General features: G+C 38.1%; 49 protein-coding genes and 1 pseudogene (1 of these 50 running past the window's edge). 26 read left to right on the top strand and 24 right to left on the bottom strand.

The genetic code is table 11. From position 1 onward, the window contains the following. Window positions 1-141 precede the first annotated feature (141 nt). The 5 genes from yoaA to rnd are packed head-to-tail and all read left to right on the top strand — an operon-like array spanning window position 142 to window position 6,292. A complete protein-coding gene (yoaA, locus tag A8M50_RS08320; RefSeq protein WP_005645916.1) occupies window positions 142-2,064 on the top strand; it encodes a DNA repair helicase YoaA in 1,923 nt (640 codons plus the stop codon). Window positions 2,065-2,076: 12 nt separating this feature from the next. Then, window positions 2,077-2,787 (top strand): tRNA (adenosine(37)-N6)-threonylcarbamoyltransferase complex dimerization subunit type 1 TsaB, encoded by a 711-nt coding sequence (gene tsaB / locus A8M50_RS08315; protein ID WP_005645884.1) that lies wholly within the window; start codon window positions 2,077-2,079, stop codon window positions 2,785-2,787. A gap of 24 nt (window positions 2,788-2,811) precedes the next feature. Continuing rightward, window positions 2,812-3,363 (top strand): Slp family lipoprotein, encoded by a 552-nt coding sequence (locus A8M50_RS08310; protein WP_005645900.1) that lies wholly within the window; start codon window positions 2,812-2,814, stop codon window positions 3,361-3,363. A gap of 42 nt (window positions 3,364-3,405) precedes the next feature. Beyond that, a complete protein-coding gene (fadD, locus tag A8M50_RS08305; RefSeq protein ID WP_005645934.1) occupies window positions 3,406-5,094 on the top strand; it encodes a long-chain-fatty-acid--CoA ligase FadD in 1,689 nt (562 codons plus the stop codon). 55 nt (window positions 5,095-5,149) lie between these two features. Continuing rightward, entirely contained in the window at window positions 5,150-6,292 is a 1,143-nt protein-coding gene (gene rnd / locus A8M50_RS08300; RefSeq protein WP_005646007.1) for a ribonuclease D, read from the top strand. Window positions 6,293-6,334: 42 nt separating this feature from the next. Here the strand turns inward: rnd and A8M50_RS08295 are convergent, their stop codons facing one another. The 3 genes and pseudogenes from A8M50_RS08295 to pth form a co-directional block, all read right to left on the bottom strand. After that, window positions 6,335-8,218, bottom strand: coding sequence for an acyltransferase family protein (locus A8M50_RS08295; RefSeq protein WP_005645870.1), 1,884 nt, complete (start codon window positions 8,216-8,218; stop codon window positions 6,335-6,337). 74 nt (window positions 8,219-8,292) lie between these two features. Beyond that, window positions 8,293-9,384 (bottom strand): annotated as a pseudogene (ychF, locus tag A8M50_RS08290) (redox-regulated ATPase YchF). A gap of 47 nt (window positions 9,385-9,431) precedes the next feature. Further along, window positions 9,432-10,016, bottom strand: a complete 585-nt coding sequence (gene pth / locus A8M50_RS08285; RefSeq protein ID WP_005646001.1) for an aminoacyl-tRNA hydrolase — start codon at window positions 10,014-10,016, stop codon at window positions 9,432-9,434. A gap of 169 nt (window positions 10,017-10,185) precedes the next feature. Between pth and A8M50_RS09085 the strand changes: the two genes are divergently transcribed. Then, entirely contained in the window at window positions 10,186-10,452 is a 267-nt protein-coding gene (locus A8M50_RS09085) for a hypothetical protein (RefSeq protein ID WP_162270454.1), read from the top strand. A 115-nt stretch (window positions 10,453-10,567) separates the two neighbouring features. Here the strand turns inward: A8M50_RS09085 and relB are convergent, their stop codons facing one another. Further along, window positions 10,568-10,774 (bottom strand): type II toxin-antitoxin system RelB family antitoxin, encoded by a 207-nt coding sequence (gene relB / locus A8M50_RS08280; protein WP_005645961.1) that lies wholly within the window; start codon window positions 10,772-10,774, stop codon window positions 10,568-10,570. A gap of 94 nt (window positions 10,775-10,868) precedes the next feature. Next, entirely contained in the window at window positions 10,869-11,285 is a 417-nt protein-coding gene (locus A8M50_RS08275; RefSeq protein ID WP_005645926.1) for an EamA family transporter, read from the bottom strand. Between the two features lie 88 nt (window positions 11,286-11,373). Here A8M50_RS08275 and A8M50_RS08270 point away from each other — a divergent pair, with 88 nt between their 5' ends. The 5 genes from A8M50_RS08270 to cpdA all read left to right on the top strand — a co-directional run bounded on the left by A8M50_RS08270 (window position 11,374) and on the right by cpdA (window position 15,883). After that, window positions 11,374-11,682 (top strand): RnfH family protein, encoded by a 309-nt coding sequence (locus A8M50_RS08270; protein ID WP_032826567.1) that lies wholly within the window; start codon window positions 11,374-11,376, stop codon window positions 11,680-11,682. Between the two features lie 2 nt (window positions 11,683-11,684). Then, entirely contained in the window at window positions 11,685-12,899 is a 1,215-nt protein-coding gene (locus tag A8M50_RS08265; RefSeq protein WP_005645872.1) for a ribosomal protein uL16 3-hydroxylase, read from the top strand. Window position 12,900: 1 nt separating this feature from the next. Next, window positions 12,901-14,220: an exodeoxyribonuclease VII large subunit gene (gene xseA / locus A8M50_RS08260; protein ID WP_005645964.1), complete on the top strand. Its 1,320-nt coding sequence runs from the start codon at window positions 12,901-12,903 to the stop codon at window positions 14,218-14,220. Between the two features lie 196 nt (window positions 14,221-14,416). Beyond that, the gene (nudF, locus tag A8M50_RS08255) at window positions 14,417-15,049 is read left to right on the top strand and encodes an ADP-ribose diphosphatase (protein ID WP_005645981.1); all 633 of its coding nucleotides are present in this window, start codon (window positions 14,417-14,419) and stop codon (window positions 15,047-15,049) included. A 9-nt stretch (window positions 15,050-15,058) separates the two neighbouring features. Next, entirely contained in the window at window positions 15,059-15,883 is an 825-nt protein-coding gene (gene cpdA, locus A8M50_RS08250; RefSeq protein WP_005646018.1) for a 3',5'-cyclic-AMP phosphodiesterase, read from the top strand. Window positions 15,884-15,973: 90 nt separating this feature from the next. Here cpdA and purM read toward each other — a convergent pair whose 3' ends face one another. Both purM and A8M50_RS08240 read right to left on the bottom strand, forming a co-directional pair. Next, a complete protein-coding gene (gene purM, locus A8M50_RS08245; protein WP_005646004.1) occupies window positions 15,974-17,011 on the bottom strand; it encodes a phosphoribosylformylglycinamidine cyclo-ligase in 1,038 nt (345 codons plus the stop codon). 138 nt (window positions 17,012-17,149) lie between these two features. Beyond that, window positions 17,150-17,437 (bottom strand): YfcZ/YiiS family protein, encoded by a 288-nt coding sequence (locus tag A8M50_RS08240; protein WP_005639254.1) that lies wholly within the window; start codon window positions 17,435-17,437, stop codon window positions 17,150-17,152. A gap of 207 nt (window positions 17,438-17,644) precedes the next feature. Between A8M50_RS08240 and A8M50_RS08235 the strand changes: the two genes are divergently transcribed. The 3 genes from A8M50_RS08235 to mutH all read left to right on the top strand — a co-directional run bounded on the left by A8M50_RS08235 (window position 17,645) and on the right by mutH (window position 20,309). Beyond that, entirely contained in the window at window positions 17,645-19,027 is a 1,383-nt protein-coding gene (locus tag A8M50_RS08235) for a porin (protein WP_005645972.1), read from the top strand. Between the two features lie 74 nt (window positions 19,028-19,101). Beyond that, window positions 19,102-19,641, top strand: coding sequence for a methylated-DNA--[protein]-cysteine S-methyltransferase (locus tag A8M50_RS08230; RefSeq protein WP_005645911.1), 540 nt, complete (start codon window positions 19,102-19,104; stop codon window positions 19,639-19,641). Further along, a complete protein-coding gene (gene mutH, locus A8M50_RS08225) occupies window positions 19,638-20,309 on the top strand; it encodes a DNA mismatch repair endonuclease MutH (protein ID WP_005645914.1) in 672 nt (223 codons plus the stop codon). Before A8M50_RS08230 ends, mutH begins: the two co-directional genes overlap by 4 nt. A 7-nt stretch (window positions 20,310-20,316) precedes the next feature. Here the strand turns inward: mutH and tilS are convergent, their stop codons facing one another. From tilS to znuC, 5 genes are all read right to left on the bottom strand, one after another. Beyond that, on the bottom strand, window positions 20,317-21,609 hold the full coding sequence (gene tilS, locus A8M50_RS08220) for a tRNA lysidine(34) synthetase TilS (protein ID WP_005645931.1): 1,293 nt from the start codon (window positions 21,607-21,609) through the stop codon (window positions 20,317-20,319). After that, the gene (gene pdxY / locus A8M50_RS08215) at window positions 21,609-22,475 is read right to left on the bottom strand and encodes a pyridoxal kinase (RefSeq protein WP_005645947.1); all 867 of its coding nucleotides are present in this window, start codon (window positions 22,473-22,475) and stop codon (window positions 21,609-21,611) included. The genes tilS and pdxY overlap by 1 nt, the downstream gene beginning before the upstream one ends. A gap of 72 nt (window positions 22,476-22,547) precedes the next feature. Beyond that, complete coding sequence (gene accA / locus A8M50_RS08210) at window positions 22,548-23,495, bottom strand: acetyl-CoA carboxylase carboxyl transferase subunit alpha (RefSeq protein WP_005633993.1); 948 nt, start codon at window positions 23,493-23,495, stop codon at window positions 22,548-22,550. An 88-nt stretch (window positions 23,496-23,583) separates the two neighbouring features. Further along, complete coding sequence (gene znuB, locus A8M50_RS08205) at window positions 23,584-24,369, bottom strand: zinc ABC transporter permease subunit ZnuB (protein ID WP_005633994.1); 786 nt, start codon at window positions 24,367-24,369, stop codon at window positions 23,584-23,586. After that, window positions 24,369-25,175 (bottom strand): zinc ABC transporter ATP-binding protein ZnuC, encoded by an 807-nt coding sequence (znuC, locus tag A8M50_RS08200; RefSeq protein WP_005645862.1) that lies wholly within the window; start codon window positions 25,173-25,175, stop codon window positions 24,369-24,371. The genes znuB and znuC overlap by 1 nt, the downstream gene beginning before the upstream one ends. A gap of 177 nt (window positions 25,176-25,352) precedes the next feature. Between znuC and mepM the strand changes: the two genes are divergently transcribed. Continuing rightward, a complete protein-coding gene (gene mepM / locus A8M50_RS08195; protein WP_005645997.1) occupies window positions 25,353-26,822 on the top strand; it encodes a murein DD-endopeptidase MepM in 1,470 nt (489 codons plus the stop codon). A gap of 38 nt (window positions 26,823-26,860) precedes the next feature. Here the strand turns inward: mepM and epmA are convergent, their stop codons facing one another. Then, window positions 26,861-27,832 (bottom strand): elongation factor P--(R)-beta-lysine ligase, encoded by a 972-nt coding sequence (gene epmA / locus A8M50_RS08190; protein ID WP_005646020.1) that lies wholly within the window; start codon window positions 27,830-27,832, stop codon window positions 26,861-26,863. A gap of 216 nt (window positions 27,833-28,048) precedes the next feature. Here epmA and frdA point away from each other — a divergent pair, with 216 nt between their 5' ends. The 4 genes from frdA to frdD are packed head-to-tail and all read left to right on the top strand — an operon-like array spanning window position 28,049 to window position 31,389. Continuing rightward, window positions 28,049-29,848: a fumarate reductase (quinol) flavoprotein subunit gene (gene frdA / locus A8M50_RS08185; RefSeq protein ID WP_005645925.1), complete on the top strand. Its 1,800-nt coding sequence runs from the start codon at window positions 28,049-28,051 to the stop codon at window positions 29,846-29,848. Then, a complete protein-coding gene (locus A8M50_RS08180; RefSeq protein ID WP_005645965.1) occupies window positions 29,841-30,611 on the top strand; it encodes a succinate dehydrogenase/fumarate reductase iron-sulfur subunit in 771 nt (256 codons plus the stop codon). Before frdA ends, A8M50_RS08180 begins: the two co-directional genes overlap by 8 nt. A gap of 10 nt (window positions 30,612-30,621) precedes the next feature. Then, window positions 30,622-31,032, top strand: coding sequence for a fumarate reductase subunit FrdC (gene frdC, locus A8M50_RS08175; protein WP_005645977.1), 411 nt, complete (start codon window positions 30,622-30,624; stop codon window positions 31,030-31,032). Between the two features lie 12 nt (window positions 31,033-31,044). Continuing rightward, the gene (frdD, locus tag A8M50_RS08170; protein ID WP_005646000.1) at window positions 31,045-31,389 is read left to right on the top strand and encodes a fumarate reductase subunit FrdD; all 345 of its coding nucleotides are present in this window, start codon (window positions 31,045-31,047) and stop codon (window positions 31,387-31,389) included. Between the two features lie 106 nt (window positions 31,390-31,495). Here frdD and mtgA read toward each other — a convergent pair whose 3' ends face one another. The 11 genes from mtgA to A8M50_RS08115 all read right to left on the bottom strand — a co-directional run bounded on the left by mtgA (window position 31,496) and on the right by A8M50_RS08115 (window position 41,417). Further along, window positions 31,496-32,236 carry a monofunctional biosynthetic peptidoglycan transglycosylase gene (gene mtgA / locus A8M50_RS08165; protein ID WP_032826560.1) on the bottom strand — a complete coding sequence of 247 codons (741 nt, stop codon included), beginning with the start codon at window positions 32,234-32,236 and terminating at the stop codon, window positions 31,496-31,498. Continuing rightward, window positions 32,223-32,528 carry a trp operon repressor gene (trpR, locus tag A8M50_RS08160; protein WP_005629736.1) on the bottom strand — a complete coding sequence of 102 codons (306 nt, stop codon included), beginning with the start codon at window positions 32,526-32,528 and terminating at the stop codon, window positions 32,223-32,225. The genes mtgA and trpR overlap by 14 nt, the downstream gene beginning before the upstream one ends. Window positions 32,529-32,565: 37 nt before the next feature. Next, a complete protein-coding gene (locus A8M50_RS08155) occupies window positions 32,566-34,347 on the bottom strand; it encodes a transglycosylase SLT domain-containing protein (protein WP_005645983.1) in 1,782 nt (593 codons plus the stop codon). A 25-nt stretch (window positions 34,348-34,372) separates the two neighbouring features. Next, window positions 34,373-34,669 carry a YciI family protein gene (locus A8M50_RS08150; protein WP_005646012.1) on the bottom strand — a complete coding sequence of 99 codons (297 nt, stop codon included), beginning with the start codon at window positions 34,667-34,669 and terminating at the stop codon, window positions 34,373-34,375. 15 nt (window positions 34,670-34,684) lie between these two features. Beyond that, entirely contained in the window at window positions 34,685-35,164 is a 480-nt protein-coding gene (gene yciA, locus A8M50_RS08145) for an acyl-CoA thioester hydrolase YciA (RefSeq protein ID WP_005641128.1), read from the bottom strand. Then, window positions 35,164-35,721: a septation protein A gene (locus A8M50_RS08140; protein WP_005645962.1), complete on the bottom strand. Its 558-nt coding sequence runs from the start codon at window positions 35,719-35,721 to the stop codon at window positions 35,164-35,166. The genes yciA and A8M50_RS08140 overlap by 1 nt, the downstream gene beginning before the upstream one ends. Before the next feature lie 5 nt (window positions 35,722-35,726). Further along, complete coding sequence (locus A8M50_RS08135) at window positions 35,727-36,461, bottom strand: hypothetical protein (protein ID WP_005645978.1); 735 nt, start codon at window positions 36,459-36,461, stop codon at window positions 35,727-35,729. Window positions 36,462-36,621: 160 nt separating this feature from the next. Then, window positions 36,622-37,632: a galactose/methyl galactoside ABC transporter permease MglC gene (gene mglC, locus A8M50_RS08130; RefSeq protein WP_005645969.1), complete on the bottom strand. Its 1,011-nt coding sequence runs from the start codon at window positions 37,630-37,632 to the stop codon at window positions 36,622-36,624. A gap of 18 nt (window positions 37,633-37,650) precedes the next feature. After that, window positions 37,651-39,171 carry a galactose/methyl galactoside ABC transporter ATP-binding protein MglA gene (gene mglA, locus A8M50_RS08125; RefSeq protein ID WP_005633425.1) on the bottom strand — a complete coding sequence of 507 codons (1,521 nt, stop codon included), beginning with the start codon at window positions 39,169-39,171 and terminating at the stop codon, window positions 37,651-37,653. 65 nt (window positions 39,172-39,236) lie between these two features. After that, a complete protein-coding gene (gene mglB / locus A8M50_RS08120) occupies window positions 39,237-40,232 on the bottom strand; it encodes a galactose/glucose ABC transporter substrate-binding protein MglB (RefSeq protein ID WP_005628316.1) in 996 nt (331 codons plus the stop codon). Between the two features lie 186 nt (window positions 40,233-40,418). Next, window positions 40,419-41,417 carry a substrate-binding domain-containing protein gene (locus tag A8M50_RS08115; RefSeq protein ID WP_005645866.1) on the bottom strand — a complete coding sequence of 333 codons (999 nt, stop codon included), beginning with the start codon at window positions 41,415-41,417 and terminating at the stop codon, window positions 40,419-40,421. 210 nt (window positions 41,418-41,627) lie between these two features. Between A8M50_RS08115 and galT the strand changes: the two genes are divergently transcribed. From galT to mlaE, 7 genes are all read left to right on the top strand, one after another. Further along, a complete protein-coding gene (gene galT / locus A8M50_RS08110; protein ID WP_005645928.1) occupies window positions 41,628-42,677 on the top strand; it encodes a galactose-1-phosphate uridylyltransferase in 1,050 nt (349 codons plus the stop codon). Between the two features lie 69 nt (window positions 42,678-42,746). Further along, window positions 42,747-43,901 (top strand): galactokinase, encoded by a 1,155-nt coding sequence (gene galK, locus A8M50_RS08105; RefSeq protein WP_005645973.1) that lies wholly within the window; start codon window positions 42,747-42,749, stop codon window positions 43,899-43,901. A gap of 9 nt (window positions 43,902-43,910) precedes the next feature. Next, a complete protein-coding gene (galM, locus tag A8M50_RS08100) occupies window positions 43,911-44,933 on the top strand; it encodes a galactose-1-epimerase (protein ID WP_005645950.1) in 1,023 nt (340 codons plus the stop codon). Between the two features lie 127 nt (window positions 44,934-45,060). Then, entirely contained in the window at window positions 45,061-45,960 is a 900-nt protein-coding gene (corC, locus tag A8M50_RS08095) for a CNNM family magnesium/cobalt transport protein CorC (protein WP_005645985.1), read from the top strand. Between the two features lie 115 nt (window positions 45,961-46,075). Next, a complete protein-coding gene (lnt, locus tag A8M50_RS08090; RefSeq protein WP_075564438.1) occupies window positions 46,076-47,614 on the top strand; it encodes an apolipoprotein N-acyltransferase in 1,539 nt (512 codons plus the stop codon). Between the two features lie 39 nt (window positions 47,615-47,653). Next, window positions 47,654-48,448: a phospholipid ABC transporter ATP-binding protein MlaF gene (gene mlaF, locus A8M50_RS08085; protein ID WP_005646022.1), complete on the top strand. Its 795-nt coding sequence runs from the start codon at window positions 47,654-47,656 to the stop codon at window positions 48,446-48,448. Continuing rightward, window positions 48,445-48,640, top strand: partial view of a lipid asymmetry maintenance ABC transporter permease subunit MlaE gene (mlaE, locus tag A8M50_RS08080; protein WP_005645905.1) — the beginning only. The gene runs 590 nt beyond the window's last position; the window shows 196 of its 786 coding nt (coding positions 1-196); it begins with the start codon at window positions 48,445-48,447; its stop codon lies off the right edge, out of view. Before mlaF ends, mlaE begins: the two co-directional genes overlap by 4 nt.

Raw genomic sequence — 48,640 nt, 5'->3', positions numbered from 1 at the left:
AAGCTGGGGTTTTTGTTTTTGGAATTTACTCATTATTTAATCAAATAAGAGTCTAATTTTAGTTTTAACAAAACTATTATCTTCATATACGATTTTTTATAAGTTTGTTAAACTAATAAAAATTTATATTTTTCTAATTTAATGAATTATAAAGATCGCATTTCTAATATTTTCTCTGTTAATGGCGAATTAAGTCAAAGTATCAAAGGTTTTAGACCTCGAACTGAGCAGATTGAAATGGCGCATGCTGTTGGCGAGTCAATCCAAAATAAATCTTCCCTTATCATTGAAGCTGGAACGGGTACAGGAAAGACCTTCGCATATCTGGCCCCTGCCCTAGTATTTGGTAAAAAAACAATTATTTCTACAGGATCTAAAAATCTTCAAGATCAGCTTTTTAATCGAGATCTTCCTGCTATTAAAAAAGCCCTTAATTTCACGGGAAAAATTGCGTTGCTAAAAGGTCGGGCAAACTATCTTTGTTTAGAGCGTTTAGATCAAGTGATTGCTCAAGGTGTGCTTGGAGATAAATCTGTTTTATCCGAATTAACTAAAGTACGCAAATGGAATAATAGTACTAAGACAGGTGATTTTACAGAATGTATCGATCTTGCAGAAGATAGCCCAATTATTCCTCAACTGACTAGTACTGCAGAAAGCTGTTTAGGTACAGATTGCCCTAATTATTCAGAATGTTATGTAGCAAGTGCGCGTAAAAAAGCATTAAATGCTGATTTGGTTGTAGTTAATCATCACTTATTTTTTGCAGATATGGCCGTGAAAGAAAGTGGTTTTGGAGAACTCATTCCGAATGCAGAAGTGATTATTTTTGACGAAGCTCATCAGTTACCAGATATTGCCAGTCAATATTTTGGTCAATCTTTAACATCACGCCAGCTTTTTGATTTGTGTAAGGATATTAATATTGTTTATCGCACTGAACTCAAAGATATGCAGCAGCTTGGCACAACATCTGATACCTTACTGAATGTTGTACAAGATTTTCGTTTATTACTGGGTAATGGGAGTAATGTTCGAGGAAATTGGCGTGAGCTTTACACGCAAAGTGCGGTGAAAAAATCCTTTGAATTATTACAGGAGAAAATAGATTTTTTAGCTGAGGTAATTAAATTAGCGCTTGGTCGCTCCCAAACTTTGGATACTATTTTTGAGCGTGTTGAATCTATTAAAATTCAGCTTAAGCGTTTATCTGAAACAAATATTGTGGGTTATTGTTATTGGTATGAAGGAAATGGTCGCCAGTTTGGTTTACATATTACGCCATTGACAGTAGCCGATAAATTTGGTGCTCAGATCGAAGCTAAAGAAGCCGCTTGGATATTCACATCTGCGACATTAGAAGTGGGGGGAACTTTTAATCATTTCTGCCAACGTTTAGGTATTGAAAATGCGACACAAAAAATTTTATATAGTCCCTTTAATTATCCTGAACAATCTTTGCTTTGTGTGCCTAGATATTTGCCGAATACCAATCAAGCGAATACGTTAAGCGCTTTAGGAGAAATGCTATTACCTGTAATCGAAGCAAATAAGGGGCGTTGTTTTGTTCTGTGTACCTCTTATTCAATGATGCGCGGTTTAGCAGAATACTTCCGTGAAAAAAGTAACCTTTCTATTTTATTACAAGGCGAAACCTCAAAAGGAAAATTACTCGAGCAATTTATAAAAGAAACGCATAGCGTTTTGGTGGCCACCTCTAGTTTTTGGGAAGGTGTAGATGTGCGCGGCGATGCACTTTCTTTAGTCATCATTGATAAGCTTCCCTTTACTGCGCCAGATGAGCCTTTGTTAAAAGCACGTATTGAGGATTGCCGTTTACAAGGTGGCGATCCATTCAATGACATTCAAATTCCTGAAGCGGTGATTACGTTGAAACAAGGCGTTGGGCGTTTAATTCGCGATGTTACAGATCGTGGCGTTGTGATTATTTGTGATAATCGATTAGTAATGCGCAATTATGGCGAAACATTTTTGAAAAGTTTACCTAACTCAAGTCGTACCCGTGATCTCAACAAAGTGATACAATTCTTACAAAATAAATAAACGAGAATAATAATGCAAAATTTAACTTTATTGGTGCTAGATACTTCAACTGAAGCTTGTTCTGTCGCTTTATTGTATCGTGGTGAGAAAACACATATTAATGAACTTGCTCAACGCACTCACACCAAACGAATTTTACCTATGATCGATGAAATTTTGGCAAATTCGGGGGTAGGTTTAAATCAAGTTGATGCGCTTGCCTTTGGGCGAGGTCCGGGGAGTTTTACCGGCGTTCGTGTTGGTGCTGGGATTGCACAAGGTTTAGCGTTTGGTGCGGATTTGCCTGTCATTCCTGTTTCAAATTTAACCGCAATGGCACAGGCGGCATTTGAATTACATCAAGCAGAAAATGTCGTTGCAGCAATTGATGCGAGAATGAACGAAGTTTATTTTTCTCAATTAGTGAGAGAAAAAGTGCGGTCTGATTTTGGAGAGTTTTTTCAATGGCGAGAAATCATAACTGAACAAGTATGTTCCCCTGAACAAGCAATTAAACAGCTTCGAGATGATAATGCATTTAGAGTCGGAACAGGTTGGGCAGCGTATTCTCAATTTACTGAAAAAAATCTAACGAGTTCAGATATTGTGTTACCTAATGCCTTATATATGCTGGAGCTCGCACGAGTAGAATACTTGCAAAAACGCACAATTTCAGCTTTAGAGATTGAACCGATTTATTTGCGAAACGAGGTTACTTGGAAAAAATTACCAGGACGTGAATGAGTTTAAATAACTGGAGGATAGAAAATGAAAGGCAAAATCACCTTATTTTTTACCGCACTTTGCTTGGGATTAACTGGCTGTATGGCACCGCCGAAAGGGTTAGAAGAAGAGCGGTTCTCTATTAATTCCTATCGCGGGATTTCCCCTCAAGATTTAACCTGTCATTGTAAAACTGTTCGGCTTGGCGGGAAAATTGTTCAGGCGACTGTTTTACCAAATCAAACAAAAATTGAAGTGTTAAGTTTACCGGTATCATCAATTTCAGGTAAACCATTCGTTGAATTTCAATCAGATGGCCGTTTTATTGTGTATTTCAACGGCTTTGTGGACCCTGAAAATTTAAAAGAACGTTATATTACTGTGGGCGGGCGATTAGTTGGAACAGAGAAAGGCAAGATCGAACAAGCTGATTATACTTATCCTGTTATTCAACCTGATAAATACCGTATTTGGACACTTAGTACCACCTATGATTATCCAACAGATGATTGGGATGAAGATGATGATTGGGGATTTTTTAGATGGAGACATCGCCCTTGGTATGTCCAGCCTGAAATTCGCTATTATTTGAATTAAATGATAAAATCTTAAAGATTTTCCAACAAATTAGGATAAAAAATGGAAAAAATTTGGTTTCAAAATTATCCAGAAGGTTCTGAAAAATTTCTGGATACCTCAAAATATGAATCTATTGTGGATATGTTCGACAAAGCTGTGCGCGAACATCCAGATCGCCCCGCTTACATTAATATGGGGCAAGTACTTACTTTTCGTAAATTAGAAGAGCGCAGTCGTGCATTTGCCGCGTATTTGCAAAATGAATTTAAACTTCAGCGTGGTGATCGCGTGGCATTAATGATGCCAAATTTATTGCAATATCCTATCGCACTTTTTGGTATTTTGCGTGCGGGCTTAATTGCAGTAAATGTGAATCCTCTTTACACACCGAGAGAATTAGAGCACCAGTTGCAAGATAGTGGTGCGGTAGCGATTGTTGTGGTATCTAATTTTGCTTCTACCTTGGAAAAAGTCGTTTTTAATACCAATGTCAAACACGTTATTCTTACCCGAATGGGCGATCAACTTTCATTTGGTAAACGTACTTTAGTCAATTTTGTCGTGAAATATGTGAAAAAACTCGTGCCGAAATATAAATTACCGCACGCAGTAACATTCCGTGAAGTATTGAGTATTGGTAAATATCGCCAATACGTTCGTCCAGAAATGTCGCGTGAGGATTTAGCCTTTTTACAATACACAGGCGGCACAACAGGTGTAGCGAAAGGTGCGATGCTGACGCACGGAAATATCATTACCAATGTTTTCCAAGCAAAATGGATTGCAGAGCCATTTATTGGCGATCATTCTCGCACTCGCTCAGCTATTTTAGCCTTGCCTCTTTATCACGTATTTGCCTTAACCGTAAACTGCTTATTATTTTTAGAGTTAGGTGTAACGGCGATCTTAATCACCAATCCGAGAGATATTGAGGGATTTGTGAAAGAGTTGAAAAAATACCGTTTTGAGGCGATTACTGGTGTAAATACCTTATTTAATGCGTTGTTAAATAATGAAAACTTTAAAGAAGTTGATTTTTCTGCTTTGAAACTTTCAGTTGGAGGCGGAATGGCTATTCAACAATCAGTGGCAAGACGTTGGCATGAATTGACGGGCTGTAATATCATTGAGGGTTATGGAATGACAGAATGTTCACCATTAATCGCAGCTTGTCCGATTAATGTTGTGAAACATAATGGCACTATTGGTGTACCAGTGCCAAATACTGATATAAAAATCATTAAAGATGATGGTTCAGAAGCAAAAATTGGCGAACCTGGTGAATTATGGGTGAAAGGTGACCAAGTCATGCGAGGCTATTGGCAACGACCAGAAGCAACTAGCGAAGTTTTAAAAGATGGTTGGATGGCAACAGGCGATATTGTTATTATGGATGAATCATATAGTTTACGCATTGTAGATCGTAAAAAAGATATGATTTTGGTTTCTGGCTTTAATGTCTATCCAAATGAAATTGAAGATGTCGTTATGCTGAATTACAAAGTGGCTGAGGCTGTGGCAATCGGTGTTCCTCATGAAGTTTCTGGTGAAACGATTAAAGTATTTGTGGTGAAAAAGGATGATACTTTAACTCGTGATGAACTTCGAAACCATTGTCGCCAATATCTCACAGGCTATAAAGTACCAAAAGAAATTGAGTTCCGAGACGAACTGCCAAAAACTAATGTTGGAAAGATTTTACGTCGGGTTCTACGCGATGAAGAGATCGCAAAACGTTCAAAACATTAATGTCAAAATGGGATAGCAATATCCCATTTTTGTTCTTTTTAAATAAAAAATCACTATGATAAAAGAATGTCAAAATCTACCGCACTTTACGGTTATTACGGATAATACTTCGCTATTGGAAATTTGCAATTTGGCTCAGCAGCAAAGTGCGGTCGCCTTAGATACAGAATTTATGCGTGTTTCCACTTATTTTCCTAAGCTGGGATTAATCCAACTTTATGATGGTGAGCGCGTCTCTTTAATTGATCCTTTAGCGATTACGGATTTTTCGCCTTTTGTTGCATTGTTATCCAATCCTAAAGTATTAAAAGTCTTACATTCTTGTAGTGAGGATTTATTGGTTTTCTTACAAGAATTTGATCAGCTTCCACACTCAATGATTGATACGCAAATTATGGCGCGATTTCTTGGGCTTGGCACATCAGCAGGATTGGCAAAATTAGCACACCAATACTTAAATGTAGAAATCGATAAAGGTGCAACTCGCACCAATTGGATCAAACGCCCCCTTTCTGATATTCAACTTAAGTATGCCGCAGGTGATGTTTGGTATTTATTGCCGCTTTATCATATTCTTGAAAAAGAGTTAGCGAAAACACCTTGGGAACAAGCAGTAAGAGATGATTGTGAATTGGCTCTTGCTAAAACGCATAAATTACAAGAACGAGATTCAGAAAAAGCTTATTTAGATATTCCAAATGCTTGGAAATTAAATCCATTAGAATTGTCTCGTTTAAGAATTTTGGCGCAGTGGCGACAAAACGTCGCAATAGAACGTGATTTAGCCCTGTCTTATATTGTGAAATCAGATAATCTTTGGAAAGTGGCAAAGAATAATCCACGTAATACATCTGAAATGTTAGAAATGGGATTAACTGAAAATGAAGTGCGTGTACGTGGTAAGAAAATTCTACAATTACTTTCTCAAGTAAGACGTGTTTCTTCTAATGACTATCCAAAACCTATTGAACGTATTTCTGAAGATCCTCGTTATAAAAAAACGATTCGGTTATTACAAGAAAAAGTGAATAGTTTAATGCCAGAAGGTTTGACCCCTGAAATCGTTGCGAGTAAACGCACTTTGGAAGAATTGATTAAATGGGTTTGGAAATATAATTGTTCTCAAGACAAACTACCAGAGTTGCTGATTGGATGGCGAAAACCTATTGGTGAAAAGTTAGTTGATGTACTTAAGTAGATATAAAAAAGCGTTGGGCAAATAGCTCAACGCTTTTAGTTTTTACTCGTAGAGTTTTTTCACTTGTTCAGATGTCATTACTCGTTGGTATTTGCTAAATTCTTTTGCCATATAGTAAGCACCAAAATTTGTTAAGTGATCTTGATCCCCGTACAAGTATTTTCCTTCTGCCATAACGCTATCTTTTGGTAAATACTGTTGAGCATCTACCCAATAAACATTAGGAATATCTTTGACTAAATCATGAATAATTTTGTTACTCGCATCAATATCGCCCATTCTACGAATTGGTTCCAAATATTTTTCAAGGCCATATTTCTCTAGTAAATATCCTCGAACAGGAGATCTACTAATAGAGCTGTTATTTGCAAAGATATAAACTGATTTTGATTTAGCCAGTAATTTTACAGTTTCAACAAAGCGAGTTTTGAAGTTATCAATAAAGTAAGCCTGAGCGTTAAATCGGGGAACAGGTTGTCCTCCCATTCTTAAATCATAAAATCCAGAAATAAAAATAGCTTTATATTTAGGTGAATTAATCTCATTAAGTAACCCTTGACACTCAGGTGTTATTTTATTGTTTTTATCCACTAAAACAAAACAATCCTTCCCATCAGTTATGCTTAAAATAGTTGACTTCCATCCTTCTTGCTTACCAAGATATTTTAAAAAATAAGTAAGATGACCAGCATGAGAATCCCCTATTGTTAAAACTGTAGTTGGTAAGTTATTCTCTAAATTAACAGATAAAACATCTTGTTCAATATGTTCTTTTTCTTTTCTAATCTGTTTTCTTTCATAAGTGTTATAACCAATAATAAAAAGAGATGGAATTAGATAAAGATAGATAAATGCCTGTTTAAAGTTTAATTTTGATTTTCTTATAGGTTGCTCAATTAAATAATAACTTGTGATAGAGGAAATAATAGTTAATATAACAACAATTAAAACTGTAATGCCTTGAATCTGCTTGCTGCCAGTAATGTAATAAGCGAGCGCAATAAAAATCCAATGATATAAATAGAGTGAATAAGAAATTTTTCCAATAAATACCATTACTTTATTAGATAAACATAATTTAATAATGTTATTTTGTGATGTGGTATGAATAATTAATGCTGTAAAAATACAAGGAAGAATTAAAGTAACTCCCGGAATATATGCAATATCATTATTCATTAAAAATAAACAGGAAAATAATAGTAATGTACTTAAAATAGCCAGAGTATTATTTGCTAGCTTACTCAATTGAATGTTATTTGAAAAATTATGATAAATGGCGAGTAATGAACCTACAAGTAATTCTGGAAATCTTAGGTTAGATAGATAATAAATATTAGGTTGATGAAATACCTGTTTGTAAATATTAGCTGGAATAAAAGAGGTGGCAAGTAAAATAAAAAACAAAGCTAGCGTTATCGCAAATAATGCTTTAATTTCTCTAAATTTTTTATAAGCTAAAATTAGGATTAGTGGAAAAATAAGATAGTATTGCTCTTCTACAGCTAATGACCAAATATGTAGTACAGGGTTTTCATTTGCACTTAAGTCAAAATAACCTTGTGTTAAACCTAAATAGAAATTAGATAAGAAAATAGTGGCTAATTCTATTGTTTTTCTTAATTGGTTAAAATCATTATAAATAAAAATAGCAGATGCAACGAAAGACACTAATGCGATCACTGTAATAAAAGCGGGATAAATTCGTTTAATTCGTCGAGTATAAAATTGCTTAAACGAAAAAGAATTCTGTTGAATTTCTGTGATAATAATACCAGTAATCAGAAAACCAGAAATAACAAAGAAAATATCTACCCCAAGAAAACCGCCTGGTAACCAGTTTTCATTAAGATGATAGATAATGACTGAAATAACAGCAATTGCGCGTAGTCCATCAATTTCTGGGCGATATTTAATAGATGACATAATATTCCTTTAATAAAAATATAAACCGCACTTTGTTATATGAGTCAAAAGTGCGGTTATTTTTTTGTATATTTTTACACGTTGAATCGGAAGTGCATTACATCCCCATCTTGTACGACGTAATCTTTGCCTTCTAAACGCCATTTACCCGCTTCTTTTGCGCCGTTTTCTCCGTTGAATTGGGTAAAGTCTTCATAAGCTATAACTTCTGCTCGGATAAAGCCTTTTTCAAAGTCGGTGTGGATTACAGCTGCTGCTTTTGGTGCGGTTGCGCCGACTGAAATTGTCCAAGCTCGTACTTCTTTTACGCCAGCAGTGAAATAAGTTTGAAGATTTAAAAGTGCGTAACCAGCACGAATTACGCGGTTCAATCCAGGTTCTTCAATGCCTAAATCTTGTAAAAACTCGACTTTTTCTTCATCATCAAGTTCTGCAATTTCAGATTCAATCGCTGCACATACTGGAACAACTACCGCCCCTTCTTTTGCTGCAATTTCACGCACGCGATCTAAGTATGGATTATTTTCAAAGCCATCTTCATTTACGTTTGCGATATACATTGTTGGTTTTAAAGTTAAGAAGTTGTAACTCTTGATTGCTTGCAATTCTTCTTTGTCTAATCCAACAGAGCGAATCATCCCCGCATTTTCAAGTACAGGAAGAATTTTTTCCATAACGGAAAGTTAAAATTTAGCCTCTTTGTCTCCACCTTTGGCACGTTTTTGTAAGCGTTGAATCGCTCGTTCACAGCTGTCTAAGTCGGATAAGGATAATTCGGTATTGATGGTATCAATGTCATCTTGTGGGTCAATTTTCCCAGCAACGTGCACGATATCGTCATTTTCAAAGCAACGAACGACGTGACCAATTGCGTCTGTTTCGCGGATGTTTGCTAAGAATTTATTACCCAAGCCCTCTCCTTTACTTGCTCCCGCAACTAAGCCTGCGATGTCCACGAATTCCATAGTTGTAGGTAATACGCGTTCAGGTTTAACGATTTCTGCCAATGCATCTAAACGCGGATCTGGCATTGGCACGACACCGGTATTTGGTTCGATAGTACAGAATGGATAGTTTGCGGCTTCAATACCAGCTTTAGTGAGCGCGTTAAAAAGAGTAGATTTGCCGACATTTGGCAATCCCACAATACCACATTTGAATCCCATAATTTTTCCTTATTTTGAGTAAAACGGTTGTAAAACTAACCGCACTTTTAAATTTTGAAACTGTTTAAACGGTTGGTCGCTTTGACCATTCCATCTTTGAAAATCATTTCTACACAATCAGTTGCTTCATCTAGCACTTTTTCAAGTGCATCGCGATCTGCCGGTGATGGTTTATTTAAAACATAACCCGCCACTAAATCACGATGGCCAGGATGTCCAATGCCAATACGTAAGCGGTAGAAATTATTGTTATTGCCTAATTGAGCCACAATATCTTTTAAGCCGTTATGTCCGCCGTGCCCACCGCCTTGTTTGAGTTTTGCTGTGCCTGGCGGTAAATCTAATTCATCATGAATAACTAAAATTTCTTCAGGTTTAATACGATAAAAACTTGCCAATGCCCCAACTGCTTTACCGCTTAAATTCATAAAAGTTGTCGGTACTAAAAGGCGAACTTCTTTTCCATTCACTAAAGTGCGGGCAGTTTTTCCGAAGAATTTACTTTCTGGATTTAGAAAAACGTTAAAATGACGTGCTAGACGTTCAATAAGCCATTCGCCCGCATTGTGGCGTGTATCGGTATATTTATCGCCAGGATTGCCTAAACCAACAATGAGTTTTATTTCTGACATTTTTATTTGATGATGTAAAAAAATAGTGGCGTATTGTAGCGAAAAAGCCCCAAAGTCTCAATCTACATCACTTATTTTGCTTTCACAGCTTCTAATAAAGCATTTAGAAGTGTAATTTCTTTCTCTTTTTGCTCTAAAATAGTTCGAGCTTTATTTAAAATCACGATCTATTGATAATTCTATTGATTATGATGAATTAGCCAGTTTAACGGAAAATTTTGTTTCAAGTGATATAAAATTTCTCTGTGATGAAACTTCAAGAAAAGCTCTAAAAAATAATAGTAAAATATCTCAGTCTATTCTAATTAAAACGATTTCTAATACATCACTTTCATTATCCTTAGATGAACTAAAGGAATATGAAAAAGTACAAGAGAAGTTTTTAAATAAAAAGCCTAAAAACAAACCTATAAAGAATACTATAGGTTTCTTTTAAGACATTAGCGTGTAAACAATAATGTTTACACGCCCACTTAAACTAATCTACTAATAATGAATCTTTAAGCAATATCCCAACTCTAATTCTGTAGTAATCATCACTTAATTGCTTTTTACCTGTTTCGGAGAGAAGAATTATCCAAATAGAGTTCACGTTCTACATCCTCAAGTGAATTCACTTTTTCCTTTCCAGATCGAACACGTTCAATAACTGCATTTGCCAACAAAATATCTTCCAAATCCTTCATATAAGCTTCAAGTGCTACTTTTACATAATAGGATTTTGCTCTGCTGGTTTGTAATGCAAGATGATAAGACAATGCTGAAGTTCTTTAGGTAATCTTACTGTAAGTATCATAATATCTCCTTAAATATTGAAAGCATTATAGAAATGTGCTCAATGTAATATAAATATTATAAGGCTAAAACAAGCACGCCCGATAAAATCAAAATACTGCCTACGACTAATTTCAAGCTCAACGGTTCGCCTAAGATAAACACGCCTAAAATAATCGCGATGACCACGCTTAATTTATCAATGGGAGCGACCCAAGATGCTGGGGCAAGTTGAAGGGCGCGATAATAACAAAGCCAAGAAAGCCCTGTGGCAATGCCGGATAGCACCAAAAAGGTGAAAGGTTTGGCGGCGATATGTTGTGGCAGTTGCCATTCATTGCGGACGGAAATAATACCGGCGGTGACCAGTAAAATCACGATGGTGCGAATAAACGTGGCGAGATTGCTATTCATCCCCTCCACCCCGAGTTTGCCTAAAATTGCCGTTAAGCCTGCAAAAAATGCCGAGCCAACGGCAAAAAATACCCAATTCATTTTGTTTCCTTATTTATGGTTAAAACTGACCGCACTTTTTCGCTATATCCGTTATAATAGCCCAAAATTTTTTGATGAAGAAATAAAGATGAGTCAGATTAACATTGAAATCGCTTATGCTTTGCCCGAACGTTATTATTTGAAATCTTTTCAAGTTGATGAAGGAGTCACCGTGCAAACTGCGATTACGCAATCAGGGATTTTAAGCCAATTTCCAGAGATTGATTTGCAGACAAATAAAATTGGGATTTTCAGTCGTCCAATAAAATTGACTGATGTATTAAAAGAGGGCGACCGTATTGAAATTTATCGTCCATTACTTGCTGATCCGAAAGAAATTCGCCGTAAACGTGCAGCAGAGCAAGCTGCAGCCAAAGACAAAGAAAAAGGAGCTTAAAAATGACCGCACTTTCATCTGTTGATTTTTGTTTACCTGAACATATCACGCCAGAAACTTTTCTACGCGATTATTGGCAGAAAAAGCCACTAGTGATTCGTAACGGTTTGCCTGAAATTGTTGGGCAGTTTGAGCCACAAGATATTATTGCGCTCGCTCAAAATGAAGATGTCACCGCTCGTTTAGTGAAGACATTTTCTGATGATGATTGGAAAGTTTTTTTTAGCCCTTTGAGCGAAAAGGATTTCCAAAAATTGCCAGAGAAATGGTCGGTGTTAGTTCAAAATTTAGAGCAATGGTCGCCTGAATTAGGACAACTTTGGAACAAATTTGGCTTTATTCCTCAATGGCAACGTGACGATATTATGGTGTCTTATGCGCCGAAAGGTGGCTCTGTTGGTAAGCATTATGATGAGTATGATGTATTCTTGGTGCAAGGATATGGCCATCGCCGTTGGCAATTAGGTAAATGGTGTGATCCAAGTACCGAATTTAAACCAAATCAGCCAATCCGAATTTTTGATGATATGGGCGAATTGGTGATTGATGAAGTGATGAATCCGGGTGATATTCTCTATATTCCAGCCCGTATGGCACATTATGGCGTAGCTGAAGATGATTGTTTAACCTTTTCTTTTGGCTTACGTTATCCAAATTTAAGCAATTTGATTGATGGGATAAGCAAAGGCTTTTGTCATCAAGATCCTGATTTGAATTTAAGCGAGTTTGATTTGCCGCTACGTTTAAGCCAGTCTGAACAACGTACAGGTAAACTTGCGGATGAAAATATTCAAGCAATGAAACAGCTTTTATTAGATAAATTGTCTCATTCAGAAGCTTTTGATGCGTTGTTTAAGCAAGCCGTAGCAAGTGCGGTGAGTTCTCGTCGTTACGAGTTATTAGTCTCTGATGAAATGTGTGATCCTGATGAAGTGCGGTCAATTTTAGAAGAGGATGGCGCATTCCTTTCTCAAGACAACAATTGTAAATTGCTTTACACTGAAAATCCGTTGAGAATTTATGCTAATGGCGAGTGGTTAGATGAGCTTAATGTGATTGAGACTGAAGTGTTGAAACGCTTATCTGATGGTGAAAGTTTAGATTGGGCATTTTTATCTAATTTAGTGAATGAAACCGAAGATCCTGAAACTTCGATGGATTTGTTGTTGGATTCTATTTGTAACTGGGTTGATGATGGTTGGGCATTAATTGAATAATATGTCCGACAATATTTATTCCGTCTCTCAACTGAATTCGGCTGCTCGCCAGATGCTAGAAGGGAATTTTTCACAAATTTGGTTAACGGGTGAAATTTCCAATTTTACCCAACCTGTGTCTGGGCATTGGTATTTAACGCTGAAAGATGAAAATGCACAGGTGCGTTGTGCAATGTTTCGCATGAAGAATTTGCGTGTTGCTTTTCGTCCGCAAAATGGGATGCAAGTGCTTGTGCGTGCCAATGTGAGTTTATATGAGCCTCGTGGTGATTATCAGCTTATTATTGATTCTATGCACCCAGCTGGCGAGGGCTTGTTGCAACAGCAATTTGAAGCGTTAAAAATGAAGTTGGCTGCGGAAGGATTATTTGCTCAAAATCTTAAGAAAAATCTACCGCACTTTAGTAAAGCAGTTGGGATTATTACTTCTTCTACAGGTGCGGCCTTACAAGATATTTTGCATATTTTGGCACGCCGTGATCCAAGTTTAAAAGTTGTTATTTATCCCACTGCGGTTCAGGGTAAAGAGGCGACCGCAGAAATTGTGCAAATGATCGAACTTGCCAATGCACGACAAGAGGTGGATGTATTAATTGTGGGTCGTGGTGGTGGTTCATTAGAAGATCTTTGGTGTTTTAATGAAGAAGAAGTGGCGCGAGCGATTTTTCGTTCAATTTTACCCATTATCAGTGCGGTGGGACATGAAACAGATGTGACGATTGCCGATTTTGTTGCTGATCTTCGTGCACCGACTCCTTCTGCTGCGGCTGAGCTAGTTAGTCGTAATCAAGATGAATTATTGCAACAACTGCGCCATCAACAGCAACGTTTAGATATGGCATTTGATCGCTTATTTACGCGAAAAAGCCAGCGTTTGAAACAGCTAATTTTACGATTGCAAAATCAACATCCACAGAATCAGTTACGCGCTCAACAGGCGAAAAATGAACAGCTTACGCATCGCTTGCAACTTGCTATGTTGCGTCAGTTTGAAAATACACAACAAAAATTCACCGCACTTTCTTCTCGTTTGAAACAAAATCCATTGCCATATCGAGTACAACGTCACCAACAACGCTTAGAGCAGTTGCAAGTACGGTTAAATTTTTGCGTAAATCGCCAAGTGACGGAACGTCAAAATAAACTGGCAACGTTATGTGGAAAATTGGATGGTTTAAGCCCGTTGAAGGTATTGGCGAGAGGCTATTCCATTGCAGAGAACCCGCAAGGTAAAGCTATTGTTAGCCTGAAAGATGTAAATCAAGGGGACTTAATTACAACTCAAGTGGTTGATGGAAAAATTGTGAGTAAGGTTTTGTAGGATGCTTATTTTGTAAAAATGGAGTGAAATACTGTTTCACTTACTTCTAAAAAAGAATGCTGTGATTGTTGAATAAATAATCATGGCATTTTGTTTTTTTGTGACTCACTTCAAACTTTCAACAAAAAGTGGAAACCTTCTATTTTTTTTGTAGTCTTTTAAGCGTATGATTTTGCGCGCAGTTTTGGAGAAAAAGATGTCAGAAATTCAACACTTTAGCCAACAAGATATAGAAATATTGGGTGAACAGACTTTGTATGAAGGGTTTTTCACACTCAAACGAATTCAATTTAAACATAAGCTTTTTGCTGGCGGTGAAAGCGGTGTGGTAACGCGTGAATTACTTATTAAAGGTGCTGCTTCTGCCGTTATTGCTTATGATCCAAAAGAAGATTCTGTGATTTTAGTTGAGCAAGTTCGTATTGGCGCAGCTTATCATCCAGAATCTCATCGTTCGCCTTGGTTACTCGAATTAATTGCAGGCATGGTGGAAAAAGGTGAAAAGCCGGAAGAGGTTGCTTTGCGTGAGAGTGAAGAAGAAGCGGGAATTCAAGTAAAAAATTTAACGCATTGCTTAAGTGTATGGGATAGCCCAGGTGGAACGGTGGAGCGAATTCATTTATTTGCCGGTGAGGTTGATAGTTCAAAAGCAAAAGGTATTCACGGTTTGGCTGAAGAAAATGAAGACATTCGAGTACACGTAGTAAAACGTGAACAGGCGTATCAATGGATGTGCGAAGGGAAAATTGATAATGGTATTGCAGTGATCGGGCTGCAGTGGCTTCAATTAAATTATGCTCAGTTACAACAAAGTTGGAAATGTAGTTAGGGGGCATTAATGAAAAATACGTTTGTTTATCAGGCGAAAAAGCCTGTTATTAAATTATTACAAATTACGGATCCCCATTTATTTAAAGATGAACGTGCGGAATTATTGGGGGTAAATACACAAGCAAGTTTTGCTCAAGTATTAAAGGAAATTCAGCAAGAAAATAACGAATTTGATGTGATTCTTGCAACAGGTGATCTTGTGCAGGATAGTAGTGATGAAGGTTACACTCGTTTTGTAGAAATGATGAAACCTTTAAATAAACCTGTGTTTTGGATTCCGGGAAATCACGATTTTCAGCCTAAAATGGCGGAATTCTTAAATCAGTCGCCAATGGATGGGGCAAAACATCTTCTATTAGGCGAACATTGGCAAGCTTTATTGTTAGATAGCCAAGTTTATGGTGTACCACATGGACAACTAAGCCAGCATCAACTCGATTTATTAAAAGAAACCTTAGAAAAAAATCCTGAACGCTATACGTTGGTTGTATTACACCATCATTTATTACCAACTAATTCTGCATGGCTTGATCAACATAACCTTCGTAATTCTCACGAATTGGCAGAAGTGCTTGCGCCTTTTTCCAATGTGAAGGCTATTTTGTATGGGCATATTCATCAAGAAGTAAACAGTGAATGGAATGGCTATCAAGTGATGGCAACACCAGCGACTTGTATTCAATTTAAACCTGATTGCCAGTATTTTTCTCTTGATACGTTACAGCCCGGTTGGCGTGAAATTGAGCTACATTCAGATGGTTCAATTCGTACGGAAGTAAAGCGCATTCAGCAAGAGGAATTTTTGCCGAATATGCAAGAAGAAGGGTATTAATCAAACTAAAGTGCGGTGAAAATTCACCGCACTTTTTTCTAGTTAGAAATGGTACGCATTAGTAAATGTGTACCATTTTTTATGATTTTATTACGCAATCACAACTTGTTCTGCATCGTCTTCAGCATGTTCAATATGCCCGATTAACCATGCATTCTCACCCGCTTGTTTTAAGATCGCTAATGCAGTTTCGACTTGCTCCTGAGGAAGTGCAATTACCATGCCCACACCACAATTGAAGGTTCGGTACATTTCATAGGTGTCAATATTGCCTTTTTCTTGTAACCAATTAAATACGGAAGGCCATTTCCAGCTTTTTTCATCAATTACTGCTTTGGTGTTTTTAGGCAATACGCGCGGAATGTTTTCCCAGAAACCGCCGCCTGTTAAATGCGCAATCGCATGTACATCGGCTTGCTTAATAAGTGCTAACACGGATTTGACATAGATTTTTGTTGGCGCAAGTATATGTTCGCTTAATGGTTTATTATCAAGCAGTTCTGTTGCAGGATTAACGCCCGCGACATCAATCACTTTACGAACTAAAGAATAACCGTTTGAATGTGGGCCACTGGAACCTAAGGCAATTAATGCATCGCCATTTTTTACACGGCTACCATCAATAATTTCAGATTTCTCTACAACGCCTACACAAAATCCAGCTAAATCATAATCGCCTGCATGATACATGCCTGGCATTTCTGCTGTTTCGCCCCCCACTAATGCACAACCTGATTGCACACAACCATCAGCAATTCCTTTTACAACGTCAGCAGCTACATCAACATCTAGTTTTCCTGTTGCATAATAATCTAAGAAAAACAGAGGTTCAGCACCTTGAACGACTAAATCATTTACGCACATAGCGACCAAATCAATGCCAATGGTGTCGTGTTTTTTTAAATCAATGGCTAAGCGTAATTTAGTGCCGACGCCATCGGTGCCAGATACTAAAACAGGCTCTTTATATTTGCTTGGTATCGCGCATAAGGCGCCAAATCCACCTAATCCCCCGATAACTTCCGCACGAGTGGTACGTTTCACTTCAGGTTTAATTCGTTCAACCAAGGCATTGCCAGCATTAATGTCAACTCCGGCATCTTTATAGCTTAATGATTGTTTGCTCACAGTGTTTTCCTATGTCGATAAGTATTGAAAAATAAATCGGCGTTTATTTTAACAGTTTAGGCAAACGTTTGCGATTTAAATTTTGAGATAAAAAAAGACCGCACTTTAGAAAAAGTGCGGTCGAGTTTGACATTGTTTTTAACGATTCGCCAGTTCAAAAATCATTGCTTCTGCTTGGCAACTAAAAGTGAAAGAGGCATTTAGTTGAACACCGTTTTCAACTGCCACGATTTCGCTTTTAATTTCGCAAGGATCACTTTCTGTATCGCGTGCTTTCTTCGTTAATCGTTCAAGCGCTGCATTGGCATCAGCTTCTGTGCTATAAACTTGATGCACTTCTACGCTACAGTCAGAGCCATCAATAATCGTGCCTACATCAACACAGCTACAAGTTAAGGATTCTTCTGCTTTGCATTTTACGGTCATTTTCTTTTCCTTATATGAATATTTTTTCGCATTTTATCATTTTTCTTTTTCTCCATAAATGACAAAAATTGAACAAAATAGCCCATTAAATGTAAAAAGTTCCCGCTAACTGGTCGGAACTCTAATAAAAACAAGGAAATGAATTTGCACTCAATAGATTCGGGTTTTAGAATCGCCCAAGTTTTTATTTATAACAAAGGTTTCCAAATGAAAAAATTTAATCAATCTGTATTAGCAACTGCGATGTTATTAGCAGCTAGTGGGGCAAATGCTGCAGCGTTCCAATTGGCTGAAGTTTCTACTTCTGGGCTTGGTCGCGCGTATGCGGGTGAAGCGGCGATTGCGGATAATGCCTCTGTAGTGGCAACTAACCCAGCGTTGATGAGTTTATTTAAAACGAATCAATTTTCTGTGGGTGGTGTTTATGTGGATTCTAAAATTCACATGAGTGGTCCAGTTACAGTGACTTCTCCGCTGAATCGAACCCAAAAAAATCCAACAGGTACTTTAGCAACAGGTTCTGCGCATTATAATAATGTTGTTCCTGGTTCATTGATTCCGAATATGTATTTTGTAGCACCAATCAATGACAAATTTGCTATCGGTGGTGGTATGAATGTGAATTTTGGATTGAAAAGCGAATACAGTAATACCTATGATGCAGGTGCATTTGGTGGGACTACAGATTTAAGTGCAATTAATTTAAATTTAAGTGGTTCATATAAAGTAACCCAAGGGTTAAGCGCAGGATTAGGATTTAATGCTATTTATGCTAAAGCAGAAGTTCAACGTCGAGCTGGGATTTTATCAGATGCAGCGAAGAATCCAGATGTTATGACTGTCATGGTCCCTCGTCTTAGAGCTATGGGATTGCTCAATCGAACAACAGCTGCATCTTTAGCAGGATTACGTTCATTGGAAAAGGATAGTGTAGTGACTCATTTAGAAGGCTCTGCCTGGGGATTAGGTTGGAATGCCGGTTTAGTGTACGAGTTCAATGAAAATAACCGTGTTGGTTTAGCCTATCATTCAAAAATTGATATTGATTTTGAAGATGATTCAGCGATTGGAAACGGGCGTACTGGTCCTGGTGGATTAACATTGCACTTACCAGATTATTTAGAATTATCAGGTTTCCACCAAGTTACAGATAATTTGGCATTGCACTATAGCTACAAATTTACACATTGGAGCCGTTTCAAAGAGTTACACGCAACCTTTAATGATGGTGAACTAGCGTTCCATAAAGATGAAAAATACCGTAGCAATTCTCGTTATGCATTAGGTGCAACCTATAATGTAAATGATAAATTAACGCTTCGTACTGGTATTGCTTATGATGAAGCAGCCGCACCAACAGAACATGCAAGTGCATCTATTCCAGATACTGATCGTATGTGGTATAGCGTAGGGGCAACTTATAAATTTACCCCTAATCTTTCTATTGATGCGGGCTTTGCGCACTTACGTGGTAAAAAAATTCACTTTACCGAAAGCCAACCAATTCGAGGATTAGCGACAATAACAGCGAATTATACCTCTAAAGCAAGTGCTAACCTTTACGGTTTAAACTTAAACTACAGTTTCTAATTTGTTAAAAATTTAGCATAATAAAGCACACTTCCACACGAAGTGTGCTTTTCTTTTATAAAACAAGGCGAAAAATGACCGCACTTTATTACACTTATTATCCTTCACCCGTCGGGAAACTTTTGATTTTATCTGATGGTGAAAGCATTACACATATTGATTTTGAAAAAGAGCAATATGAGCCTAATCCCAAATGGCTCAAGCAAGATGAATTGCCTGTTTTTCAAAAAGTGCGGTTGGCTTTTGAACGATATTTTAATGGGGAAGTTGAGCGTTTTTCCGACATTCCCTTAAAACCAGAAGGCACAGCGTTTCAACAAGCCATTTGGCAAGCCTTGCGAGAAATTGATTATGGCGAGCTTTCAACTTATGGAGAGCTGGCGTTACGTATTAATAATCCTAAAGCTGTTCGTGCAGTGGGCGGCGCGGTAGGGAGTAATCCGATTAGCATTATTATTCCTTGTCACCGCATTTTAGGTAAAGATCGTACTTTAACTGGTTTTGGTGGTGGCTTAGAGGCAAAACGTTTTTTATTGCAGTTAGAGAATATTCCCTATATTGATAAAGGCACTGAAAATACTAAGCCTCGCTTTTTTAAGAAATATCACAAATGATTCCACAAACCCTTGAACAATTGCTTTCCCAAGCGCAATCAATTGCAGGCTTAACTTTTGGGGAGTTAGCTGATGAACTGCATATTCCTGTTCCGCCAGATTTAAAACGTGATAAAGGCTGGGTGGGGATGTTATTAGAGCGCGCTTTAGGTGCAACGGCAGGGAGTAAAGCTGAACAGGATTTTTCTCATTTAGGTGTTGAACTTAAAACATTGCCGATTAATGCTGAGGGTTATCCTCTTGAAACGACCTTTGTGAGCCTTGCTCCATTGGTACAAAATTCAGGAGTTAAATGGGAAAATTCTCACGTTCGTCATAAACTTTCTTGTGTACTTTGGATGCCGATTGAAGGCAGTCGTCATATTCCATTACGTGAACGCCATATCGGCGCGCCAATTTTATGGAAGCCAACCGCTGAGCAAGAACGTCAATTAAAACAAGATTGGGAAGAATTGATGGATTTAATTGTACTTGGCAAATTGGAGCAGATTACCGCTCGAATTGGTGAGGTTATGCAACTTCGCCCGAAGGGTGCAAATAGTCGTGCTGTGACAAAAGGGATAGGAAAAAATGGCGAAATTATAGATACCTTGCCTTTAGGTTTTTATCTAAGAAAAGAATTCACCGCTCAAATTCTAAACGCATTTTTAGAAACTAAGTCGCTTTAACTTAATTTTAAGACTCGTCAAAAACACGGAAAAAACCTACCGCACTTTTTAGCTCATTGCCGTAAAAAATTAAGGGGATTCGATTTCGTTCCCAAGGTGGTACGCTTAATTCTTGCCAGATTTTTTTTATATCTTCTCTTGGTCGTTTCGGATGATGTTTAACTTTACCTGAATAGCCAAAGCGAATGGAAATAGGCAAGTCCGTTTTTTCCAGCGTAACAGAATAATCCTGCCAGTAGAAAATCAGATTGTGTTCATTTTCTTGAACTGTGAGGTTGCCTAAATCATCGGGTAAACTTAACGTGTTTTGTTCTAATTTTAGGCAGTATTTGGTTAGATCAGAAAACGGCTTAGTTAAATATAAACTATCTTGATAACGTCGAATGACTTTATTTACAAGCTGAAATTGAGGATTTGCATCTTCTTTTGCAAAAACAACATCATTAACAAGTTGTGTAAGTTGGCGTTTACTTGGCATTTCAAGTTGGTTTTCGGCAAGCCACATGCGCAAAAGTGCGGTTTGTTTTGTGGGTGAATATTGGCGGAACTGACACAGTTTAAATTGGCTTTTAATTTGACAATGTTCTGCAAAAATTTCGCTCAATAAATCATTAATTAGCTGTTGTTGCTCAAAACAATGTTGTGCAGAACGTTGTAAGGATAAATCAAAATGAGCCCAGCGTTTACGTAATTCTGGCAAAATTTCATTGCGCAAGAAATTGCGATCGTATCGATTATCCTCATTACTTTCATCTGTAATCCAGTTGAGTTTTTCTTTTTGCGCATAATCTTCTAACTGTGAGCGAGTAAAGTCTAACAAAGGGCGTAAAATTGGCATTCCGAATAATACACTTTGCTGTTGCATGGCGCCTAAGCCTTGTAGTCCACTGCCACGTTTTAGCGCTAAGAAAAACGTTTCTGTTTGATCGTTTAGATGATGTGCTGTAACCAGCATTTCTTGCGTTTGAAGATGTTTTTTTATGGCTTGATAGCGTGCTTCACGTGCGCCAGCCTCAATGCCATTGGTTTTAGATACTTGTACTCGCTCGATAATCAACGGAATTTGAAATTGAGCGCATAAGTCTTGGCAATGTTGAACCCAACTGTCTGCATTGGGGCTTAAGCCGTGATGAATGTGGATAGCACGTACTGATAAAGCCGGTAAGTGCGGTTGTTTTTGACGAAGTTTTGCAAATAAAGAAAGAAGTACAGTGGAATCCAAACCACCACTCAAGGAGATAAGAAATCCTTGAGCAGAGGTTTGTTTGAGTTGTTTTTCAATGTCTGAAAGTAAGTCCATTAGGCAACTTTTTGTGCTTTATAATTGCTGCTTGGATTAAGGATTTCAAAACGTGCAGCAATCGTTTGTAATTCGTAAGAACCCAGTTCAAAGGTGGTTTTCATTACGCCTGCTACTTCATTATTCATGGCTTCAAAGGCTTTTACATCAGATTTGCCATTGAGTAAATTCGCTAAGAATGTACCTGCGATTAAATCGCCCACACCCACTGGTTCAAAGTTGAATTGATAAAGCGGGCGGCTTAAATGCCAAACACCCTCTGGGGTTGCCATAATAATTTCAAATGTATCAGGATCGTTAATTTTACCCGCACTGCCTAAATGTTTAACAAGGACTTTCTTCACGCCTTTTGCAATCAGTGCATTCACCGCTTTTAATACATCATCAAAGGTATTAATTGGGAATTCAGTGAGCTGACGCAACTCATGCAAGTTTGGCGTCATAATGTCTGCCACTGGAATCGCTTTTTCAATAAGAGCCTCGCGAACACCATTGGCAACAACGCAGATTTTTTTCGGATGTGGCATTACGGGGTCGCATAAATAAAGTGCATTGGGATTACGAAGTTTGATTTGTTCTAATGCAAAAAGAATTTGATCAACTTGTTCCGCAGATCCTAAGTAACCTGATAGTAAGGCATCACATTCTTGTAGTTTTTCAATGTTATCGAGTCCGGTCACAATTTCTCGGATTTGTTCTTGCGGAATTACCATGCCTGTCCATTTTCCGTATTGGGTGTGATTAGAAAATTGAACGGTATTTAATGCCCATACATCTACGCCTAACAACTGCATTGGAAAAGTCGCGGATTTGTTACCCGCAAAACCATAGACCACATGGGATTGGATCGAAAGTACGTTTTTCATTATGTTTGCTCCTTTGTTGTATATTTAGATCAAAAAAGAGCGGCAAAAATCACCGCTCTTTTATAATGTCAGTTAGCAATAACCGTAAGACATTAAACGTTCATAACGTCGATTTAATAATTCTTCTTTATTTAGTCCATCGAGCTCTGCTAAATCTTCTTTTAAACGAAGTTTTAAGTTTTCAGCCATTTTCGCATAATTGCGATGTGCGCCACCCAAAGGTTCTTGCACAATGCTGTCGATAAGATTTAGTTCTTTTAAACGGCTTGCAGTTAATCCCATTACTTCAGCTGCTGTTGATGCTTTTTCTGCACTTTTCCAAAGAATAGAAGCACAGCCTTCTGGAGAAATAACAGAATAGGTTGAATACTGCAACATATTAACTTTATCGCCCACGCCAATAGCTAATGCGCCACCAGAACCGCCTTCACCGATAACGGTACAAATAACAGGAACGGTAAGTTGTGCCATTTCGCGTAAGTTACGAGCGATAGCTTCCGCTTGACCACGTTCTTCTGCGCCGATACCCGGATAAGCTCCCGGAGTATCAATAAATGTGATAATTGGCAATTTAAAACGCTCAGCCATTTCCATTAAACGTAACGCTTTACGATAGCCTTCAGGTGCTGGCATACCAAAATTGCGTTGTACTTTTTCTTTTACGGAACGACCTTTTTGATGGCCAATCACCATCACTGGGCGACCATCTAAACGTGCAAGACCGCCAACGATCGCTTTATCATTAGCAAAGGCGCGATCGCCTGCAAGTTCTTCAAATTCAGTAAAAATATGTTCGATATAATCTAATGTATAGGGGCGGTTTGGATGACGCGCCATACGTGAAACTTGCCAAGCATCGAGGTTAGCAAAGGTTTTTTTAGTGAGTTCGTTACTTTTCTTTTGTAAGCGTTTGATTTCATCAGTTAAATCAACTTTATCATCCGATGCTGCGCGTAATGCTTCAATTTTTGCTTCTAATTCGGCAATCGGCAATTCAAAATCTAAATATTCTTGGCTCATTTTCTTATCCTAAAAAGACCGTAAAAATCGACCGCACTTTATCAAGAATTAAAGTATGGCGCAAATGGTTTTCACTGGTTGGGCAAGCTTATAATCGCTCTTTTTTGAAGAGTGATAAGACAAATAAAAACGCTGAACAAATGACAACGGAAGGCCCAGCAGCGGTATCATAAAAGGCTGATAATATTAGCCCAGCTATAATTGATAACATACTGACTACAATTGCCCAGCCCACCATAGATTCTGGCGTTCTAGCAAAGCGACGAGCGGTTGCCGCAGGGATTATTAATAACGATGTGATTATTAATGCACCGACAAATTTCATGCTCAAGGCAATAGTCAATGCGGTTAATATCATTAAAATAAAACGCATTTTTTTGATATTAATGCCTTCAACTTGAGCGAGTTCTGGCGATACGGTGGTGGAAAGCAAGGATTGCCAAAAGTAAATTAATGTTGAAAGCACAATTATCACGCCAATCCCGATATAAATTAAATCGGTATAATTAATTGCTAGCAAATCCCCAAATAAGTAACTCATCAAATCTACACGTACATTTTGTAGTAATCCCACTGTCACCACCCCGAGAGATAAACAGCTATGAGCGATAATGCCGAGCAAGGTATCAATCGAAAATTGCGTATTGCTTTCTAACCACACCATTGCGATAGCAAGAATTAAGGTAAGCACGACAATCGCAATGTAAGGATTGACTTGTAAGAAAATACCTAATGCCACGCCTAGCAAGGCAGAATGAGAAAGGGTGTCACCAAAATAAGCCATTTTCCGCCACACCACGAATACGCCAAGTGGTGCGGTAATAAGTGAGAGCAGAATTCCTGTTAAAAGAGCAGGAAATAAAATTTCAAACATTATTTATCCTTATTTTGACAATGCACTGCTGATGAATTACAACCGCACACATCACCGTGTAAGGTGTGGTGATGATTGTGATGATGGGTATAAAAGCCGACATTTTGTGAGAGCTGATTTCCCCATAAACGCATAAATGTTGGATCATTTGAGAGAACATCGGGCGTGCCAGCACAGCAAATATGTTGGTTAATACACAATACTTCTTTACTATCCGCCATCACAATGTGTAAATCGTGTGATACCATCAATACGGCACAATTTAATTTTTGTTGGGTTTGATGAATGAGCTGATAAAGTTCTGCTTGCCCAGTAATGTCTACGCCTTGAGTGGGTTCGTCTAGCACAAGTAAATTTGGTTTATTTAAAATTGCACGCGCCAATAATACGCGTTGCATTTCACCGCCAGAAAGTTTTTGCATATTATTTTTGCGTAAATGTGAAATCGAAAGTTGCTCAAGTGCGGTGGATATTTCTTGTGTTTTAAGACCTTTCTTTAGTGAAAGGAATCGCTCGACCGTAATGGGCAAACTATGATCCAAATGGATTTTTTGTGGCACATAACCAATGCGAACATTTTTACTGTAAATGACTTCGCCAGAAGTGGGCGTTTGTAGTTTTAATAAGGTTTTTAATAACGTTGATTTACCACCACCATTTGGCCCAACAATAGTGATAATAGAATTCGGATAAATATTTAAATTAATATTTTGTAGTGCAGTTTTTTGTGCGAAAACCACATTGATATTTTTTAATTGAATGAGCGGTTGTAGGTTTTGCTCGTTGTGAATGGCTGTGATATTCATAAAATCGCCGTGTTTTCAACAATGGTTGGGGAAAATAACGCATTTTTATAGAATTCTCAAGATTTTCTACCCAATGTCGAATATTTAAGCGTTTGAATAATGGTTTTCCCGTAGAAATGAATTTTCTTTATAATATGTAGTCTGAATGCTGAAAACTTTTTTATTTTAGGAATCCTTGTGCAACACGTAAAATTAGCTAGAGATAGAAGAAAAAAACGCTCTCGTATTAAAGAGGGAGTGTTTTTTATTGCTATTTTACTGATTTTCTCAGGAATTTTACTCACTCTAAAAGATAATTCAGAACATCATGATTCACCAGAACAAGTTATTCCAGCAGTGGTGGATAATGTTGAGTATCAATCATTAAATACCTCAAATAAACAAGAAGAAAAAACAGCACACACTTCAGTCGAGCATCAGACAACAGAGCATCTTAATGATGAAGATGCAACATCTTATGATGATGAATTACAGGCTAAAGATGATGAAGTTGATGAAGTGAAACCTTCAACAGATGAACTGGATAATTTGCCGCAAAATGCACAAGATGCATTAAGTGGCTTATTAGATGCGGCAGATCAAGCAATTCGTATTACCGATCAATTTAGTCATACGGTGACGCGTGGCGATAGCTTAAAAGATGTATTGGAACTTTCTGGTTTGGAAGATGATACCGCACAGCGTTTAATTGCTGTGGACGGTGAGTTGGCAAATTTGAAAGCGGGTCAACAGTTCTATTGGATTTTAGATAAAAATGATGAATTAGAATATTTAAATTGGCTTGTATCTGAAAAAGAAGAACGTATTTATGAACGTGTTGAAGGTGGCAAATTTAAGCGTCAAGTTGTTGAAAAAACAAGTGTTTGGCGAAAAGAAGTATTAAAAGGTGAAATTAACGGGACGTTTGCGGCTAGCTTAAAAGCTCAGGGATTGGATAATCGTCAAATCAACCAGTTAACCACCGCACTTCAATGGCAAGTGAGTATTCAGAAGTTGAAAAAGGGGACTAAATTTGCAATTTTAGTTTCTCGTGAATATTTAGGCGAGAAACTCACTGGTCAAGGTAATGTTGAAGCGTTACATATTTCGTCTGAAGGTAAGAGTTATTATGCGGTTCAGGCTGCGAATGGTCGTTACTACAGCCAACAAGGGGAAACCTTAGGTAAAGGTTTTGCTCGTTATCCATTGCAACGACAAGCACGTGTTTCTTCACCATTTAATCCGAATCGTCGCCATCCAGTAACTGGGCGTGTACGACCGCATAAAGGTGTGGATTTCTCCGTTTCTCAAGGTACGCCGATTATCGCCCCTGCAGATGGCGTAGTTGAAAAAGTGGCATATCAGGCTGGAGGTGCTGGACGTTATATTGTTATGCGCCATGGTCGTGAGTACGAGACTGTTTATATGCATTTAAGTAAACCTCTTGTACGCGCAGGACAAGAAATTAAAAAAGGTGAGAGAATTGCACTTTCTGGTAATACCGGCATTTCAACAGGTCCACATTTACACTATGAATTCCATATTAATGGACGGGCAGTCAATCCGTTGACGGTTAAATTGCCTGGCACAAGTAGTGGAATGGGAACTGCTGAACGGAAACAATTCCTTGTTCGTGCACGCGAAGCAGAGCGAATATTAAAATTATAGTCATATAAAGTGCGGTTAAAATTTACCGCACTTTTCGTCTAGGCATTATCTACGGCAAAAGAAATCACTTCATTAATTTTCTCACAACCTAACGCAACCATAATTATGCGATCGACTCCCAGCGCCACGCCAGATGAGTTTGGTAAGCCAGCTTCTAACGCAGCGAGAAAACGTTCGTCAATATCTCGAATTGGCAATCCATGTTTCTTTCTTTGCTGATTATCTAATTCAAAACGATGTCTTTGTTCTCGTGCATCTGTCAATTCATGGAAACCATTTGCCAGTTCCAAGCCTTTGTAATAAAACTCAAAGCGTTCTGCAACCCGCTGATCTTCTGGACTAACTTGTGCTAGGGCAGCTTGCGTTGAAGGGAAATGATAAACCGCAATAGGTCGTTCTTTTCCTATTTGAGGTTCAACGACTTCACTAAATAAGAACTGCAATAGAGTATCTCGCTCTTCATCATCTTCAGCCATAAAGTTATGTTTACGCGCCGCTTCGATTAATTCTGAACGTTCTGCAGATAAGGGATCTAAGCCTACATATTCTTGGAAAACAAATTGGTAGCTTAAACTTTCTGCCGGTGGGCAATCTAAAATTTGTTGGAGTAAATCATCTACCTCATTAATTAAACGATGCATATTAAAGTGCGGTCGATACCATTCCAACATGGTAAATTCTGGATTGTGGCGATTACCAGCTTCTTCATTACGGAACACTTTGCTGATTTGGAATATTGGTCCACTGCCTGCAGCAAGCAAGCGTTTCATATGATATTCAGGGCTTGTAGAAAGCCAAAGTGTTTTGGATTGTTCACCAAAAGGTGCCAGAAATTCTGTGCTAAATGTGGAAAGGTGTAAATCAGTGACGCCAAATTCACTTAGAACAGGTGTCTCAACTTCAAGTAAGCCTCGCTCTGTAAAAAATTGACGAATTTCAGTAATAATTTTTGCACGTTTAAGCAGATTTTTTATATCGGCAGAAGGTTGCCAATGAGTAAGTGCGGTCATTTTTATTCCCATTTTTAAATTTGTATCATTGTAAACGAGAGCTCTTCTCAACTCAATCTAAGCTTTTTTGAGGTAGATCACAAAATCATACTTTTTCCCCTTTCTCTACATAAAAAACGTTATTAATTTGTAACAAAAAATGGCAGAATGACCTCACTAGATTACCCTTTTAGGGTGATTTCTATTTTTTACTTTCTACATTTATTGGAGGATATCGTGCAAACAGTTAATGTCGATATTGCGATTGTTGGCGCTGGTGGCGGCGGTTTACGTGCAGCGATTGCAGCAGCAGAAGCAAATCCTAACTTAAAAATTGCATTAGTTTCAAAAGTGTACCCAATGCGTAGCCATACTGTGGCAGCAGAAGGTGGCGCAGCGGCAGTTATCAAAGAGGAAGATTCTTACGATAAACACTTCCAAGATACCGTTGCAGGTGGTGACTGGCTTTGCGAACAGGATGTTGTGGAATATTTCGTACAACATTCACCAGTGGAAATGACTCAATTAGAACGTTGGGGATGCCCTTGGAGCCGTAAAGCAGATGGCGATGTAAACGTACGTCGTTTCGGTGGAATGAAAATTGAGCGTACTTGGTTCGCTGCCGATAAAACAGGTTTCCACTTATTACACACGCTTTTCCAAACTTCTATTCAATATCCACAAATCCAACGTTTTGATGAACACTTCGTATTAGATATTCTTGTTGATGATGGTCATGCTCGTGGTATGGTTGCGATGAACATGATGGAAGGTTCGCTGGTTCAAATTAATGCCAATGCGGTTGTAATTGCAACTGGCGGCGGTTGTCGTGCATTTAAATTCAATACCAACGGCGGTATTGTAACAGGTGACGGTTTATCTATGGCGTATCGTCATGGTGTACCACTTCGTGATATGGAGTTTGTTCAATATCACCCAACAGGTTTACCGAATACCGGCATCTTAATGACTGAAGGTTGTCGTGGTGAAGGCGGTATCTTGGTTAATAAAGATGGCTACCGTTATCTTCAAGATTACGGGCTAGGACCAGAAACACCAATTGGAAAACCACAAAATAAATATATGGAACTTGGTCCTCGCGATAAAGTTTCTCAAGCATTCTGGCAAGAATGGAAAAAAGGTAATACCTTAAAAACCGCGAAAGGTGTCGATGTTGTGCATTTAGATTTACGTCATCTTGGCGAAAAATATTTACACGAGCGTCTGCCATTCATTTGTGAATTAGCAAGTGCTTATGAAGGTGTAAATCCAGTGAATGAGCCAATCCCTGTTCGTCCAGTTGTTCACTACACCATGGGTGGTATTGAGGTTGATTTTAACAGCGAAACTCGTATCAAAGGTTTATTTGCTGTAGGTGAGTGTGCATCTTCAGGTTTACATGGCGCAAACCGCTTAGGCTCAAACTCTTTAGCTGAACTTGTTGTGTTAGGTCGTGTTGCAGGGGAGTATGCGGCACAACGTGCAGTTGAAGCTCAATCCGTAAATCAAAGTGCGGTTGATGCTCAAGCAAAAGATGTTGTCGCTCGTTTAGAAGTCCTTCATAAACAAGAGGGTAATGAATCTTGGTCTGAAATCCGTGATGAAATGGGTTCTGTAATGGAAGAAGGCTGTGGTATTTACCGTGACCAAGCAAGCATGCAAAAAGCAGTAGATAAAATTGCAGAATTAAAAGAACGTTACAAGCGTATTCGCGTAGCAGATAACTCAAGCGTGTTCAATACAGATGTACTTTACACAGTTGAGTTGGGGTATATCCTAGATGTTGCACAATCTATTGCAAATTCAGCGATTGAACGTAAAGAATCTCGCGGTGCTCACCAACGCTTAGATTACACTGAACGTGATGATGTAAATTATTTAAAACACACACTTGCTTTCTACAATGAGAATGGTGCGCCGCGTATCGAATACAGTCCGGTGAAAATTACTAAATCTCAACCTGCAAAACGTGTTTACGGTGCGGAAGCAGAAGCTCAAGAAGCCGCTGCGAAAGCTAAGGAGCAAGCAAATGGCTAATTCACCGGTAATGAATGTTGAAGTATTACGCTACAATCCTGAAATCGATCAAGAGCCGCATTTAAGTACTTATCAAGTACCTTATGATAACCAAACCTCCTTGCTTGATGCGTTAGGTTATATTAAGGATAAACTTGAACCATCTCTTTCTTATCGTTGGTCTTGCCGTATGGCGATTTGTGGTTCTTGCGGGATGATGGTAAATAACAAACCGAAATTGGCTTGTAAAACGTTCTTACGTGATTACAGCGGCCATATGCGTATTGAGCCGTTAGCAAACTTCCCAATTGAACGTGACTTAGTGGTTGATTTAAGCCACTTTATTGAAAGTTTAGAGGCAATTAAACCTTATATTATTGGTAACGAAGCACCAGCATTAGATGGTAAACCACATCCATCGAAAGAATTGCAAGTAAGCCGTACTAAACAAACGCCAGCACAGCTTGAGAAATATCGTCAATTCTCAATGTGTATCAACTGTGGTTTATGCTATGCCGCTTGCCCTCAATTTGGTTTAAATCCTGAATTCTTAGGCCCTGCAGCTATTACGATGGCTCATCGTTATAATCTTGATAACCGTGACCATGGTAAAGCAAAACGTATGTCATTGTTAAATGGTAAAAACGGGGTTTGGAGTTGTACTTTCGTTGGCTATTGCTCAGAAGTTTGTCCAAAACATGTGGATCCTGCTTCTGCTATTAACCAAGGAAAAGTGGAAAGTGCCAAAGATTATGTTATCTCTATGCTAAAACCAAAAAGCTAAGGGGGAAGGAATGTCAGTAACAGTTAGTAAACGTAAAAAATATGTTCGTCCAATGACAGCGACTTGGTGGCAAAAATTGGACTTCTATAAAGCTTATATGCTACGTGAAGCGACTTCAATCTTTGCTGTATGGTTTTGTATTGTATTGCTTTATGGTGTTCTTTGCCTTGCAAGCAATCCAATGCCAGGCTTAGGCATCTTGAGCTTTATTGAGTTTTTAAGAAACCCAATTGTGGTGTTCTTAAATATTATTACGCTTATTGCAACGCTTTATCATTCGGTGACATATTTCTTAATGACACCAAAAGTGATGAATATCATTGTGAAAAATGAACGCTTACCACACACTGTTGTAAGAAATGCACTTTGGGTGGTAACCGCATTAGTTAGCGTGATTACTTTAGTTTTAGTTTATATCTAAGGGAGAGAAAAAATGGTTGATCAAAATCCAAAACGCTCCGGCGAACCGCCAGTATGGTTAATGTTCGGTGCAGGCGGCACAGTGAGTGCAATTTTCTTCCCTGTCGTTATTTTAATTATCGGTTTGTTATTACCATTTGGTTTAGTCGATGCGCATAATTTAATTACTTTTGCTTATTCTTGGATTGGTAAATTAGTTATTTTAGTGCTTACTATTTTCCCAATGTGGTGTGGTTTACACCGTATTCACCATGGTATGCACGATCTTAAAGTGCATGTGCCAGCTGGTGGATTTATCTTTTATGGTTTAGCCACAATTTATACTATTTGGGTGTTATTTGCGGTAATAAACCTGTAATAAAAATGCTATAAATAAAAAAACGAGTCTAAGACTCGTTTTTTTATTTTATGTATTAAGTAAATATTTTTTAGTTTGTTTTACTTTAGAAATTCGATTGGATTTTTTATAAATGGCTCAAGTATTCAGTACCTAAATTTCCCATTTGTCTCAAAATCCAAGTTTGTTTTTTACGAACTAATAAGCTTGGCTTATTTACTTTATAAATGATTGGATTGGGCAACACAGCAGCTAAAAGTGCGGCTTCATTTTGAGATAAATTTTTAGCTGATTTTTTAAAGTAATAGCGACTTGCCGCTTCCACACCAAAAATGCCATTCCCAAATTCTGCAATATTTAAATACACTTCTAAAATACGTTTTTTTGACCAAGTCAGCTCAAGTAGCATAGTTGCTGGAACTTCTAAACCTTTTCGTAGCCAATTTTGTCCATGCCAAAGCATTAAGTTTTTAGCGGTTTGCTGGGAAATGGTTGATGCTCCTCGGATTCCTTTTTTAGATTTTTCGTTATACCGAATCGCTCGTTGGATAGCCTCAAAATCAAATCCTAAATGTTCAGGAAAACGCTGATCTTCTGATGAAATCACAGCTAATTGAATGTTTGGGGAGATATTTTCTAGGCTGACCCAGTTATATTGGATTTGATATCGAAAATCGCCTTGTAAAATATTAGCGATTTTTTGTTGTACCATATAAGCGGAAAATGGAATAGGTACAAAGCGAAAAATCAGCAACAAAGCAAAAACGGCGAAAAAAAAACGAAAGACAACTCGCTGCCAGTTTTTTTTCCACCATTTAGGACTAAATAAGTGAGAAAGTGCGGTAAAAATTCGCTTAGTTTTTTTCAATGAGATCAAGATGTTGTTTCATCCATTGCATAAAATCAGGATCCATCGTTTTAATCATATTGGAACCTCGAGTGATTGTGGCGGCACTTGTATTAAGATTTTGTTGAATTTCCCGCTGAGGCATATTTTTATCAATTAGCTGAGAGACAATCTGCAAGCGTAATCCTACAGCATCCCGTTCGTCTGCAGTTAATAATAAGGTTAGAAATTCCTGCGCTTTGTTTTCTTCAAAAGCAATTTTTAGCATTTGAAGAAATGCATTCCATTGTTCTAAATTGCGGCTGATATACATAATTACGCTCCCATTCCACACTATTAAACTAGTGCGATTAGTATAGCCGATTCAATTCTTCTTGGCTAAAGATTTGTGGGTTTTCTTTATTTTGTAAAATTTGATAGTAAAAGTCATAAGTGACGACATTTTGCACATAACCACGAGTTTCGTAAAAAGGAATAGATGCAACAAATTCGTCTAATGCTAATTTTCCATTAGTGCGACTTAACCATTTTTCTACTCGATTTGCCCCTGCATTGTAAGCGGCTGCAATTAATATTCGATTATTAGGATATTTTCCATTGAGTTCATTAAGATGTGCGGTACCTAGCACAATATTATTCAATGGTTTGAATAAATCTTGTTCGCCTTGATAAGGTAGTTGATTATTCTCTGCAGTCAATTTTGCTGTGCTTGACAGAAGTTGCATTAAGCCCCGCGCATTTGCTGAAGATTGTGCCATTGGATTCCAAGCACTTTCTTGACGGGCTATTGCCATAGCAAAAGTTTTGCTGATATTTAAATTCTGTAATGCTGCATTGAAGTATTCTGAATAAGCATTTGGCAGACGAAGGGGCAGGTAATCCCACGCTTTTGCAACAATAGAAGCATCAACAGCTAATTCAAACCATTGCTGGTTTTCAGCATATTCTGCAAGTTTTAGCTGAGTTGTGAAATCAGCATTATCAAGTAAAATTCGCCAACGTTGTTTTGCTAAACCATTTCGTCCAAGTTCTCTCAGCTCTCGAATCATGGCGAAAACTTGCTCGAAAGGAAGTTGTTCTTCTACGGTAAAACTTGGTGCTACTGGAAAATCAACTTTATACGCTTGCTTTAATTGTGCAGCAGCTAACATTGGATAGAACCCCCGCTCTTTTGAAAGTGCGGTTAGTTTTTCTATATTTTTTGATATATCTTGTTTAGCTTCCCAATAACGCCATTCTTGTTTTGCTTTTCCTTCAGTTGTAAGTGAATTAAGCCACAGAGAAAGGTCGGTCTTCTGCCAAATTGCCATTCGTAAACGGCGTTCGGTTAGATTATCAGTCTGTAATTGTCGGATTTGTTCATCACGCCATTTTTGAAAATCAGAGCTTTCATTATCAAAAAAACGATTTAAAAAGGCTATTTTCCACTGTTTGATTTCATCTTCTGAGAGTTGCCAAGTTTCAGCCCATTGCTGATAGAGTTCAAAACTTGGATTCTCTATTTGTTCCGATAATGTTTTTAGATAACGAGGAAAAGCCTCGATTAATACACTTTTATCTAAAGTGCTAGGATTACTGTTCTTTATAATCTCAGCAAGTTGTTTAGGATTTTCTACTGGATTTTGTTCTTTTTGATTCGTGTTATTTTCTTTAGCATTATCCGGCGTTGCTGAGGTTTGTTGTTCCTCAAGCGTGGATAGTTTTTGTAATAAGGTTTGAAATACTGGCGTTACAAAAGGGTAATTTTGTTGCACTAATGCATTGAGTTCATTTATTGCTTGTTGTTTGCCCTGAATGTCATCACTTTTTAAAAAGACGATTTTTGTCTCCCAAAATCGAGCAAGCAGATCATATTGCAAAGGATAGCCTTGCAATAAGTCTATTAAGTTTTTTGTGATATTTTGAGTCGCTTCAGAAAATTGCTGATTTTTTACCGCACTTTTTAACAAACCTTCAATCTGTAAAAAGGTTTCACGTTGTTTTAAACGTTTTAAGTAGTCTTGATGCTGTATTAACGCCCAGTTTTGTTTTTCTTGGTCAAGATTGATGGATGCGGTTGTCGTGTTAGGTGTATCGGCAAAAGCAGAAAGTGCGGTCAAAATGCAGAAAGAAATTAAAGCGACTTTTTTCATGTTAGCTTATTAGAATTGAGAAGGGCTAAAATACTTTTTTAAATGGTTTTACAATAACATCACCATATACGCCAGCTTCTACATAAGGATCTTGTGCCGCCCAGTCTTTTGCCGCTTGCAAGTTTGCGAATTGTGCAATGACGGTTGAACCAGTAAAACCTGCCTCTCCAGGATTTTCATCGTCAATAGCTGGATTGGGACCAGCCGTAAGTAAACGATTTTTAGCTTGAAGCTGTTTTAAACGAGCTAAGTGTTGCTCGCGTACGGCAAGACGTTTTTCTAATGTATTTGGAATGTCTTGAGCAAAAATTACATAGAACATCATTATTTCCTTCTATTAACAAGCGTTTTGTTCAGCCTCTAACTCCGCAATTGAGGCTAATGCTTTTTCTAATTCGTGGTTATTTTCACGAGGAATTGTGCGTGAGCGACTATTATTATCTACTGCAACGAAAGTAAATACCGCATCAGTCACGCAATAACGTTCACCAATTGGCTCACTGGCCACTTTTTTCACCCATACTTCTACTTTAATTTTAATGGAAGAACGTCCTACTTTTAGACATTGGCCGTAGCAACAAACCACATCGCCTACAGAGATTGGTTTGATGAAATTCATGCTTTCAACCGCAACGGTAACCACGCGCCCATGTGCGATTTCTTTTGCTAAAATTGCCCCACCCATATCCATTTGAGACATGATCCAACCGCCGAAAATATCTCCATTAGCATTGGTATCAGAAGGCATTGCTAAGGTTCGTAGTAATAGAATCCCTTTGGAATGGCGGCCATTTTTATCAGTAAAATTGGAAGACATTATTTTTCTCCATCTTTTGAATTTGAATCATCTTTAGGTAAATAGCGATAGATATAAGCACCTGAAATAATCGTTGCAATCACCGTCATACCAATAATTCCGAAAGATTTGAAATCAACCCAAGCTTCTTCCGACATATTATGGCTGATATAAATATTCACCAACATACAAATAATAAAGAATACTGCCCAACCGAGGTTTAGTGTATTCCAAGCCTTTTTGGGCAGTTGTAGCTCTTTGCCAAGTAATTTTTTGATTAATGGGGTTTTAAATTGAAATTGTGCGACGAGCAAAACAATGGCAAACAAGGCATTGATAATTGTCACTTTCCATTGTAAATAGCGGATTTCATTAAAGTAAGCAGTTAAAAGTCCAAAAAAAACGACCGCACTTGCCATGATTTTTTGTTGTTTTTCAACGGTTCCGTATTTCCATTTTAAAATCACGATCTGCAAAATTGTTGCAACTACTAATACGATAGCTGCTTCACGTACACCACTGAGTTTGTAAGTGACAAAAAATAAAATTAAAGGGATAAAGTCAAGGAGTTGTTTCATATTGATTAATCCTTCATAAATAAGCTGTAGAAACGATAAGTCACTACTAGCATAAAAATATTAAGTAATGCGGTGAAAATTCCTATCACCATATCAAACACAGCATTATTGGAAAATGCGCTTAATTGGAAAATGAGGACTGGCACTAGAAAATAAACCAGTAGGGTATAAATAAACAATACGCCTTTTCGAGTATTTCCTCGTATCCAAATTTTTCGGATAGTTTGCGAAAGTGTATCTTGAGTAGAAAGATAATGTACTGCCGTCAAATTTAAACGGACGAAGAACCAAACGCCAACAATCATCGCGATAAGTGACATGATAGAGGGCGATTTTTTTGTGAGTAATGCAGCAAATGCTTCACCAAGACCAAGTAACATTGGTGCAACCATTAATAGATCTAACAGAATTACACCTGCAAAACGGCGCAAGGTAAGTGAGAAGGTTTCCCCCAAAGTGCGGTAATTTTGTAAGCTAATTTTATGGATTGAGGCTAATCCCCAAGCTGCAATAAAGCTCGTTAAAATCTGAGTGATTGCAACTGAAAAGATAAAGCCAGTTATATCTCTATTCGCGAGATTTAATACATCATTTTTATTTTCATCATTAACTGGAAAACTTAAAAGTGCACTCGCGCTTTGCACAATAAATAAAATTGCGACAAATTGCAGCATGATTTTTTGTTGATTACGGAAGAAGTTCCAACTGTCTTGCAATACTTGTGTAAAGTTAATTTGCATGATTATCTCTCTATAAAAATGGTGGTGCAATTATACAGGGTTTGCTGATTATTGCATAAATATCGTTAGTGAGGTTATGAATTCACGTTGAATTGAGTATATAAAACAAAAGTGGGCAAGGACGCCCACTTTTTTGTTATCTTTAGAGAGATTATTCGTATTATTTTTTCTTCGCGTATTTTAATGAGTCAATGGCTACCGCTAGAATAATAATGCTACCTTTGATGATGTATTGCCAGTAAGGGTTTACACCGATGTAAGTTAAACCGTAGTTGATAACTGTAAAGATGATAACCCCAGTGATTACACCAATAACGGTACCCACACCACCAGCGAAGGATACGCCACCTACCACGCAAGCGGCGATCGCATCTAATTCATACATGAAACCTAAGTTGTTAGTTGCAGAACCGATACGACCAGCTTCGAGCATACCACCGAATGCATAGAACATACCTGCAATCATGTAGATGACAACTAAGTTACGCGCAACGTTTACGCCAGATACTTTCGCAGCTTCAGGGTTACCACCGATAGCAAATACGTTTTTACCGAAACGAGTTTTGTTCCACATAATCCATACTAATAATGCTGCGATAGCTGCATAGATCGTGATGTAAGAGAGTTTAAAGCTGCCGACTCGGAAGAATCCTTGCGCGAATGTTGAGAAATTTTCACTAAAACCTGCGATTGGAGAGCCACCTACAGCATCATAGTATAGTGAGTTGAAACCATATACGATGATCATGGTACCCATGGTTGCGATGAATGGAGTTACATTTAAGTAAGCAATAACTAAACCATTCACTAAACCAATTACTGCACCGATAGCACAAACTGCAAGAATTACCACAGGAATTGGAATTTCACCCATTTCAGGGAATACGCGGTTCATATTTTCCATTGATTGCAACATGGTTGCAGAGATAACCGCAGCTAAACCAACTTGGCGACCAGCAGATAAGTCAGTCCCTTGTGTAATCAACAATCCGGCAACCCCGAGAGCAATAATTAAGCGCACAGAAGATTGGGTTAAGATGTTACTGAAGTTGATTAAATTTAAAAAGGTTGGATCTTGCGCAATAATAATGCCGAGCAAAATCAGCAAGACAAAATAAATCGCATTTTGTTTTAATAAATCAAAGGATTTGTTTTTTTGTAAGGCACTCATGATTTGTTCCTTTTATCTTTATAAATATTTCGCAGCGAGTTGCAAGATTTCTTCTTGTGAAGTTTTTGCAGTTTCTACTATACCCGCCAATTTACCGTTACTCATCACTAAAATACGGTCAGTTACACCTAATAATTCAGGCATTTCTGATGAAATCATAATAATGCCTTTATCTTTTTTAGCGAGTTCTTGAATGAGTTGGTAAATTTCAAATTTTGCCCCGATGTCGATACCACGAGTCGGCTCATCAAGCATCAGAATTTCAGGTTGAGTTAAAAGCCAGCGACCGATAATAACCTTTTGTTGGTTACCGCCAGAAAGAGAACCAATTGTTGTTCTATGTGATGGCGTTTTAACATTCATTGAATCAATTACCCACTGGGTATCACTTTTCATTTTCTTCGTGCTAAGTAATTTCCATGGTGTGAGATAAGATTTCATATTTGAAATCAATGAGTTAAATTCAATGCTTAAATTGGAGTAAATACCCGTTGAACGACGCTCTTCAGTTACCAATGCAAAGCCATTATTAATCGCTTCAAGTGCGGTATGATTTTTCACGGTTTTTCCGTGTAACTTGATAGTTCCTTCGGTTAATTCACGTACGCCAAAAATAGCTTCAACGATATCAGTACGTTTAGCCCCCACAAGGCCTGCGATACCGAGAATTTCACCTTTTCGTAATTCAAAAGATACATCTTGAATGGATGGTTGATTTTTGGCGGTAAGATTTTCCACCTGTAAAATTACTTCTTTGGGCGTGTTTGTTTTTTCAGGGAAACGCTGTGTTAATTCACGACCTACCATCATTCCGACAATTTGTTCCATGCTGGATTCTTTTACGTTTACCGTGTTGATCCATTTACCGTCGCGTAAAATAGTAATTTCATCACAGATTTTGAAGATTTCATCCATTTTGTGAGAAATATAAATAATTCCGCAACCGCGTTGTTTTAATTTGTCGATAATTTTAAATAGATGCTCAACTTCTTTTTCAGAAAGCGAGGATGTTGGTTCATCCATGATTACGATTTTAGCGTTATATGAGAACGCCTTCGCAATTTCGATCATCTGCATTTGAGAAACTGAAAGTTTGGCGACCTTTTCTTTAGGATCTACATCGATATCCAATTCATCAAAAATCGCTTTAGTATCACGGTACATTTTGGCGTGATCGACAAAAGGTCCTTTAAGTGGATAGCGTCCAAGCCACAAGTTATCCATTACGCTAGTTTGGCGTACGAGGTTGAGTTCTTGGTGCACCATTGAAATACCATTCTCAAGGGCTTCTTTAGATGTTTTAAAATTGACGGGTTGGCCTAAGAAAAGGATTTCACCTTCATCTTTGGCATAAATGCCAAATAAGCATTTTAATAATGTAGATTTGCCCGCGCCGTTCTCACCCATTAAAGCATGAACAGAATGTGATCGAACCGTTAAGTTTGCGTTATCTAAGGCTTTTACGCCTGGAAAGGACTTGCAGACATTGGTCATTGTGAGCAGCACTTGGCTGTCTTGACTTTGAGTTTGAGATGTCATATCCAACCTCGTTAAAAAGGGGAAGGGCAACTTCCCCTTGGATTACAACAAAAATTGATGAGAAATTATTTTAAGAAGTCGCCTAAGTTGTCTTTATCTACACCAACATAAGGGATACGTACAACACGATCTTTTAATTCCCATTTTGTGCCTTCAGTTGCTGCTTTGCCTTGTGCTAAGTTGTTAGATAATTGAACAACTGCTTTACCTTGGTTCACACCATCGTTTAACACAGTACCAGCAAGTTCACCTTTTTTGATGAGTTGTAATGCTTCTGGTAATGCATCCACACCGAAGATAGGGAGTTTTTTACCATGTGCTTTGGTTGCTTCTAATGCGCCTAATGCCATGCCATCGTTGTTAGAAATAATTACTTCAATGTCGTTCGCTTTAGAGCTAGATAACCAAGCATCTACTTTATCTTTCGCCATTGCAGCATCCCACATACCAGTATCAATAAATAATTGTTCAGTTTGGATACCTTTTGCATTAAGTTCTTCAACTACGAATTTTGTACGTGCTTCAGCATCTGGGTGACCTGGCTCACCTTTTAATAATACGAATTGGATTTTGCCATCTTTATTTAAGTCTAGAGCTGGATTCGCTTTCCATTGTTTTGCAATTAAATCCCCTTGAATTAAGCCTGATTCTTTTGGATCAGTACCTACATAGTAAGCATGTTCATAAGAACCGATAGCTTTTGCACCTGGGTCTTTATTAAAGAATACAACCGGAATGTTGTCTGGTTTTGCTTTGCTAATAATGGTTGGTGCTGCAGCAGGGTCAACTAAGTTAATTGCAAGAGCTTTCACACCTTTGGAAAGTAATACATCAACTTGGTCATTTTGAATTGATTGTGCATTTTGGGAGTCATTCATTAATAAGTTAATGCCACCAAGTGCTTTAGCTTCTTTATCAATTTCTTTACGCATTAAAGACATGAAGTTGTCATCGTATTTGTAAATGGTTACACCAATTTTGTTACTTGCTGCGAAGCTAGAAGATGCTGCACCTAAACCGATAGCCAAAGCAACTGCACTTAATACTGCTGTTTTTTTCATAATAACGCTCCTATTTTGGAATGTTGATGTTAGAGATAAATATTGCATTACATTCTGCAATTAATGCCATATTAGCGAATAATCTGCTTGGAATCTGTGATCAAACTCACATAAATGAAAACGATTACATTAAAAATTCGGATTTGTGATCGCTATCACATTTTATGAGTGCGTTTATTTTCAAATTTAGATAGATTCCACAGAAAAACGACGCACTAATGTTGGGTTAAATTGAATTGTTGATGGCGTTCTCACCTCATTATCGACAAGGCTTAATGCAAGGTTAGCCGCATAAGTTGCCATTAAATCAATAGGATAGCGAATGGTCGTCAATTTAGGAATTAAATAACGAGCAATTGGCATATCGTCAAAACCAATGATTGAAAATTGGCTTGGTACACTAATATTGTTTTCATTGAGAACTGAAATGGCTCCCGCAGCCATTGAATCGTTATAGGCAACTACCGCAGTGAGATCTTTGTTATAACTAAGTAAATCAATCATGGCTTTTTCACCACCCTCGAAGTCTGGTGAATTGTGTGTTATGGCATGCTCAATAATTGGATAATTGTGATCTTTTAATGCAGTCAGATAACCATCTCGACGCTCAATTTCATCGAAAATTGCATGGTTAGATCCAATATATGCGATATGTTTATGACCACAACGGATAAGCATTTCCGTTGCTAAGTAGGTTCCTTTTTTATTATTTAAACTTACGCAACGATTTTCATAGCCTTGAATCACTCGGTTGATAATCACCATTCCTGGTACTGTTTTCAAATAATGGCTAAGTTCATCGTCAGATAACGCTTTGGAATGCACAACTAAACAACTACAACGCTTGCGAAGTAAAGTATCAATCGCTTCACGTTCCTTTTCTGCGTGGTGATAACCAATACCAATCAAGATTGTTTTACGATGTGCTTCTGCAACTTTATCTACAGCTTTCACTAAAATAGCAAAAAACGAGTCTGTTACATCGGTAACAACCACACCAATAGTATCGGTGTTTTGTATTGCAAGGGCTTTAGCATTTGCGTTTGGCTGATAATTAAGTTGCTCAATTGCTTGTTTTACTGCAAGGCGGGTGTCTTCACTCACTGAGGGATGTTGATTTACAACACGAGAAACAGTCGCAATAGATACATGGGCTAATTCGGCTACATCATGAATGGTGCTCATAGAATGCTCTCCATAATGAAATTACATTTCTTATTATGTTCTTTCTAAATAAAATTGAAAGCGGTTACTTTCTGATTTGCAAGCAAGATCACAAAAAACTTTCAGAGATTTTCCCATTATGTGATACTGATCACGGTTTATTTTTTTGAATTTGCTATCTTATGCGCAGTATTTTGTGTAACCGTTTACAATTTAGAAAGGGAGCCAATCATGAGTGATATTTTTGAACCAACCGAGCATCCACATCGTCGCTATAATCCGTTGATTGATCAATGGGTTTTGGTATCACCACATCGTGCTAAACGTCCATGGCAAGGGCAACAAGAAAAAGTGAATGAAGAACAAAAACCAAGTTATGATCCAACTTGTTATCTTTGCCCGAGTAATAAGCGTATTACAGGTGAATTAAATCCAGATTATCGTAAACCTTATGTGTTTAAAAATGATTTTTCCGCGCTTTTAGAAGATACGCCAGCCCCTGAAAAATCCTCAGATCCACTTTTCCAGAGTTCTCAAGCTCGTGGTGAAAGTCGAGTCATTTGTTTCTCTCCAGATCATAGTAAAACATTGCCATTATTAACCGCACTTGAGATTGAAGAAGTGATTAAAGTATGGCAAGAGCAACTTCGCGAACTTGGTGAGAAATACCAATGGGTGCAAATTTTTGAAAATAAAGGGGCGGCAATGGGGTGTTCGAACCCACATCCACATGGTCAAATTTGGGCGAATAGTTTCTTGCCAAATGAAGTTGCTCGTGAAGATCGCACACAACGCGATTATTTGTTAAAACATGGTTCAGTAATGCTAGTTGATTATGTGAAACGAGAACTGGAATTAAAAGAACGTATTGTCGTTGAAACTGAACATTGGGTAGCTTTAGTGCCTTATTGGGCTGTTTGGCCATTTGAAACATTGCTTTTACCAAAAGCTCATGTAAAACGTTTAACTGAATTAAGTGACGAACAATCAAAAGATCTTGCGGTTATTTTGAAAAAATTGACAACCAAGTACGACAATCTATTTGAGACCTCTTTCCCATATTCAATGGGATTCCATGCCGCACCGTTTAATGGCGAAGATAACGAACATTGGCAGCTACATGCTCATTTTTATCCTCCTCTTTTACGTTCGGCAACCGTGCGTAAATTTATGGTGGGATATGAAATGTTAGGCGAAAGCCAACGCGATTTAACGGTAGAACAGGCAGCAGAGAGATTAAGTGCTTTGAGTGAAGTTCATTATAAAGAAAGAACTAAATAATATAGCCAGCCTCCCTCTTTACAAAATAGGGGGCAGATCGAGTACAAATTTAATATAAAGGATAGAAATATGACCCCAATCCAAAATGCTCAACTAATTTTCAATACACAGCATAAAAATTTGCCAAAAATTACCGTCTATGCGCCTGGCCGAGTAAATATCATCGGTGAACATACCGACTACAACGATGGCTTTGTTATGCCTTGTGCGATTAATTTTGGTACGGCCGTTTCTGGTACAAAACGAGATGATCATATTTGGAATGTTTATGCAGCGGATCTTAATGAAACTGATGAGTTTTCTCTCAATGTTGAAATTCCTAAGAGTGAACACAAATGGGCTAATTACGTGCGTGGGGTTGTAAAATTTATCCAGGAACGTTATCCGCACTTTCAACAAGGTGCAAATTTAGTGATTTCTGGAAATGTGCCTCTTTCTTCTGGATTAAGTTCATCTGCAGCGTTAGAAGTTGCGGTGGGTAAATTCTGCCAACAACTTGGCGATTTACCGCTTTCTCATACGGATATTGCATTGAATGGGCAAAAAGCGGAAAACCAATTTGTTGGCGCAAATTGTGGAAATATGGATCAGTTAATTTCCGCACTTGGGCAGGAAAATCACTTACTGATGATCGATTGTCGTAGTCTTGAAACCACTCCAACACCGGTGCCACAAGATGTCGCCGTGATTATAGTGAACTCAAATGTACCGCACGATTTGGTAACGGGTGAATACAATACTCGCCGTCAGCAATGTGAAGAGGCGGCAAAATTTTTTGGAGTAAAAGCATTACGCGATGTTTCAGTTGAAGAATTCCGAAAAAGAGAAACGGAATTGACCGCACTTTCTCCGTTAGCAGCAAAACGTGCTCGTCATGTCGTAACAGAAAATCAACGAGTACTCGATGCAGTAGAAGCATTGAAGAAGAATGATTTGACTAGTTTAGGTGAGTTAATGGGGGAATCTCATGATTCAATGCGTGATGATTTTGAGATCACTGTGCCACAAATTGATTATTTAGTTGAATTGGCTCAACTTGTTATTGGCAAAAGTGGCGGTGCACGTATGACAGGCGGCGGTTTTGGTGGTTGTATTGTCGCACTTGCGCCGCATGATAAAGTCGATGCAGTTCGTAAAATTATTGCGGATAATTACGAGAAAACGACTGGTTTAAAAGAAACTTTTTATGTGTGCACTGCATCACAAGGTGTTCGAGTGATTTAAGAGAAAATGATGTTAGAACAAACCACTTTTAATGCGCCTGATGGTGTACCTTATCAGCTGATAACTCTGCAAAATGAAAATGGAATGCGTGTTCAATTTATGGATTGGGGGGCAACTTGGCTTTCTTGTAAAGTGCCAGTAAATGGCACTTTACGCGAGGTTTTATTGGGTTGTAAGGTAGAAGATTATCCAACTCACCAAAGCTATTTAGGCGCAAGCGTAGGGCGTTATGCAAATCGTATTGCAAATGCACAATTTGAATTGAATGGTGAACTTATTCAATTGAGAAGTAACCAAGGCAAACATCAGCTTCACGGTGGAGAGAGCTTTGATAAACGCCGTTGGAAAATTCAAGAGTGCGGTGAAAATTTTGTGTGTTTTTCATTACATTCAGAGGATGGTGATCAAGGTTTTCCTGGTAATGTGGATGTGTCTGTAACCTATACACTAACAGGTGATAATAGCGTAAAAATTGAATATGCAGGGATGAGTGATAAGGATACAGCATTGAACTTAACGAACCATGCTTATTTCAATTTAGAAAATGCAGAGCAAGGCAGTGACGTGCGTGAACATACATTACGTTTAAATGCTGATTTTTATCTGCCTGTAGATAATGAGGGGATTCCTAATTCTCCATTAAAGCACGTGGTGAATACGAGTTTTGACTTCCGTATCGCTAAACCTATCAAGCAAGATTTTTTACAAGGGGATCAGCAAGCAACAAAAGGTTACGATCATTCCTTTATTGTCAATAAAGCTTGGCAAAAGCCTTGCGTATTACTGACTTCTCCAACTGGTGATTTAAGTTTGGAAGTAAGAACCTCGCAAGCCGCATTGCAGGTTTATACGGGTAATTATCTTGCAGGCACACCAACGAGAAATGGTGGAAAATATGCCGATTTTTCTGGCGTAGCACTAGAAACCCAATGTTTGCCCGACACCCCAAATCATCCTGAATGGCAAAATTACGGCGGGATTCAAAAAGCAAGCGAGCGATATTATCAATGGACGGAGTTTAAGTTCTTATAGAATTGAAGTGCGGTAGAAAATAAAGAGGTATGTCACCGCACTTTTCTTTTTCCTTGCTTTATCTTTGCGAAGATGCTCAAAATATGATACTTTTTCGCCGTCAATAAGACATCAACTACAAACCAATATGAACGACGAACAGCAAAATTCAAACCAATCTGAAAATACGAAAAAACCTTTTTTCCAATCTTTATTTGGTCGCTTTTTTCAAGGTGAACTAAAAAATCGTGAAGAGCTTGTTGAAGTAATTCGCGATTCAGAACAAAACGATTTAATTGATCAAAATACTCGTGAAATGATTGAAGGCGTGATGGAAATCGCGGAGCTTCGTGTTCGCGATATTATGATTCCTCGTTCACAAATTATTTTTATTGAAGATCAACAAGATTTAAATACTTGTTTAAACACAATTATTGAATCCGCTCATTCTCGTTTTCCCGTGATTGCTGATGCGGATGATCGCGATAATATCGTAGGTATTTTACATGCGAAAGATTTATTGAAATTTTTACGTGAAGATGCCGAAGAGTTTGATTTATCTTTATTATTGCGCCCCGTCGTGATTGTGCCAGAAAGCAAAAGAGTGGATCGCATGTTAAAAGATTTCCGCTCTGAGCGTTTCCATATGGCCATTGTGGTGGATGAGTTTGGTGCAGTATCAGGTCTTGTCACCATTGAAGATATTTTGGAACAAATTGTTGGCGATATTGAAGATGAATTTGATGAAGAAGAAGTTGCGGATATTCGTCAGCTTTCTCGTCATACTTATGCTGTGCGTGCGCTCACAGATATTGATGATTTCAATGCGCAATTTAATACAGATTTTGATGATGAAGAAGTGGATACCATTGGTGGGCTGATTATGCAAACTTTTGGTTATTTACCAAAACGAGGTGAAGAAATTACGTTGAAAAATCTTCAATTTAAAGTTACTTCGGCAGATAGTCGCCGATTGATTCAGCTTAGAGTCACTGTGCCAGATGAACATTTGGCAGAAATGGATGATGTGGAAGAAAAAGCCGAATAGCATCTTATCATCCTCAATGATGGCGCGCGTTTTCTAACGCGTGCTTTTTATTTACTTGGAATGGAATTTCAACACAAAAGACGCTCGTGAGGGCGTGCAAAATATAATTGAATTTATGAATAAATATTTTACTTATCTTATTGCGCTTATATCTGGTTTAGTCGGTGTTTTTGCCTTTTCGCCATTTGATTATTGGCCTTTAGCCTATGTTTCTTTACTCGGTTTACTTTATGTCGCTAAAAATCCTAAAAAATCCACCGCACTTTTAGCGACGTTTTTGTGGTCGATGGGATTTTTCTGCTTTGGGGTAAGTTGGCTTAATGTCAGTATTCACCAATTTGGCGGCGCGTCTTTAGGTGTGAGTTATTTCCTTGTCGGTTTACTTGCGGCTTATCTTGCACTATACCCGATGCTCTTTACCTATTTGGTTCAGCGTTTCCAAGTTCAAAGTGCGGTAATTTTTGCCGTGATTTGGACATTGACAGAATTTTTACGAGGTTGGATTTTTACCGGTTTTCCTTGGCTTCAGTTTGGTTATACACAAATTGACAGCCCATTTTATGGCATTGCCCCGATTTTTGGGGTAACAGGATTAACGTTCTTTACCGTTTGGGCAAGTGCGGTAATTTTTAATCTCGTTTCGTCTTTGTTTAAAACGAGAAATCTTAAATTAGTCTTTACGAATGTTTTGTTATTGAGCATCGTGGGGGGATTAAGTGCTTATTCATCCCGAATTCACTTTGTAAAACCTGTTGAAGATAAGGCAATTTCAGTCACGCTTGCTCAAGGCAATATTGAACAAAATCTCAAATGGGATCCAGCTTATTTCTATTCTACTTTGGAGATTTATCAAAAATTAATCGCAGAAAATCTTGGTAAAACAGATTTAATTATTTTGCCTGAATCCGCATTGCCAACTCTTGAAAATGCGATTACGCCATTTTTTGAAGGATTAGATCGAGCAGCTAAAGAAACGAAAACAGAGATAATGGTTGGAACGGTATTCCAAGATACGAAATCTGGTAAGTTGCTTAATTCTATTATGACTGCTGGAAACCCAGACTTTCCTTATCAGACAGATACGTCAAATCGTTATAGTAAGCATCATCTCGTGCCTTTCGGTGAATATGTTCCGTTAGAAAGTATTTTACGACCACTTAATTCTGTGTTTAATTTGCCGATGTCTGCATTTCAAAGCGGGGATGCGATTCAGCCATCTTTAATGGCAAAAAAACGCGCTTTTTCGCCAGCAATTTGCTATGAGATTATTTTTGGCGAACAAGTGCGGCAAAATTTGAAACAAGATACAGATTATTTGCTCACGATTTCTAATGATGCGTGGTTTGGTGATTCAATTGGGCCTTGGCAACATTTACAGATGGCAAGAATGCGCGCTTTAGAATTGGGTAAACCGCTTATTCGTGCAACGAATACGGGGATTTCAGTCTTTGTTGATGCACAAGGTAAGGTGTTAGCCCAGGTACCACAGTTTATTGAAACAACGTTGACGCATAAAATTGCACCCACGGAAGGCAAAACCCCTTATTCTGTGTTGGGAAATATGCCTTTATATGCTTTATCATTGTTGTTTTTAGTATTACACGGCATGATGGCGTTTGTTCGTCGTAAGATGAACCTTTCACAAAAACGCTAGTCAAAACGACCGCACTTTTTATTTATAAACGAGATTTTAATGAATCAAAATCTAATTGAAGTTAAGAATCTCACCTTTAAACGCGGTGATCGCGTGATTTACGATAACCTGAATTTGCAAGTAAAAAAGGGAAAAATCACTGCGATCATGGGGCCATCGGGGATTGGCAAAACCACCTTACTTAAATTGATCGGTGGGCAACTAATGCCGGAACAAGGTGAAATTTTGTTTGATGGACAAGATATTTGTCGTCTATCTAATAGTGAACTGTACGAAGTACGCAAGCGGATGGGGATGTTATTTCAATCCGGTGCGCTTTTTACGGATATTTCTACTTTTGATAATGTCGCCTTTCCAATTCGTGAACATACGCATTTGCCTGAAAGTTTAATTCGTCAAATCGTATTGATGAAATTAGAGGCGGTTGGGTTGCGAGGCGCTGCTGCATTAATGCCTTCAGAACTTTCTGGTGGTATGGCTCGTCGAGCTGCATTAGCACGTGCTATTGCACTTGACCCTGATTTAATTATGTTTGATGAGCCATTTACTGGGCAAGATCCAATCAGTATGGGCGTAATTTTGAGCCTGATTAAACGATTAAATGAAGCGTTAAATTTGACTTCTATCGTGGTGTCGCACGATGTGGAAGAAGTATTGAGTATTGCAGATTATGCCTATATTATTGCAGACCAAAAAGTCATTGCAGAAGGAACGTCTGAGCAGCTTTTACAGAGCCAAGATCCGCGAGTTGTGCAATTCTTAAAAGGTGAATCTGATGGGCCTGTGCGCTTTAAGTACCCAGCGCAAGATTATGTGAAGGAATTGTTTGAATGATCGTCAATTTTATTTCTGCTTTGGGAAAACAGGTGATCGACTTTTTCCGTGCATTAGGCCGAGCAGGCTTTATGTTATTTGGTGCATTGATTGGCAAGCCACAAATTCGCAAGCATTTTCCTTTGCTTGTGAAGCAAATGCATGTTTTAGGTGTCCAATCATTACTCATTATTTTGTTGTCCGGTTTATTTA

The organism is Haemophilus haemolyticus, from assembly GCF_001679045.1.
GTDB classification, from domain to species: domain Bacteria; phylum Pseudomonadota; class Gammaproteobacteria; order Enterobacterales; family Pasteurellaceae; genus Haemophilus; species Haemophilus haemolyticus.
Note: the sequence above shows the minus strand (reverse complement) of the source record. Positions and strands in the feature narration are given on the sequence as shown.

Bases quoted from the DNA above. Each gene is read 5' to 3' on its own strand.
- yoaA (WP_005645916.1), top strand. From the start codon at position 142: ATGAATTATAAAGATCGCATTTCTAATATTTTCTCTGTTAATGGCGAA.
- tsaB (WP_005645884.1), top strand. From the start codon at position 2,077: ATGCAAAATTTAACTTTATTGGTGCTAGATACTTCAACTGAAGCTTGT.
- A8M50_RS08310 (WP_005645900.1), top strand. From the start codon at position 2,812: ATGAAAGGCAAAATCACCTTATTTTTTACCGCACTTTGCTTGGGATTA.
- fadD (WP_005645934.1), top strand. From the start codon at position 3,406: ATGGAAAAAATTTGGTTTCAAAATTATCCAGAAGGTTCTGAAAAATTT.
- rnd (WP_005646007.1), top strand. From the start codon at position 5,150: ATGATAAAAGAATGTCAAAATCTACCGCACTTTACGGTTATTACGGAT.
- A8M50_RS08295 (WP_005645870.1), bottom strand. From the start codon at position 8,218: ATGTCATCTATTAAATATCGCCCAGAAATTGATGGACTACGCGCAATT.
- pth (WP_005646001.1), bottom strand. From the start codon at position 10,016: ATGTCAGAAATAAAACTCATTGTTGGTTTAGGCAATCCTGGCGATAAA.
- A8M50_RS08275 (WP_005645926.1), bottom strand. From the start codon at position 11,285: ATGAATTGGGTATTTTTTGCCGTTGGCTCGGCATTTTTTGCAGGCTTA.
- A8M50_RS08270 (WP_032826567.1), top strand. From the start codon at position 11,374: ATGAGTCAGATTAACATTGAAATCGCTTATGCTTTGCCCGAACGTTAT.
- A8M50_RS08265 (WP_005645872.1), top strand. From the start codon at position 11,685: ATGACCGCACTTTCATCTGTTGATTTTTGTTTACCTGAACATATCACG.
- xseA (WP_005645964.1), top strand. From the start codon at position 12,901: ATGTCCGACAATATTTATTCCGTCTCTCAACTGAATTCGGCTGCTCGC.
- nudF (WP_005645981.1), top strand. From the start codon at position 14,417: ATGTCAGAAATTCAACACTTTAGCCAACAAGATATAGAAATATTGGGT.
- cpdA (WP_005646018.1), top strand. From the start codon at position 15,059: ATGAAAAATACGTTTGTTTATCAGGCGAAAAAGCCTGTTATTAAATTA.
- A8M50_RS08240 (WP_005639254.1), bottom strand. From the start codon at position 17,437: ATGACCGTAAAATGCAAAGCAGAAGAATCCTTAACTTGTAGCTGTGTT.
- A8M50_RS08235 (WP_005645972.1), top strand. From the start codon at position 17,645: ATGAAAAAATTTAATCAATCTGTATTAGCAACTGCGATGTTATTAGCA.
- A8M50_RS08230 (WP_005645911.1), top strand. From the start codon at position 19,102: ATGACCGCACTTTATTACACTTATTATCCTTCACCCGTCGGGAAACTT.
- mutH (WP_005645914.1), top strand. From the start codon at position 19,638: ATGATTCCACAAACCCTTGAACAATTGCTTTCCCAAGCGCAATCAATT.
- tilS (WP_005645931.1), bottom strand. From the start codon at position 21,609: ATGGACTTACTTTCAGACATTGAAAAACAACTCAAACAAACCTCTGCT.
- pdxY (WP_005645947.1), bottom strand. From the start codon at position 22,475: ATGAAAAACGTACTTTCGATCCAATCCCATGTGGTCTATGGTTTTGCG.
- accA (WP_005633993.1), bottom strand. From the start codon at position 23,495: ATGAGCCAAGAATATTTAGATTTTGAATTGCCGATTGCCGAATTAGAA.
- znuB (WP_005633994.1), bottom strand. From the start codon at position 24,369: ATGTTTGAAATTTTATTTCCTGCTCTTTTAACAGGAATTCTGCTCTCA.
- znuC (WP_005645862.1), bottom strand. From the start codon at position 25,175: ATGAATATCACAGCCATTCACAACGAGCAAAACCTACAACCGCTCATT.
- epmA (WP_005646020.1), bottom strand. From the start codon at position 27,832: ATGACCGCACTTACTCATTGGCAACCTTCTGCCGATATAAAAAATCTG.
- A8M50_RS08180 (WP_005645965.1), top strand. From the start codon at position 29,841: ATGGCTAATTCACCGGTAATGAATGTTGAAGTATTACGCTACAATCCT.
- frdC (WP_005645977.1), top strand. From the start codon at position 30,622: ATGTCAGTAACAGTTAGTAAACGTAAAAAATATGTTCGTCCAATGACA.
- frdD (WP_005646000.1), top strand. From the start codon at position 31,045: ATGGTTGATCAAAATCCAAAACGCTCCGGCGAACCGCCAGTATGGTTA.
- trpR (WP_005629736.1), bottom strand. From the start codon at position 32,528: ATGTATATCAGCCGCAATTTAGAACAATGGAATGCATTTCTTCAAATG.
- A8M50_RS08155 (WP_005645983.1), bottom strand. From the start codon at position 34,347: ATGAAAAAAGTCGCTTTAATTTCTTTCTGCATTTTGACCGCACTTTCT.
- A8M50_RS08150 (WP_005646012.1), bottom strand. From the start codon at position 34,669: ATGTTCTATGTAATTTTTGCTCAAGACATTCCAAATACATTAGAAAAA.
- yciA (WP_005641128.1), bottom strand. From the start codon at position 35,164: ATGTCTTCCAATTTTACTGATAAAAATGGCCGCCATTCCAAAGGGATT.
- A8M50_RS08140 (WP_005645962.1), bottom strand. From the start codon at position 35,721: ATGAAACAACTCCTTGACTTTATCCCTTTAATTTTATTTTTTGTCACT.
- A8M50_RS08135 (WP_005645978.1), bottom strand. From the start codon at position 36,461: ATGCAAATTAACTTTACACAAGTATTGCAAGACAGTTGGAACTTCTTC.
- mglC (WP_005645969.1), bottom strand. From the start codon at position 37,632: ATGAGTGCCTTACAAAAAAACAAATCCTTTGATTTATTAAAACAAAAT.
- mglA (WP_005633425.1), bottom strand. From the start codon at position 39,171: ATGACATCTCAAACTCAAAGTCAAGACAGCCAAGTGCTGCTCACAATG.
- mglB (WP_005628316.1), bottom strand. From the start codon at position 40,232: ATGAAAAAAACAGCAGTATTAAGTGCAGTTGCTTTGGCTATCGGTTTA.
- A8M50_RS08115 (WP_005645866.1), bottom strand. From the start codon at position 41,417: ATGAGCACCATTCATGATGTAGCCGAATTAGCCCATGTATCTATTGCG.
- galT (WP_005645928.1), top strand. From the start codon at position 41,628: ATGAGTGATATTTTTGAACCAACCGAGCATCCACATCGTCGCTATAAT.
- galK (WP_005645973.1), top strand. From the start codon at position 42,747: ATGACCCCAATCCAAAATGCTCAACTAATTTTCAATACACAGCATAAA.
- galM (WP_005645950.1), top strand. From the start codon at position 43,911: ATGTTAGAACAAACCACTTTTAATGCGCCTGATGGTGTACCTTATCAG.
- corC (WP_005645985.1), top strand. From the start codon at position 45,061: ATGAACGACGAACAGCAAAATTCAAACCAATCTGAAAATACGAAAAAA.
- lnt (WP_075564438.1), top strand. From the start codon at position 46,076: ATGAATAAATATTTTACTTATCTTATTGCGCTTATATCTGGTTTAGTC.
- mlaF (WP_005646022.1), top strand. From the start codon at position 47,654: ATGAATCAAAATCTAATTGAAGTTAAGAATCTCACCTTTAAACGCGGT.